Here is a 56,155-nt window from a genome sequence, read left to right as displayed (position 1 = left end):
ATCGCGTTGCAACTGTAACAAGTTCATGGAATCCTCCATCAGTTCTCTGTTTGACTGGCCGTCGACAGTAGTTAAATGAGAATATTTAAACTATGCCTGCTTGCGACCATTACGTATCAAGGCTGTTTCGACTTGATTATACGTAGAGAATATGCACTGTTAGAGGCTTCAACAAACGAGAAGATATCACATTATATGTTAGATTATCTCATGTATAGAAAATGACCCGGCCCCTTCCACCCCTGAACGCCCTTCGGGCTTTCGAAGCAGCGGCCCGGCACCTCAGCTTCACCAAGGCGGCGGAGGAGCTGAATGTCACGCCGGGCGCCGTTAGTCATCAGGTAAAGGCACTTGAGGAAATTCTCAATGTACCTCTGTTCCATCGCCTGACCCGGTCGCTGCGCCTCACCGTTGCCGGTCAGGCAGCACTGCCGACACTTATTCAGGGGTTTGACAAGCTGTCACAAGGAGTAGAGCAGATGCGCGCCCACTGTGAGAGTGGCGTTTTAACCATCAGTGTCAGTCCATCGTTCGGCGCCATGTGGTTGATGCCGCGGCTTGAGCGTTTCCGCAGCCTGCATCCGGACATCGAAATCCGCATTGATGGCACCGACCGTCTGGTCGATCTGACGCGCGACTCTGCCGATGTTGCCATCCGCTTTGGTCCCGGCGGCTATAGCGGAGTGCGCGTCGACCATCTGTTGACCCCGGTCAATACGCCGGTTTGTAGCCCTGCCCTTTTAGAAGGGGAAAATCCCTTGCGGGAGCCTGACGATCTTCGCCATCATACCCTGCTGCACATCGACTGGAGTGATGCTGAGACAAGCTGGCGCATGTGGCTGCTGGCGGCCGGGCTACATGACATCGAACCGACCCGTGGTCCGCATTTCAATTTGGAAAATATGGCGGTGCAGGCTGCGCGCGATGGACAGGGCGTTGCGTTGGTTGCCGATGTTCTGGTTGCAGATGACATCGCCGCTGGCCGCCTTGTACATCCTTTCGATCCGGGCATTAGCACTCCCTTTAATTTCCGTTACTACCTGCTCAGCACAAAAGATGGCGCTGAGCAGCCAAAGATAGCCGCTTTTCGAAACTGGGTGCTAGCAGAAGCGCGCACTGCGGGACCGGGTGACAAGAGTTAGACGCGTGTCTGTCACCCTTCCCGGCAATTCCCTTTGACGGCCTTTGGGATTTATTTCACATGGCGAATGATGTTGAAGCCTTCTTCCGGCATCGGCGGGATGAAGTAGCTGGTGATCTTGTCGAAATCGGCATCGCTCGTCTGGAAGGGATGCTCGCCCTTCGCGTTACGGGCCCGCAGCCGCGACTTGCAGATCGTGTTCGGGATGTCGAGATAATGCAGTTCATGCGGGACTCCGGCGGCCTCGAACAGTTCCTTGCCCCAGCGGCGGCCGTCGGGCGTATTGGCGGGAAAGTCGAGCACGACGGAGAAGCCGGACTTGAGCAGACTGACGATATGATCCTTCAGCGCATATTTCAGCCGGAGGGAACAGCGGATATAGTTGCTGATGTCAGTGACTTCGCCGGGATACAGCTCTGACAGCAGGGTGTCTTCCGAGAACAGAAGGGTTTTGGGCCGCCGCGCGAGGGTGGCGGCAAGTGTCGACTTGCCCGCGCCGATCTTGCCGGCCAGCAGATAGAGAACCGGTTCTGTCGGTCGACAGTCCGGCTCCTCGCCGGGCGGGGTGGTTTCCTGAGGGGTCTCGAGTAACATGTCGTCGTCTCCTGGTTTTGGGGGCCTTCGGAGACGGAGCATTAAAAAACCGCCTCGAAGGCGGTTGGGTCGGTTGCGTTACGGCATACGGACTTCCGCCATTCGGGGAATGGAGAGAATCTTCACCACAATAATGTTCATGTTGTATGCCATGGCGTTATTTAAACGGCAGGCCGGGGCCTTTTGTCAAGCCACTTTCCAACGAATCTGCCCTTTTTTCCCGAGGTGCAGGCGGATTTTTCCCTGCCTGAGCGATAGATGTCTGGCAACGGGCCATAAATCGGGAAAATAAACGCTGTTGCGGCAATACGCCGCTTGCCAGAATTTTATGCCCCTTCTATATACAAGACCAAATCCGTCTGTTATAAATCTCTTGAAAAGAGACTAATTTGGTACGATATAGATAATATCATGATCAAGCTGAGCAAAATGACCGACTATGGCGTGGTGATCATGTCCGAAATGGCGCGACTGCCGGGCCGGACAATGACCGCGCCGGATGTGTCGCTCTACACGGGCTTACCGGTACCGACGGCGGCGAAAATCCTGCGCATCCTCGCCAAAAGCCCGTTCCTGAATTCACAGCGCGGCGCCCACGGCGGTTACAGCCTCGCGAAGGCACCAAAGGATATCTCGATCGCCGAGATTGTTCGCGCGATGGAAGGACCGGTCGCGGTCACCTCCTGCGTTGATGACAGCGTGGATGACTGCTCGGTGGAATCCTGCTGCCCGATGCGCGGCGGCTGGGAAAAGATCAACAGGGCGCTCAATACCGCGCTCGAGGAAGTGACGCTGTCCGATATGTGTCACGACACGGAGAATGTAAGCACTGCGGCGCGGCCGTTCGGGATGACCGAGCAGTCCGTCCAAACCCAAGCGGAGTAATAAATGGCTATTCGCCAGGAGACCGTCGAACAGGTTGCCTCTGTTTCCGACAAGTATAAATACGGCTTTATCAGCGATATCGAGGCGGATACCGCACCGATTGGCCTTTCCGAGGACATCGTGCGCTTTATTTCCGCCAAGAAGGAAGAGCCCGAATGGCTGCTCGAATGGCGGCTGAAGGCCTATCGCCACTGGCTGACCATGGTTGAGCCGGAATGGGCCAATGTGCATTATCCTAAAATTGATTTTCAGGATATCTATTACTATTCCGCCCCGAAGCAGAAGGAAAAGCCGAAAAGCCTCGACGAGGTCGATCCGGAGCTTCTGGAAGTCTATAAGAAGCTCGGCATCCCGCTGAAGGAGCAGGAAGTGCTCGCCGGTGTCGAGGGCGCGCATAATGTCGCCGTCGATGCGGTGTTCGACAGCGTGTCTGTTGCCACCACTTTCCGGGAACGGCTGGAGAAGGAAGGCGTGATCTTCTGCCCGATCTCGGAGGCCGTCCGTAATCATCCCGAGCTGGTGCAGAAATATATCGGCTCTGTTGTCCCTTATACGGATAATTACTATGCGACGCTCAACTCCGCGGTCTTCACCGACGGTTCCTTCTGCTACATCCCGAAGGGCGTGCGCTGCCCGATGGAACTCAGCACCTATTTCCGCATCAACGCGGCACAGACCGGCCAGTTCGAGCGGACGCTAATCATCGCCGAGGAAGGCAGCTATGTGAGCTATCTTGAGGGCTGCACGGCGCCGATGCGCGATGAGAACCAGCTCCATGCGGCGGTCGTTGAACTCGTCATCATGAAGGACGCCGAGATCAAGTACTCGACGGTGCAGAACTGGTATCCTGGCGATGAGAACGGCGTCGGTGGCATTTATAACTTCGTGACCAAGCGCGCCGCCTGCCGCGGAGAGAATGCGAAAGTCTCCTGGACGCAGGTCGAGACCGGCTCGGCGATCACCTGGAAGTATCCCTCCTGCATCCTGCAGGGCGATAACTCGGTCGGGGAATTCTATTCCATCGCCATTGCCAACAATATGCAGCAGGCCGATACCGGCACCAAGATGATCCATCTGGGCAAGAACACGTCGAGCACGATCATCTCCAAGGGGATCTCGGCCGGCAAGGCGCAGAACACCTATCGCGGCCTCGTCCGCATGGGCCGGAAAGCCGAGAATGCCCGTAACCACACAGTCTGCGACAGCCTTCTTATCGGCGATAAATGCGGCGCCCATACGGTCCCCTATATCGAGAACCAGAGCCGCACCGCGACAATCGAGCATGAAGCCACCACCTCCAAGGTGAGTGAGGAGCAGCTCTTTTACTGTCAGCAGCGCGGCCTCTCGGAAGAGGAAAGCATGGCGCTGATCGTCAATGGTTTCTGCAAGGAAGTCCTGCAGAAACTCCCCATGGAATTTGCGGTGGAAGCCCAGAAACTCGTCGGCATCAGCCTTGAAGGCAGTGTCGGGTAAGGAAAGACAAATAGTTATGTTGGAAATCAAGAATCTGCATGCCACCGTTGGCGGCAAGGAAATCCTGAAAGGCATCAATCTCACCATCAAGGCAGGCGAGATTCATGCGATTATGGGCCCGAACGGCGCCGGGAAAAGCACGTTGTCCTACGTGCTGGCCGGTCGTGACGGTTATGAAGTGACCTCGGGGGAAGTCCTCTACAAGGGCGAGGACCTGCTGGCGCTGTCACCGGATGAGCGGGCGTCAAAGGGTATTTTCCTCGCCTTTCAGTATCCGGTGGAAATTCCGGGGGTTGCCTCCGCAACCTTCCTGAAAACGGCCTATAACGCGCAGCGGAAATACCGGGGCGAGCCTGAAGTGGACGCCATGGAATTCCTGAAACTGATCCGCGAGAAGACGAAAGAGCTCGACATCAAGGACGACATGCTGAAGCGCGCCGTCAATGTCGGTTTCTCCGGCGGCGAGAAGAAACGGAACGAGGTCTTGCAGATGTCCCTGCTGGAGCCGGACCTGATGCTGCTCGACGAGACAGATAGCGGACTTGATATCGATGCACTCAAAATTGCCGCCGATGGCGTCAACCGCCTGCGCAGCCCGGAACGCGCCGGACTGATCATCACCCATTACCAGCGGCTTCTGGACTATATCGTGCCGGATTTCGTGCATGTCCTGGCGGATGGGAAGATCGTCAAATCGGGCGACAAATCACTGGCGCATGAACTGGAAGAAAAAGGCTATGCGGCCCTGAGCGCAGCCTAATAGGAATTAGTGAGTGAAATGAAAAACTTAACGCCATTAGCTCAGACTTATGTTGATCGCTTTAGTGCGGCAAGCGGCTCCCTGCCCGGCCATAACAGCCCGGCGGTCGCGGCCCTGCGGAAAAGCGGCCTTGCCCGTTTCGCATCGCTCGATTTTCCGGGCCGGAAAGTTGAGGAATGGCGCTTTACCAACCTCACGGCGCTGACCAAGGGGATCAAGACGACGGACGCACCGGCGAATGCCGCCCTGCCCGCCGCCGAATTTGAGACGCCCCATGTCATGACCTTTGTCAACGGTCGCTTCTCGGAGCAGGACAGCCGTCTTGATCGCTTGCCGGATGGTGTGAAGCTCACCTCCCTCGCCGCCGAGCTGGATGTGGGCAACAGCGCCCTGCTGGGCACGGAGGCAGACGACAAGCGCGCCGTTGTCGCGCTCAATACCGCCTTCATGGAAGATGGCGTCGTGCTGAACGCCGCGCCTGGCGTCACGCTGGACGCGCCAATCCTGATCCGCTTCGTCAGTGTTGCGGGAACGGGAGCAAATGCCCATCATATGCGCAATGTTATCCACCTTGGCGAAAAAGCCACCGTCACCCTTGTTGAAGAACATGCCGGCGTGGACGGTCATGCCTATTTCGCCAATCCGGTGACCGATATCACGCTTGATAAGGGCGCGCGGCTCAATCACTATAAATACCAGGCCGAGAGCGCTGACGCCTTTCATCTCGCCAATACGGATACGGAACTGGCCGAAGGGGCCGTTTACGAGAATTTTGCCCTGTCAACCGGCGCCCGTCTTTCGCGGAATGAGCTGGAAACCCGCATTCTTGGCGGTGGCGCGGAAAGCATTCTCAACGGCGCCTATCTGATGCGCGGAACGCAGCATTGCGACACCACGACGATCACCCGACATTTGGTCCCGGAAAACGTCAGCCGCCAGATCTACAAGGGTATTCTCGATGACGAGGCGCAAGGCGTCTTTCAGGGCAAGATCCAGATCGTTCCGGATGCGCAGCAAGTTTCCGGCGATCAGTTGAGCCGGGCGCTTCTGTTGTCTGACCGCGCGTCGGTCGCGGTCAAGCCGGAACTTGAGATTCATGCTGATGACGTGAAATGCAGCCATGGCGCATCCTCGGGCGAACTCGACGAGGATGCCCTGTTTTACCTGCAATCACGCGGGATCGAGGAGAAGACGGCACGCAAGATGCTGATAGATGCCTTCCTTGCCGACGTGCTGGAAGAAGTCTCCAACGACGACGTTCGGGAGTATTTTGCCGCCGTCACCGCCCGCTGGATGGATAAGGTGTAGTCCATGAATGACATGAAAACCTATGATGTAGAGAAAATCCGCCGCGATTTCCCGATTTTTTCCCGGGAAGTGCATGGCAGGCCCCTCGCCTTTATGGACAGCGGCGCGTCGGCGCAGAAACCGACTGTTGTGCTGGACGCGGTGCAGCGCGCCTATGCGGAAACCTACGCCAATGTCCATCGCGGCGTGCATTACCTGAGCCAGGTCTCGACCGAGCTTTATGAGGGTGCGCGGGAGATTGTCCGCGCCCATATGAATGCGGCCAGCGTTGAAGAGATTATCTTCACCAAGAACGCGACCGAGAGCATCAACCTGGTGGCGCAATCCTACGGTGGGGCCAATCTGAAACCCGGCGACGAGATACTCCTTTCCACGCTGGAGCATCACTCGAATATCGTGCCGTGGCAGTTGATTGCCGAGAGAACCGGTGCCGTTGTCAAGGCCGTCCCCATCGATGAGCATGGGGAGTTCATGCTGGATACCTATCTTGAGATGCTGGGGCCGAAGACGAAGATCGTCGCGGTCACCCATATCTCCAACGCCATCGGCACGATTACCCCGGTGAAAGAGATTATCAAGGCCGCCCACGATGCGGGCGCGGTGGTCCTGATCGATGGGAGCCAGGCCGCGCCGCATATGAAGATTGACATGCAGGACCTGGACGTGGATTTCTATGTCTTCACCGGTCACAAGGTCTTCGGGCCGACCGGCATCGGGGTTCTGTACGGCAAGGCCGACCTTCTGGACGCCATGCCGCCCTTCCTCGGCGGCGGGGACATGATCGAGCGGGTAACCTTTGCCAAAACAACCTACGCCAAGGGTCATTCGAAGTTCGAGGCGGGAACGCCGCCCATCGTGCAGGCCATCGGCCTCGGCGCGGCGATCAACTATGTAAACGAGATCGGGTTCGACAAGATCGGCGCACATGAGCAGATGCTGCTCGCCTACGCAACCGAACAACTCAGCCAGATCAACAGCTTGCGGATCATTGGTCAGGCAAAACATAAAGCCGCGATCATCTCTTTCACCCTTGACGGCATTCATCCCCATGACATCGGCACCATTGTCGATCGCGGCGGCGTTGCCATCCGGGTCGGCCATCATTGCGCCCAGCCGCTGATGGATCATTTCGATGTGGCGGCCACGGCCCGTGCGTCCTTTGCGCTTTACAACAACCGCGCCGATGTCGATGCCCTCGTCTCGGCGGTGAAATCGGTACAGGAGATTTTCGGCTGATGCTTGATGACTTGAGAGAACTTTATCAGGAAGTGATCCTTGATCACAGCAAGAACCCCCGCAACTTCCGTCATCCGGAGGATGCGAACCACGAGGCGCATGGATATAACCCGCTGTGCGGCGATACGGTCAATGTCTATCTCAAGCTGGGCCATAACGGCCTGATCGAGGATGCGGCGTTTGAGGGCAAGGGCTGCGCCATTTCCCTCGCCTCCGCCTCGATGATGACGGATATCATCAAGGGCAAGACGGAATCCGAGGCCCGGCAAATCTTCGACGGCTTCCAGAAGCTGGTAAAAGGCGAGGAAAATGATTTCGACGCCGGCGAGGATACGGAACGGCTGATGATGCTGGCGGGCGTAAAGGAATTTCCCATGCGCGTCAAATGCGCCACCCTCGCCTGGCACGCCATGACCTCGGCCATGGATGACAAGAATGAAGTCTCGACGGAGTAGAAGATGACTGCAATTGAGAAAATTGAACGTCCCGTTGCAACCGGCCCGTTTGAGGAAGGCAGCAGCGGATCGCCGCTGGAGGCTCCCATTGTTGCAGCGCTGCGTGAGGTGTATGACCCGGAAATCCCGGTCAATATCTTCGATCTCGGCCTGATCTATGTGATTGATATCTCGGATAACGGCGATGTCTTCGTCGGCATGACCCTGACCGCGCCGGGCTGCCCCGTCGCTGGCGAAATCCCGATCTGGGTCCGCGATGCCATTATGCCCGTCGAGGGTGTGAAGAATGTCGAGGTGGAAATCCTGTGGGATCCGCCGTGGAACCCTGATAATATGTCGGACGCCGCAAAGCTCGACCTTGGAATGTTTTAAGACCGTCCTTATATGTATGGTACAGGTGAATTATGACTGAAACGCAAATTATGACATTGACAGATCGTGCCGCCGCGCGGGTTAAGTCGCTGCTCGGCAAGGCACCTGAAAAGCCGCTCGGCCTGCGGATTGGGATTACCAATACCGGCTGCAACGGCCTCAGCTACACCATGGACTATGCCTCGGACCAGAAACCGGACGATGCGGTGGTCGCGGCGGGCGACATTACCCTGCTGATCGATCATGACGCTGTGCAGTTTGTTGCGGGCACCGAGATGGACTGGCTGGAAGAAGGGCTGCAATCACGCTTCACCTTCGAAAACCCCAATGAAAAAGGCCGTTGCGGCTGCGGCTCCTCCTTCCACGTCTAGCCGCCTGGAGGTGATCATGCGCCCTGTCTTCCTGTTGTCGATGGTGGCGCTTGTCGTCCTTGCGGTTTTCACCCTTTCTGTGATCCCGCCACTTCAAGCCACTGAAATTATAGATAAGTATGGATACCGGATTGTGACACCCCTTGAAGCCGATGCGCTACTGAAAGAAAAGCCGGACGTTGTCGTCCTTGATGTCCGCAAACCCGAGGAATTCAACAGCGGCCACATTGAAGGGGCGATCAATATCGATTATTTCGCCGCCGACTTCGATGACCGGATCGCCGCCCTTGACCCGACGGCGACCTATCTCCTCCACTGCAAATCCGGTGGACGCAGCGGCAATACCCTCCCGCTCATGCGGGCCAGCGGCATCACCAATGTCCATCACCTTGACGCCGGATTTGACGGCTGGAAAGACGCCGGGCTGAAGGTTGTCCAACCCTGATCCCTGACAAATTGTCCGGAAAATACTTTCGCGAAGAGCACCCGTGACATAAAATCCTCAAATTGTTAGTCTTCTCTGCGGCGACCAAACAGAGGAAAATAAGGAATATGCAGGATCTTTACGGCAATGAGGTAAGCACCGGCTCCCGCGCGGCACTGGACGCCTATGACGAAGGGGTTAACCTTTTCCTCGCGGCGCAGGCCAGCGCCGGCGAGGCCTTTGAGCAGGCGATCAGCCATGATCCCTCCTTCGTGCTGGCCCATGCCGCCCTCGCCCGTCATCACCAGATGTATGCCCGCCCGACAGAGGCGGTGAAGGCCATGATCTCTGCGCGCGAACTTGGCAACGGTTATACGGCGCGTGAGCAATCTCACATCGCCATAATCGGGCAACTGATCGACGGGAAGAGTACCGCCGCCTATGAGGCCATCAAGACCCATGTGGCCGACTATCCGCGTGACATGCTCATCCTGCAACCCTGCGCTGGAGTGTTTGGACTGATCGGCTTCAGCGGGAGAACGGGACGGGACGCCGAGATTTTCGCGTTTTACGACAACCTGAAAGATCATTTTGAGGCGGACTGGTGGTTTGATTCTGTCTATGCCTTCGCACTGTCAGAGTTGGGCCGATTAAGCGAAGCCGAGCCGATCATTGAACGGTCCTACGAGGCCAACCCGGCAAATGCCAATGCTGCCCACTACAAAGGTCATTTTCATTACGAGGCCGGGGAGCATCAAGCCGGATGGGAGTTTACCCGGGACTGGCTTAAATCCTATGATCCCGCAAGCCTGATGCATTGCCATATCAGCTGGCATGAGGCGCTGTGGGCCCTTGATCTCGGCCATCTTGAGTCCGCCTGGGAGACATTAGAAAAGTCAGTACGTCCGGGACGTGCCTGGGGTCCGCCAATCAATGTGCTCAATGATATGGCCGCATTTCTTTTGCGCGCGGAATTTGCCGGTCAAAAGAGACGTGAGGATCTCTGGCAGGAAACCAGCGATTATGCCACCATCTATTTCCCTGATCCTGGCGTCAGCTTTGCCGATGCCCATGCCGCCCTCGCCCATGCCATGGCAGGCAATGAGGTGGCGCTCCAGAAGCTGAAGGAGGCAGACGCCGGTTTCGCAAGCGACATGGTACGTGCCCTTGCCGATGTGTTCGGGGCATTTGCCGCCGCAGACTGGCAAAAAGTGGTAGACGGACTGCTCCCGCTGATGAGCAGCCATGAACGACTCGGCGGCAGCAACGCACAGCGCGACCTGATCGAGTTTACGCTCCTCCACGCCCTGCTGCAGCTTGGCAAGACCGAGGAAGCGAGCCGCCTGTTCGCCATGCGCCGACCACTGCTTGCGAAAGACGGCCTGCCCGCGTCTCTTTTGCCAACGGAAGACGCGGCGTAGTTCGCCTTGTGTTTTCTGCCGTGTGGCCCATCCGGGCGGCCGCCGGGTCACATTTTCGCGACATAATGTCCTTTTCGGATTTACTTCTGGAAATACCCTGTCTGCATACCTAGGTACAGGTCACAGCGACAGGTCGCCCCGCATTACCGGGGACAATCCGGGCGGGCGGGATGTTCCCGCTCAACCTTCGCCGAAGACGTTTTACCGAACGCGGAAAACGAAACCAAACACGCATGACAAAGGAAGAATATGATGAATATTCTAATGGTCCTGACCTCCCACGACAAACTGGGCGATACGGGTGAGAAAACAGGATTCTGGCTAGAGGAATTCGCGGCACCTTACTATGCGCTTAAAGACGCTGGCGCCCATATCGTGCTGGCCTCGCCCAAGGGCGGACAGCCTCCTGTCGATCCGAAAAGCGACGCGCCAGAGTCCCAGACGGACGATACGCGCCGTTTCAAGGGTGATAACGCCACGCAGGATGCCCTGGCAAAGACGGAAGTCCTCGCGGATATTGATTACAGTAAGTTTGACGGGGTCTTCTATCCCGGTGGGCATGGCCCGCTCTGGGATCTTGCGGAAGACAAGAACAGCATCAGCCTGATCGAAGCTTTTGCTATGAAGGATCTTCCCATCGCGGCGGTGTGCCATGCACCCGGCGTCTTCCGTCATACCAAAGATGCGAAGGGGACCCCGCTCGTCTCCGGTCGCAAGGTCACAGGCTTCGCCAACAGCGAGGAGGAAGCCGCCGGCCTGACCAAGGTTGTGCCGTTCCTGGTGGAAGATGCGCTGACCAAAAACGGCGGCCACTATTCCAAGGGGGCCGACTGGGCACCTCATACGGTCGTGGATGGCAATCTTATCACCGGGCAGAACCCGGCGTCCTCCACCGGGGTGGCGGAGGCCTTGATAGACCGGATCAGGGCCGCAAAGGCAGCCTGACGCGCTACTTGTTACCGTTCGCCGGGTTTGCCACCCGGCGGATGGGACGCAAGCTTGAGGAAGGTCCGGTCCTCGCGCAGGATGAATTTTTTGGATTGCGCAAACTCATAATTCTCCCGTCCCATCGGATCGGCGGCAAGCCGCGCGCGGTACTGCTCATAGGCCGCCAGATTTTCAATGTTATACACCCCGTAGGCGAGCGTGCTCGATCCCTCATGCGGTGCGAAATAGCCGATCAGGTCGGCACCGCAACGCGGGATCGCCTCGCCCCAGTTCTCAGCGTAGCGAATGAACTGGCTCTTCTTTGTCGGGTCGATATGGTAGCGGATAAAGCAGGTAATCATCAGTCACTCCTTCTGTGAGGCCCTTATTTTACCCCTTGCACGACATTAATGCTTCGCTTACCATCGAACTATGAAAGAAGGACCGGACATAGCCTTTCTAGGTTCCCTCATCGGGGACCCGGCGCGCGCGAATATGCTGACGGCGCTGCTCTCGGGCAAGGCGCTGACGGCAACCGAACTGGCGGGTGAAGCGGGCGTTACCGTCCAGACAGCCAGTTCGCATCTTTCGAAGATGGAGGCCGGCGGTCTCTTGCGGCAACGCAAGCAGGGGCGTTACCGCTATTTCACCCTCGCCGATGATGATGTCGGCAGCGTGCTGGAGGCAATGATGGGCTTCGCCGCAAAGAAGGGCCATCTCCGCACCCGGACAGGGCCGAAAGACCCCGCGCTCCGTTATTCCCGCGTCTGCTATAACCATCTTGCCGGCGATCTTGGCGTGCGCATGATGGACAGTCTGCTCGCGAAGAATTTCCTCACGCCGGAGACGGAAGGTCTCGGCCTGACCGGCGATGGCAAAGCTTTTTTCGAGGAATTTGAGATTGATTTCGAGCCGCTGGAGAAACTCCGCCGCCCGCTCTGCAAGTCCTGCCTCGACTGGAGCAACCGGCGCAGCCACCTCGCCGGATCGTTGGGGAGCGCCCTGCTCACCCGTTTCTACGATCTCGGATGGGCAAAGCGGGTGGAGAATTCCCGCATCGTCGCCTTCAATGTGGCGGGAGAAAAAGCCTTCCTGAAAACCTTCCCGGTCTGACCCACTCGCGCCGGCAATTCTTTCCTCCCGAAGGGGGAACTTTTTCCTGTGTCCTGCGTTGGTCCGGTTCAAAGACCCAACGGGCATGGCCGTTGCCCATGCCCGGCAAACCGGAAAGGAGCCGCTTAATGTCATCTGTTGAAAAGTCCGACCTCGTCCGAGAAGCCGTATCGATTTTCGAAGACCTGGAGTCAATGCAGGGCGCCATCGATGAATTGGAGAATTCCGGGTTCGACCTGGCGGATTTGAGCTTCGTCGCGGGGGAGAAAACGGTCGAGGAAAAGCTCGGCCATATCTACAACAGGGTCGAGGATATTGCGGCTGAGCCCAATGTCCCGACAACAACCTTTGTGCCCAACGAGATGTTATCCGAGACCAAGGGCGCCCTGATCGGCACCCCGCTCTACATAGCAGCCGCCACCGCAACCGGCATTACTGTCGCGGCCGGCGGTCCCCTCGCGCTGACCATCGGCGCCGCAGTGGCGGCAGGCGGTGCCGGTGCTGCGATCGGCGGTGTTCTGGCCAAGATTGTCGGGGATCGTCACGCGAAATATCTGCAGGAACAGATCGACCGCGGGGGCCTTATTCTCTGGGTCCGTGCCCGGGATGAGGCGCATGGACGGAAGGCCGTGAAAATCCTTTCAAAATATTCCTCCCACGACGTCGAGCTGCATGGGCAGGATAGTTAGCGACCTCCGCCCGCCTGTCGGTATCTGCTGACCCGTTTAAACTTGTCCTTGGGACAATAGTTCGCTCGCCATCACTTAGGGGCAGCGCTATTCTCTCCCCATGAAACAGGGATTTTACGGTATTCTGCCCTTTGCCCTCGGCGCGGCGGCCTATGGCTTTGCCTTTGGCATTCTCGCGGCGCAGTCGGGTTATCCGTGGTGGGGCGTGGCGCTGATGAGTTTTTCCGTGCATGCGGGCTCGTCGCAGATTGTCGCGGTGGAGCGCTTCGGCATGGATGGGCTGGTGATCGGTGCGGCCCTCGCCGGGATTGCGCTCAACCTCCGCTATCTCGGCATCATCGCCTCGCTCAGCGCGATTTTAAAGGATATCCCGCTCTGGCAGAAGCTGGTCGCCATTCATATCACGGGGGATGAGAACTGGGCCCTCACCATGGCGAGACATGCGCAGGACCCGAGAATCGGCGCCGCCTTCCTGATCGGCTCCGGCCTCACCCTGATGACCAGCTGGACGACATCCACCGCGCTCGGTGCCCTGCTCGGCCAGTCGATGCCCGATCTCGCGAGCTATGGCCTCGGTTTTGCCTTTACCGCGGCCTTTATCGCGATGGCGCGGGCGATGTGGCGCGGGCGGCGCAATATCGCGCCCTGGGCGGTCACCTTCGCGGCGACAATCCTGCTGATAAACCTCGGGGTGGAGAGTGCCTATGCCATCCTGCTCGGCAGCCTCGCCGGCATGGCTGTCGCCGCCCTCCTCTGTTGGCAGGCCAGGACGGGGGAGACGCCATGACCCTCGACCACTGGCTGCTGATTGCCTTTCTTGCTGTCGGGGCCTATGGCCTCCGCCTCGCCGGGCTGATCGGCGGACAGGCCATCCTGCGCAATGAGCGGCTTAAAACCCTGCTCGATGACCTGCCGGGCTGCCTGATCGTCGCCCTTGTCGCCACCTCCCTCGCCGACGCGAGCTCCCTCACCTGGATCGCCGCCGCCTTCGCGCTTGCCGTGGCCATCCTCACCAATAACGTCGTGATCACCATGGCGCTCGGCTTCGCAGCGATATTCGGGATGCAGTATTCTGGGATGGGTGGGTAGCGTTTTAGCCAATCACGTAAAAATGAAAGTTTTCGAATAATCTAGTGATTTGATACAACAGCGTATTTCATTTAATAGGCAAAAAAAGTTGATTTCACAACTACTTGACAATTCATCACTATAAAATTTCCGACACATATTCGTTAAAAATTATATTTGAGACAATGCCAATTACTAAGCTAATAACGACGGAAATAAAGAACATCGCCCAATCTCTCTTATGTTTGTTATCATATTCAATTTTCTTATTTTTAGATTCTTGAGAAATGAGTATAAAACTCGGCCTTCGAGTATCTGCGCGACTTGAAACCCAAATTCCAAGAAATATAGATGTAAAAAATGATACAAAAAGAAAAGTAGCAATATAATAATCGAATAGATTCCACACACCTCCTAATAATGCGTTTGCTATATAATCAATTTTTTCATTAATCTTTTGTGAAATTTCTGTATAATTTTTAATAATATCAATATATGTGTTTTTGTTATACTCTATGAAGTTCTGTGTGGCGCGAATTGATCCATAAATAGCGCCTAAAAAAAACAATATCCCAACAAGAAGACCTATTTTTCCGTTATTTGAAGATACCCATTTTTGGGCATTTTTAGGTTCCCTAATTAGGGTTTTAATATGTCCATCGAGCAATGATTCAATATCATTACCCCAAGTTCTTTCAGTATGTTCTATTCTCAGTTTTATTCCGTGTCTGAATAGGCGAACTGGTTTCGTCGTTGACGAAAAAATAATTGGTTCCAATAATACAGTATCATAATTGTTGCCAGCAGAAAAAGTTAAGTCGATCTGCTGTTTCTCTGGAGCGTCTTTTTTTTGAAATTTGACTAAATAAACCCAGGTAAGGTTAACAGACACACAGACTAAAGGCTTGACCTCTCGATAAGATTGAAAATCGTGCAGGCTATTTAAGTGAACAGTAGATCCATCATCATAACTAACTGACACAATAAACTGCACTAAGGCTGAATCGTTTTGTTGGTTTAAGCGTTGCGCGACTAAATGATGAGTATTTATTATATCTTCGACAGAAATTTCGAATTGACCAGCGTAAGTTTTTTCAATTGATTGCGGCTTACCTAAGAGACCAGAAATAAATTCTATAAAATGATCACGATCTATAGGTAAGGATATTTCAGTTTTCACTAACTTTCTATCTTCACTATAGGGCTCTTTTGGCATCGTCGTTATCCTTAATTGAAAGAACATAAACAACCTTATTGGTTGTATACTAATTGAGTTATGGATGCCAAGCTTAACTTAGTTTTGAGATTTCAGACATTCTCTGTATACGGTTATTTGAAGTTTATAAATGCATTCGTTAGTGAAATATATAATTAGGTATTTTTTTAACTTACTGACAAAATTAAAAATCTTGCAAAACGCGCAATAGTATCGTATAATTACATCTTCACGTTGAGGCGCAATGTCGCCTTATAATGCGTGGGAGGGGTGGCTGCCCCTTCAGCCAAATTCCATATATATGCGAATAAAGGGTACCCGGCGTTTTGTACCGTCAGTCTTGCGGGTATTCGTAAATCGGTTTGCCGGGCGGCGTCTGTCCGGGGATAGATCGGCCCCTATAAGGCCGGGAGCGGCCAGTCTGACGATAGCGTGCAGGTTGGCAGGGTCCTCGCCTTCAGAGACAGCGTTTCAGGATGGCACCGGTGGTATCGGCGACAAACTCGCCGAGGCGGTTCATGGTGCCGATCTTCTGCAGACGATCCGCAGAGATCATGTCCACCATATCAACAGAACCGCCCTCACGGACCAGGCCGTAGCGCTGGCCGGTCTGCCAGACGGACGTCAGCGGTGTGCGTGACTCTTCCTCAGAAGGGATCAGCTCCCGTTCGCCGAGGACAACTTTGCCTCCGTCTGTATTGCAAGCCGTGCTCCACTCGCCGCGAAGGCGCAGGGGCACGCGATCGAAGTCCCATACCCGGTCGTAGGGGACCTTGATGACTTCAGTAAAGCGTGCACGCAAATTGACGGGCTTGACAATGGGAGCGATCGGGGTCGGTCGTTTGTTTACGGCCAGCTCCGGTCCCTTCCCGTCGTCCGCCATGGAGGACATGGGCGCCACCAGGCTGTAGCCAACGAGAAAGATGGCGAGCATCGCCGCGCCGAGGGCCGTGCTGCCGATGAAAAACTTTGAATTCTTGAACGCGCGGGTATCGCGAAAGCGCTGCCGCTCGGTGATCTCGACTGTGTGATAGACATTGCGGTTCTTCTCCGGCGAGAAATAGCCGCCGAGGATACGCACGCGCTGACCGCCCCACTCCTCAATGAGTTGGCGGGCGATATCCTGTGCCGGTTTTTCGGTGTCATAACGGCCGAAGCTGCGCCATTTGGTATCAAACAGCGTCTGGACCACAAATTGCGAATATTCCTGCGTATCCGGTGTCATCTCTATCCTTCAACCCTGCCCAAAAACCGGGGGGAGCCTACAGCCTAGGCAAACAGGATAAAGAAACCGTTAATTTGCTGCTGTTTTTTGTAGATTTTCCGCACAAAAAAGGCGCCCCACTGAGCGCCTTTCTGGATGGGATATGACCCTGAAGTTCAAGCCGCTTTACGCTTCTTCCGCCAGCCAACAAAGCCCAAGACCGCAAGGCCCGCACCATAGAGCGGCAACGCGGCCGGCAGCGGCACGGCGGAGATCTGGGTTTCTATGTCGAGCTTGTAGGGAGCAACATCTTCATTGGAAAAGGCAAATACCCATTCAGGCTGACCGGAATTGTCCAACGTTGTCAACATACCACCAATTGAAAACCATCCGTTTTGTGCCGTTGTGATATCGGCAATGGCATTGTCATTCAATGCCATCGAAAAATTAGTATTTGATTCCGATGCGTAGAAATCACGGCTTCCGTAACTTTTACCGGTCCCCAAATCCTCATAGATCGCTGGATTGGCAGCTACGTTATAGTTCAACGTCCCTGCGTCCGTAGAGACATCAAAAAACTCAACCGTTTCAAATAGGCCGCCCGCAACTTCAATAGTGTGAGTAAATCCAGAGAAAGACGCACTGACAATTACTTCATCAGGAGCTAACGACAAGCCTGACAGATCAAAAGTGAAAAAGTTTCGGTAAAGATAATTCGTGGAATCACCTACGACGATGTTGGGATTATCGTTTTTGTTATCATACCCGGAGGACCACCATCCTTGATTCAAATCGCTCGACCAAAAATTGGCGGGATTTGTACCGTACAACGGTGAATCTGCCGTTGAAAAGCTATAGGAGGCGGCCTGGGCTGTTGTTGCCAGTCCTAAACTGATAAGAAGTGCCGAAGTAATCCGAATAATATGTTTCATGATCCCCTCAATACAATTTTAAATATATTTTATTAAAACTATATTGGTTCTACTCTTGATAGCAATAATAATTTCAACTATGGTTAATGCGCTTGCCCCGGAAAGGCACAAAAAAGGCGCCCCGTTGAGCGCCTTTTAAGCTTGGAATTATGGCGGGATTAGCTGGCCGAGGCGGTCTTTTCCTCATCATGCATGACGATCACCGGCTCCATGGCGTTCAGCTCGTCATCCTCGAGGTGGCAGAGGATCGTATGGCCGGGCGAGAGTTCCTTCACCGGCGGCATTTCCGTCTCGCAGATGCTGCCGATCTTGCGCGGGCAGCGGGTCTGGAACGGGCAGCCGGGCGGCGGGTTCACCGCCGACGGGATATCGCCCTTCAGGATGATTTGTTTCTGCTCGACCGACGTATCGGCAATCGGCACGGCGGACAGGAGCGCCTCCGTGTAGGGATGGTAGGGCGGCGAGAAGACCTCGTCCGTTGTCCCCTGCTCCACGATATGGCCAAGATACATAACCACAACCCGATCAGAGAGGTAGCGGACGACGCTCAGGTCATGACTGATAAAGAGAAGCGTCGAACGAAGGTCATTCTGGATCTCGGTCAGCAGACCCGTCACCGCCGCCTGAACCGACACATCGAGCGCCGAGACCGGCTCATCGGCCACAACAACCGCCGGATTGCCGGCAAAGGCGCGGGCGATACCGATGCGCTGCTTCTGGCCGCCGGATAGCTGGCGGGGCCGTCGGTGGGCGAAGTCGCGTGGGAGTTTTACCAGGTCGAGCAGTTCATTGACCTTCTCGCGCACCTTCTCCGGTTCCTTCTCGACCCCGAATTTCCGGATCACGCGGGCAATCTGGCTGCCGACGGAATGGGACGGATTGAGGGTATCGAACGGGTTCTGGAAGACCATCTGCAGATGCCCGACGGTACGCGCCTTGCGCTTCTGCACGGAGACATGGGCGAGATCCTCCCCATTCAGGATCACCTCCCCGTCCGTGGCCTCCTCCAGCCCCATCAGGACTTTCGCGAAGGTTGACTTGCCACAGCCGGATTCCCCGACGATGGCGACGGTCTCCGCTTCACGGGCGTTGAAGTTGATATTCTCGTTCGCCTTCACGGTCTTCACCGCATCGCCGCGGATCATGGCGAAAATCGAGCTTGAGCGGATCTCGTAATATTTCTTCATGTTTTTCACATCGAGCACGATCTTGCCCGATTTGACCGATTTGACCGTGACGGCCTCATGGTCGCCCTCTGACCAGTCGATCTCCTCAAACCGGGCGCAGCGCACCCGATGTCCCTCGTCTCCGGGGACAGGGCGCATGTCGACCTTGTCGGTATTGCAGACACCGTCCGTGAAGAAGGCGCAGCGCGGCCCGAAAAAGCAGCCCTTTGGCCGCTGATGCGGCAGCGGCAACTGGCCCGGGATCGGGACCAGCGGCCGCTCGTTCTTGTCGGCACCGGGCAGGGGGATCGAGGCAAACAACCCGCTCGTATAGGGATGTTTCATGGCGTCGAAGACCTCGTTGACCGTGCCATCCTCCACCGCCTCGCCGGAATACATCACTGTCACCCGGTCGCAGGTGTCCAGTATAAGCCCGAGGTTATGGGAAATATAGATCATCGAGGTGCCGAACTCGGCGGAGATTTCCTTGACCAGCTCGACAATCCCCCGCTCCACCGTCACATCGAGCGCGGTGGTCGGCTCATCGAGGAGCAGCAGGTCCGGCTTCGACAGGAGCGCCATGGCAATCACCACGCGCTGCTGCTGCCCGCCGGAAATCTGGTGCGGATAGCTGTTCATGATCCGCTTCGGGTCCGGCAGCTTCACCGCCTCCAGCAGCTCGAGGGCGCGTGACATCGCTTCGGACCGGGTGACATCCTCATGGTAGAGTGGTACTTCCGCCAACTGGTCGCCGATCTTCATCGACGGGTTGAGGGAAGCCATCGGTTCCTGATAGATCATGGCGATCTTGGAACCCCGCAACGCGCGCAGTTCCTCTTCCGACATGGTGCGCATATCGCGCCCGTGGAAGAAGATCTCCCCGCTCTTGATATAGCCGTTGGAGCCGAGATACTGCATGATCGCGAGGGCCACGGTGGACTTGCCGCAGCCGCTCTCCCCGACGATGCCGACGCCCTGCCCCGGCATTACCTTCAGGTTAAAGTCGATGACGGCCGGGATTTCCCCGCCGCGTGTATCATAGGAGATGCAGAGATTGCGGCATTCCAGAATGGGTGTCTGTTCCATCACAATACTCCTAGTCTCTCATTGAAATTTCACGCAGACCATCGGCCAGCAGGTTAAACCCAAGCACCAGCGAGGAAATCGCCGCCGCCGGAACAATCGCCATATGTCCGGCAAAACTGCCAAGGGGCTGAGTTTCCGCAATCATCTTGCCCCAGTCCGGATCTGGCGGTGGCAGCCCGAGACCGAGATAGCCGAGCATGGCGATGGTGATGGTCGTATAGCCAAGGCGCAGGCAGGCATCAACGATCAGCGGTCCCCGAGCATTCGGCAGAAGTTCCACCAGCATGATATAGATCGAGCTTTCGCCTCGGGTTTGGGCCGCGAAAATATAGTCCCGCGTTCGAAGGTCGAGCACGAGACCCCGCACGATACGCATGATCCCCGGTGCCGAGGCAAAGGTCACGGCGAGCACGATGTTAAATCCCGTCGCGCCGAGATAGGTGATGATGATGATATAGAGTACGATCACCGGGAAGGAGAGCAATACGTTGGAAACAAAGGAGATCACCTCGTCCCACCAGCCGCCGAGATAGCCCGCGACCACCCCCATCAACATGCCGACAATATAGGCCACCAATGTTGCCATCGTCGCCCAGATCAGCACCTGCTGCGCGCCGAATATGACCCGCGAGAGAATGTCCCGGCCCTTGTGATCGGTCCCGAGCCAGTACAAGCCGCCATCGCGTGCCTCAGAAAGCGGGAACTTGAACGGTTCCAGCGGGGCATTCGGGTCATATAGCGGCAGGACCGGCGCCAGGATTGCCAGGATGACCCAGAACAAAATCAGGGCCAGGCCGAAGACGGCAATCGGGCTCTCCCGCAGCAGACCAATCGATTTGAAGAATTTGCCGATCGCGGATGGGGCGTCGTCATTGTTCTGAACTTCAGCTGTCATAACCGTCCCCCCCTTATGTAAACCGGATCCGCGGATTAAGCAGCGTGTAGCCGATATCCGAGATGAATTGCGAGAATACCGCGACAAACACGGCGACAAGAGTACAGGCCTCGATCACGAAAATATCGCCAAACAGGGCGGCATCGAGAAGCAGTTTGCCGAACCCCTTGTAGGCGAAGAACACTTCAACCACGATCACGCCGGAGAGCAGCCAGTTGAGCTGCAGGATGATCACGGTGAACGGCGCGATCAGCGCATTACGCAGCGCATGTCTCATGATCACCCGGCGATAGGGGATGCCCTTCAGCACCGCGGTGCGGATATAGTGGGACGTCATCACCTCCGCCATCGAGGCGCGTGTCATGCGCGTGGTATAGCCAAAGCCGTACATCACCAGCACGAAGACGGGCAGGAATATCTCCGCCCAGCTAAACCCGCTGGTCATTGCCGAGGTGCCGGGCAGCCAGCCCAGCCAGAACACAAAAATGGCGGAAAAGAAGGTGGCGGAGGCGAATTCCGGCACCGATGTCGTCAGCACCGATCCCACCGAGACAACCCGGTCCTGCACCGATCCTTCCTTCATGCCGGCAATCACCCCCAAGGTGAGCGAGAGCGGGATCATGAAGAGCATATACAGGCCGGCCAGAATGGCGGTGTTGCCCAGCCGGGGCCAGAGCACCTCTGAAACCGGAGATTTATACTGAATGGAATAGCCGAAATCACCGGTGAGCGCATTGCCGACCCAGGTGATGTATCGTTCGAGGAACGGCTCGTTATAGCCGTTCTGCTCAAGCCAGAGCTCCCGCTGTTCCGTGTTGGAATAAGGTCCAAGAACCTTTCCGGCAACAGCCAGCTTGTCGGATTCAAATATTGCGAAAAGCGTAAAGGAAACAATGACCATGATGAGGGCCATTGAGAGAAATCGACGAGACGCCAGTATCAGCATATTAATGCTCCCCTCGGGGCGAATAAGCACCAGAATCAGTTAAGGGCGACATCATATCGCCCTTAACTGCATTTCTTGATTTAGCTGTCGATCCAGACTTTATAGAACTGGTGGTACTGGGTCGGATGCGCTTCCACATTCATGACCTTCTCGCTCGCCAGGAAGAATTTTGGCTGCCAGATCGGCTGGATCATGATGGCGTCATCCTGGAGGATCTGTTGGACTTCCTCCATGGCGGCCTTGCGCTTTTCAGCATCCACCAGCGATTCAGCTTTATCGAGGGCCTTTTCGAACGCGGGATTGCTATACCCCGTCTCGTTCCACGGAACACCGGAGCGATAGGCCAGGCTCAAGACCATGGTGCCAAGCGGACGATGGGTCCAGGCGGTAATGCCAAATGGCGTGGTTGCCCAGACTTCCCAGTACTTGGATGCGGGCATCAGGTTGAGGTTCAGGGTTATCCCCGCCTCTGCCGCCTGGTCTTTCAGGATTTCGCAGACCTGCTGCTGCCATGGGCCATTGGTGTTGCCGACGTCGATGGTCAGTTCCAGCCCGTCCGGATAACCCGCCTCGGCGAGCAGGAGCTTGGCTTTGTCGATATCCCGCTCCCGCCGGTTCAGCGGATAATATTCAGGATGGATCGGGGAAACATGGTGATGCTCGCCGACATCGCCGCGGCCCTGATAGACAAGCTCGTTATACTTTTCCGCGTCGACACAATACATGAGTGCCTGACGGACACGTTTGTCATCAAACGGCTTCTGCGTAATGTTCATGCGCATCACACCGGTCTGTGCGGTCCGGGCTTCGAGGATTTTCATCCCCGGAATGGACTGCGCCATGCCGAGAGAGGCAATATCGAACTCATAGTTCATGTCCACCTGGCCGGAGGCGACGGCCGCCAGCTGTGCGGCGGAACCCGCGCCATGGTCGAAGTAATGGATTTCGTCGAGATAGACGTCCCCGCCCCAGTAAGGCTGGTCAACCCGTTTCAGGATCGCCTTTTCGCCAACGGCAAAATCAACGAGGGTGAACGGACCCGTGCCATTCGGCTGCTCGACAAGGTTTCCCTTGAAGTCGCGGTGAACGATCATCGTCGGATAGTTATAGAGATTTTCCGGGATCGACAGGACCGGTGAGTTCAGGTTCAGGCGGATGGTGTAGTCATCGACTTTCTCGATGGCGCCCGGCGTCATCTTCTTCGTCGCGTTGTCGCCCTCGCCCTCGCTGGTGAGCATGGAGTCGAACAGCCCGACATTGGAGGAACCGGTTGCCGGATCGAGCCAGCGGGTGAAATTGAACATCACGTCATCGGCGTTGAAGTCATCGCCGTTATGCCATTTCACACCCTTGCGGAGGTTAAATGTCCAGGTCTTGAGATCGTCGGACGCGGACCAGCTCTCCGCCAGATAGGGGCGGGTCACATTGTCGGCACCTGTAATCACAAGATATTCGCACATCTGGCGGGCGACGTTCGACGGCGGAGTCCAGCTATAGACAGCAGGATCATTCATCTCCTGCACTTCCATCGACACCTTCAGGATACCGCCCTTCTTCGGCGTGGCCGCTTCGGCCTTTATGGTAGGATCAGCGATACCGACTATCGAATAGGCGGCGGCGGCGGAAAGACCGAGCAAGGTGGAGGTACGGAGGAATTCACGGCGATCCATTTTCCCGCTGCGAAATTGTTCTGTGACAACTTCAATTTTGGGATGGATGCGTCCCGGCATCTCATGATCCATCTTCTTGACTGACATTGTAGTTAAACTCCCTGTTCAATTATTAGATCAATTTCCGAATATTTCAGTATATTTTGGTTTATTAATGTAACTGTCTCATTTTTTCGACGGTCTTTTTGTCCATATTGCGACCATAATTTTCCTGTTCACCGCAAATTATGTCGCAATTTCAATCATTGATAAACTTGGTTGACGTACAGCATAGTGAAACGAGGCGATATCCGTCAATGGAGATAGCAAAAAATATTATTTAACTAAAAAAATTAAAAAATAAATCATCAAGTTAAAAAGATGCTATATAAAAACTATATTAAATATACACCACTGAAATTCAATTACTTTGGCAGTAACTACACGATCAGAATTAACGTTATTGACAAATTAATAGAAAAGAAAAATAGAGTTTTTTACTTTTTTTACATTTAATGAATATTTAGTCTTTGATTGAATTTTCCAAGAATATTAATAGGACAGTCCAGTGAAAAACCGCCCCTCACCGCCCGTCCAACGCACTCCCTGTTTATTCCGTAAAGGATAAGGCCCGGCGGAAGAAAGTCAAATATCGCCAGAAAATAACCTATCCGTCTTTTACGGGTATAAAAAAACCCGGCGAATGCCGGGCTTTTCTAGTTCAACATAGGGCGCGTTACGCGGTGGCGGTACGCAGCATCTTCATCTTCCGCCGACGCTTCAGCCCGAGCAGGCCGAGCAATCCGGCGCCAAACGCCCAGACCGCGCCCGGCAGCGGCACGGCGGAAAGTTCCGTCACCTGCCAATCAGGGCCAGATCCAAAAATTAGACCGCCGTAACCTAATCCCGTATTAGTAACAAAGGCGTTATCGACCAAACTAAAATCAAGCGCAGTGCTTGATGAAACACTGGTAAAACCTGAATTATTGCCTCCAATCAACCAGCCGGTCAATTCACCCGCCGTGAAATTCAACCAAGCCGATCCCGCCGTCGTTTCATCAAAGCTTCCCGAAACGCTTGAAGAGCTAATATTCATTGCCAGGGAAGTTTCCAGCCCATCCTCCGGCAACGCCGTGGAGTATAAACCACCGGGCGAGCTATTGAAACCGTTCAGGTCCAGACCCGCATTATCATAGGTGAAATACCCATTATAAGTCCCATCATCCACCGTGCCGCTGAAATCAACGCGATAGAGTGCAGCCTCCGCATTTACAGAAAAAAACAATCCGCTGATGAGAGCCAATCCCAGTAATTTCTTCATTATTTCCCCCGAGTTTAAGCGCTTTAGATGTGAGCGCCGTAACTGTCAGCGCCTGGATGGCTCACAAATGTCATTTAAAAACGACCCTATAAACAAACATGAACCGTGAATATATAAATTAGATTTATAATAAATTTTATACAACTGTCAAACTATTGTTTTTACTGTAAAAAATTAACCATAAATATTGGAGAAACGTCTCATAAGGGTGCCGTAAAACTAAATGAAGGCCACATAACGAAGCTTGAATTTACAATGGCGCGGCGGGGTATTATAACGGACCCCACATGAACAATAACAATAAAAAGAGGAAGCTGTCATGCAGCGCGAGCTATTCAGTGAAGAACATGAACTTTTCCGGGCCTCTGCCCGCCGCTTTGTCGAGGAGCGGATTGCCCCCTTTCATGCCCAGTGGGAAAAAGACGGCCAGGTGAGCCGGGAAGTCTGGCTGGAAGCCGGCGAAGGCGGGTTTCTCTGCACCTCCGTACCGGAGGAGTATGGCGGCGCCGGCGGTGATTTCCTGTTCGGCGCGATCTTCCTTGAGGAACTGGCGCGCGCCGGGACCAGCGGCCCCTCCTTCCATCTGCATTCGGAAATTGTCGCGCCCTATATCACCGCCTATGGCACGGAAGAGCAAAAGAAACACTGGCTGCCCAAAATGGTCAAGGGCGAGGTTATCGTCGCCGTGGCCATGAGCGAACCCGGCGCCGGATCTGACCTGCAGAATATCCGCACCACCGCTATTGCCGACGGGGATGACTATGTGATCAACGGCCAGAAGGTCTTTATCAGTAATGGTCAGTTGGCCGATCTTATCGTGGTTGCCTGCAAGACCGATCCCGCCGCCGGTGGCAAGGGTGTATCCCTGGTACTGGTCGAGGGCGATAGGGAAGGTTTCTCACGCGGCCGCAATCTCGAAAAAGCGGGCTACAAGGCGCAGGACACGTCGGAACTCTTCTTCAATGACGTGCGGGTGCCGAAATCCAACCTGCTCGGCGTTGAAGGGCGGGGCTTTAAGCAGTTGATGCAGCAGCTTCCGCAGGAACGGCTGGTCATCGCCGTCCGCTCCGCCACCAGTATCGAGACCGCGCTCGAGTGGACCGTTGAGTATACGAAAGAGCGCAAGGCATTCGGCCAGAGCATTGCCGAGTTCCAGAACACCCGTTTCAAGCTGGCCGAGATCAAGTCGAAGGCGGTGATGATGCGGGCCTTCGTCGACAAATGCATTGCCGCGCATCTGAAAGGCGAGCTTGATTCCGTCACCGCCGCCATGGCGAAGATGCAATCGACCGAGGTTCTCTGGCAGGTCCTCGATGACTGCGTGCAGCTGCATGGCGGCTATGGCTATATGTGGGAATATCCGATCTGCCGCGCCTGGGCCGATAACCGGATGGCCCGCATTGCCGGCGGCACAACGGAAATCATGAAGGAAATCATCAGCCGCGACCTTCTCGCCGACTGATTTTCCCTGCTTAAAAAAAAGACGCCGTCGCCGAAGCGCGCGGCGTCTTTTCAGTTCAGCCGTCGACAACGGCGGCGAGTCTTTCCAACAAGACCGCCCAGCCCCCTTCATGCTCGCTGCGCATATTCATGCCGTTCAGCCATGCCACCTGTTCATGACAGATCAGGCGGGTGCCGGTGCCCTCGGGCTGGAACTCGATTGTATGCAGGGAACAGCTCATCACCCCGCCGTCCGCGTTGACCGCAACGGTAGAGACAATGCGCTGATCGGCAACGATATCGAGAAAACGGGTTTCAAATCCAACAAGCGTGGTGCCGTCCTGTTGCATTTCACTGCGCTCCAGCCCGCCGGGGCGAAAATCGAAATTCTCATAGATCATCTCCATCCCCTCCGGTGTGGGTTCCCATTTCTTGCGCGATTCCGGGTCTGTCCAGGCCGCAAACACCCGCGTGGGCGCCGCCTTGAACACGCGGCTGACGGCAATAGTCTCGTGAACGGCGGTCGGTAACTCTGTCATTGGTTGCTCCTAGCCAAGTTGGTCATTGTCCAGATACTGCTCAAGCGCATCGAGGCGCCTCACCCACATGGTGCGACGGTCCGCGAGCCAGCCCTCGATAACCTTCAGCGCTTCCGGCTGGAGATAACAGGTGCGGACACGACCGACTTTCTTTGTGGTGATGATGTTCCCCTTCTCCAGCACACCGAGATGCTGCAAAAAGGACGGCAGGGCCATCGGGAAAGGTTTCGCCAGTTCCGCGACCGTTGCCGGGCCCTGTGACAGCCTGTCGACAACGGCCCGCCGTGTCGGATCGGCAAGCGTACGGAATAAACTGTCTATGTCAGAATGATTGTTAGGCATGGGCCTAACTATATAAATTTCCGGCTCGTTGTCAATAATAGTTAGGTATGTGCCTTACTTTTTTTAATAGCGCCCCGACATGGAGACTTTTCTGATATCGGGACTGCTTCTCCTTCCTCATTGACACTTAATATAGCTTGTTATATATCTTGTTATATAAATGACAGAATGAGGACCGACATGGTTGATGATTTTGTTCGCCGTAAGGGGTATCTGACCCTCGGCACCCGCCTGAAACGTATCGGTGACCGCCTGCAGGCGGATGTCCAGCAGCTCTTCGATGCCGAGGAAATTCCGGTGCAAACAGCCCATTGTCCCCTGCTTGCCGCCCTTGATGACCTTGGGCCCCTGACGGTCGGGGATCTCGCCGAGGCCCTTGGTGTCAGTCAACCCGGCATTACAAGGACCGTGGGCCAGCTTGCCAAACAGGGCGTCGTCCGGGTAGCGCGCGGGCGCAAGGACCAGCGCACCAAGGTCGTGACCCTTACCGAGCAGGGGCGCGTGCTGGTACAACGGGGGGAACGCGATGTCTGGCCGTTGATCGACGCGTGCCTCGCCGAACTCTGTGACAATAGGCAGGCCCCCCTTCTCGACCAACTCGACACTCTGGAAAACGCCCTGAAGGACAGGTCCCTGTTCCAGCGGATCAATGCGGCGGAAAAGACGAAAATGGAGGGACAGGATGGATAGTCATATACTTGACCGGCCGATCTGGCATTCCCTCTCCACCAGCCACACGGCATTTGCGGTCGGCGATGAGGCCGCCCGGCGTTTCCGACAGGAGGTAAGCATATTTGCCGGCACCAAAGACGACAGCGCCGCCAGCCTGGCCTCTCTCGCCCGGGTCATGCCGGACAATGGCAATCTTTTCCTTATACAGGTAGCCCCCATCATCCTGCCCGACGGGATCCGCGCGGCAATGGCCGGAAAAGGAAACCAGATGGTGCTGCAGAAGCTGGCGGCATCGCGGAAGAACATCCCTCATATCGAGAAGCTGACCGACGCGGATGCGGAGGATATGCTGGCGCTGGCACTGCTGACAAGGCCCGGCCCCTACCTTCGTGACACCCGTCTTCTCGGGGACTATTGGGGCGTGAAGGAGGACGGCAAGCTCATCGCTATGGCGGGGGAACGCTTCAAGCATCCGGGGTATACCGAGATAAGCGGCGTATGCACCCATCCCGATCATCTCGGCCGTGGCCTCGCCCATGCGCTCTGCATCCGGGTGGCGGAGCGAATCCTGGACCGGGGCGAGACGCCTTATCTCCATGTTTTCTCCACCAATGTGCGGGCAATCCGGGTTTATGAAGATCTCGGCTTCAAGACCCGGCAGATGGTCAATGCGGCGAGGCTGGAGCGCGGCTGAGCCTGTCGCCGATTCCCCTTGCGTGCCCCCGCCTCATATATTATCTAGGCGGGGAAAGGGACGACCCTTGCAGCTTACGTGATTTCCGGGACGACCCGGCCATTTGAAGGAGCCAAGAAATGGCCTGGATCTACCTTGTCGCCGCCGGCATTCTTGAAATTATTTGGGCCTACTCGATGAAGCAGTCGGAAGGATTTTCCCGCCTCACGCCCAGTATCGTCACCATCGTCACCATGATCGCGAGCTTCGCGTTGCTGTCGCTGGCCATGCGCGCCCTGCCGCTCGGCACAGCCTACACGGTGTGGACGGGGATCGGCGCGGTCGGGGCATTCCTCGTCGGGGTTTTCGTGCTTGGCGAACTGGCAAGCCCGATGCGGGTGATCGCCGCGCTGCTGATCGTTTCCGGTCTGGTGCTGATGAACATGTCGTCGGACGCCTGACCTCGTGACACCGACACCCGACTATAACCCGCCACAACCGCACGCCCGCGACATCCTTTTTGAGGATGAACATCTGCTGGCGCTGAACAAGCCAAGCGGCCTTCTCTCTGTGCCCGGTCGGGGTGACCATTTGAGCGACTGCGCGGAGGCGCGGGCGAAGGCGCATGATCGCAATGCGCGCACCGTTCACCGGCTGGATATGGACACCTCCGGCATCCTACTGTTCGGCAAGGGGGCGGAGGCGCACCGCCGGCTCAGCCTCCTGTTTGCCGAGCGAAAGGTTCAAAAACGCTATCTCGCCTGGGTCGATGGCCCGCTGCGGCTGGATGCAGGCGAGATCGATCTTCCGCTCGCGGTCGACTGGCCGAACCGCCCGTTGCAGAAAATCGACAGGGAGAACGGCAAACCCTCCCTCACCTGCTGGACTGTACTGGAACGCCTGCCGGATGCGACCCTGCTGGCATTATATCCGAAGACCGGCCGCACCCATCAACTCCGCCTGCATTGCGCCGCGATCGGCCACGCCATCCTCGGCGACCGGTTTTACGCGAGCCCGGCCATTCGCAAGCGTGCCGGGCGGCTGCAACTCCATGCGGAGAGACTTGAATTTCACCATCCGATGACGGACGAGAAGATGACCCTGCACGCGCCGAGCGACCTTACCGGCCCGGTTCCCGCAAAAGACCGGTAAAAACACCCTTGTGTTCCGGTGAAAAGCACGGCCATACTGACCGCCCGTCCCGCAAATTATAACGGAGACATAATTATGGAAACGGAAGTAACCCCTGGCGCCGCCGAACCATCCCCCGGTTTTGCCAAGAACCCGGACTATCGAATTGTCCTGGAAAGTCCGGATCGGGAATTTGTCGCGACCCTGCAGGATAAAGTCCTCGCCCGCAGTCGGCGCGCCATTATCCTGCGCGAGGGAGACTATCCGCCAGTGGTTTATTTCCCGCCCGAGGATGTCCGTCTCGATCTCGCCACCATGTCGGACAAGGATACCTATTGTCCCTATAAGGGCATGGCGAGCTACTGGAATTTCGGGATCGAGAATAATCTCGCCTGGTCCTATGAAGATCCTTTTGAGGAAATGCTCGACATCAAGGGATATGTCTCCTTTTACATGGACCGGCTGGATGACCCGGTAATCTGAGAAAGCACATAATAAAGACAAGAAACGAAAAGACATGGGCAGCGTAAAAAACATCCTCTTCATCATGTGTGACCAGCTGCGGTGGGACTATCTCGCCTGCACCGGCCATCCGACCATCAAGACCCCGAATATCGACGCCCTGGCGGCGCGCGGTGTCCGGTTCACCAACAGCTTTTGCCAGGCGCCGGTGTGCGGGTCCTCGCGCATGTCCTTCTATACCGGGCGCTATGTGCAGTCCCATGGCGCGACCTATAATGGCGTCCCGCTTAAAGTAGGCGAGCCGACACTGGGCGATCACATGCGCGACCTCGGGGTTTCCGCCGGGCTGGTCGGCAAGACCCATATGGCCGCCGATATCGAGGGAATGAAGCGCCTCGGCATCGACAGGAGCAGCGTTCAGGGCGTCCTCGCCGCCGAATGCGGCTTTGAACCCTGGGAGCGCGACGACGGCCTGCATCCCGACGCCTTCACCGACCCGAACCTTGCCTATAACGTCTATCTCCGGGACAACGGGTATGTCGGCGACAATCCCTGGCATACCTATGCAAATTCCGGCGTGGATGAAACGGAGAACGTGGTCAGTGGCTGGTATCTCCGTAATACCCATCTGCCCGCCCGGGTGGACAAGGCGCATTCGGAGACCGCCTATATGACCGACCGGGCCATGCAGAAGATCACCGAGTTGGGGGAGACACCCTGGTGCCTGCACCTCAGCTATATCAAGCCGCACTGGCCCTATATCGCACCCGCCCCGTATCACAATATGTATTCGGAGTCGGATGTGATCGCCGCCAACCGCGGCGAGAGGGAAAGGGAAGACCCGCATCCGGTGATCGAGGCATTTATGAAGCATGAGGAAAGCGTCAATTTCTCCGACGAGACAAAACGCCGTCATGTCATTCCTGCCTATATGGGCCTGATCACGGAAATTGACGATCACATCGGCCGGCTGATGACCTTTCTCGAGGAACAGGGCCGGCTCGACGATACGATGATTGTCCTGACCAGCGATCACGGGGACTATCTCGGCGACCACTGGCTCGGCGAGAAGGAGATGTTCCATGAGGAAAGCGTCCGTATCCCGATGATCGTCTCCAATCCGGACAGTGCGTGCAATTCCACACGCGGCAGCGAGCTTCACGCGCTGATCGAGGCGATTGACCTTATTCCAACCTTTATCGAGGCGCTCGGTGGGGAGGCTAAACCCCATGTGCTGGAAGGAAAATCCTTTCTGCCGCTGCTCGAGGGAGACAACAGCTCCGAATGGCGCGATTTCGTGATAAGCGAGGCGGACTATTCCTGGCGCGGCGCACGTCTGTCGCTGGAGCTTTCACCGGATCATGCGCGCGCCTATATGCTCCGGACCGAGCGCTGGAAATATATCTCCTATGACATGTTCCGGCCGCAGCTTTTCGACCTGCAGAAAGACCCGGATGAGCTGATTGATCTAGGCACCAGCGATTTGCATAAGGAAATCCGTGCCGAGATGGAAGAGCGGCTCAATCAATGGCTCCGTCACCGGCGCAATCGCACGACGACGTCCCATGCAGAGATCGAGAAGAAGACGGATACCGCGAAAAAACGCGGCATCTATTTCGGCGTCTGGTAGGGATCGTTACGCGATGTCCTCATAAGGCAGGCCGACATATTGCTCGGCGAGGATGCGGCGACGATGATCCGAGGCCAGAAAGAAGTTCAGTTCTGAATCGCGGATCTTGTCCTCGATACTGTCGCTATAGAAATGATGCAGCATGTTGGTCATCCACCAGGAGAAGCGCACCCCGTGCCACACCCGGCGGAGCGTAATCTCGCTATAGCGCGCGAGCAGGTCGGTTCGCCCCTCCTTATACACCTTTGTCAGGATGCGATAGAGCGTGTTGACGTCGCTCGCCGCGAGATTGAGCCCTTTTGCGCCCGTCGGCGGCACGATATGCGCGGCATCGCCCAGCAAAAACAGGCGGCCATGCTGCATCGGCTCGACCACAAAGCTGCGGAGCGGCGCGATGCTTTTCTCGAGCGATGGACCGGTTACCAGCCGTTGCGCGGCATCCTCGGGGAGGCGATGCTTGAGCTCCTCCCAGAAGCGGTCGTCCGACCAGTTCTCCACCTTTTCATCAAGCGGCACCTGAATGTAATAGCGGCTGCGGGACGCCGAGCGCTTGCTGCAAAGTGCGAAGCCCTCATCGCTTTTCACATAGATCAGCTCGAAATTGACCGGGGGCGTATCGGACAGAAGACCGAGCCAGCCGAAGGGATACACCCGCTCATACTCGGTGAGCACTCCGGCCGGAATGCTCTGGCGGCAGACCCCGTGAAAGCCGTCGCAACCGGCGATATAGTCGCAGTCGATGCGGTGTTCTTCGCCATCCTTCTCGAACGTCACATAGGGCTTGTCGCTTTTCATGTCATGGGGGACGACATTCTCCGCTTCGTAGTAGGAAAGCTGGCCGGATTCTTCACGCGCATCCATCAGATCATGAGTAATCTCCGTCTGACCATACACGGTGACGGATTTGCCGCCCGTCAGCTCCGTCAGGTTGATGGTGTGATACGCGCCGTGAACGGCGATCTCGACCTCATGATGGATTTCACCCTCGCGCAGCATCCGCTCCGCAACGCCCGCCTCCTTCATCAGTTCGACAAATCCCTGCTCGATCACCCCGGCGCGAATCCGCCCGAGAATATATTCAGGACTTACCCGGTCGAGGATGATATTATCGATCCCCTGCCGGCTGAGTAACTGACCGAGCAGCAATCCGGAAGGGCCACTACCGATAATGGCAACTTGCGTTTTCATATATGGACCCTGCCCTACTTTTCCCAATGGCGCCATTGCAGGCTGTTACTTAGCGCAATACTATAGACACAAAGCCCGGGACCGAATTTCATTTTGGAACAAAGGGAATAAGAATTTTCTTTAAGTTAGGGAGGCTAGCGGCACTTCATGAAAGCATCCGATGAAACACCTGTTTATCTGGCGGCGGATTGTGGCGGCACCAGTTGCCGGGTGCGGCTTTTTGATGAGGATGGCCAACTGCTCTGCGAGGGTTGGGGCGGCCCCGCCAATGCCTCGCTTGGCCTGGAAGCCGTGCTGAGTGAGATTTTCCGTGCGACCCGCGATGCGCTGGCCAAGCTGGACGGACCGACAATCCCGCTTTCCCGCCTGCATGCCGGCTTCGCCATGGCAGGCCTGGTCGAGACTGAACGGCGCAAGGAGTTTCTGCGCACGCCTCACCCCTTCGCCTCCATGACGGCGGAAACGGATGCCTTTGTCGCCCAATTGGGCGCCTTCGCCGGTGGGGATGGCGGCCTGCTGATCACCGGCACCGGATCCTGTGGCTTCGCGGTCAAAGGGAAGGAAAAATTCTATATTGGCGGCTGGGGCTTTCCGGTGTCTGACCAGGGGTCGGGCGCCCGCCTGGGGCATCTTGCTGTCCGCCGCGCGTTGCAGGCCTATGACAATATTCTTCCCTCCTCACCTTTCTGCAAGAAACTGCTGGCCGAGGTCGGGATCCATCCGGCGGAGGTGTCCCGTTGGGCACGCACGGCGAAGCCCGCTGATTACGGGGCGCTTGCCGCCATCGTCATTGAACATGCCCATGCGGAAGATGAGGTCGCAAAGAACCTTGTGCTTACCGTCGCCAAGGAGGTCAACCAGCTTATCCGCGCGCTCGTCAAGCGGGGCGTGGGCGAGATTCACCATATCGGCGGCTTTGCCGAACCGATCCGACCCTGGCTCGACAAGGCCTATGGCCGCTATGAGGCGCAAGCCCGGGGGGACGTTTTTGACGGGGCGCTCCGGCTGATCAACAACCGGACCGGGCTTATCAACAAGACCGGAAAGGTTCGCATATGAAAAAGGCACTCATGAACGCGGAAATCCTGACAGGCCATAGCTGGCAGGATGAACTCGCGCTTTTGATCGAGGATGGACAGATCGCCGGTATCTGCCGGGAAGCGGAATGCCCGGCTGACTATGAATGTGAAAATCTTGACGGACGGCGCCTCGTCCCCGGTTTTATCGATACGCAGGTGAATGGCGGCGGCGGGATACTGCTGAACGAGGCGAAATCCCTCGCCGATATCGCAACCATTGCCGCCGCCCACCGAAAGTACGGCACCACGGCGATGCTGCCGACCCTGATCACCGATAGCTGGGAGACGATGGAACGGGTTGCAGGCCTGATCCGGGAGGCAATCGCGACAGGCATGCCCGGTATTCTCGGCCTACATTTTGAAGGCCCCTATCTGAATGCGGCGCGTAAGGGCGTCCATGAGGAGGTGCATATCCGCACCGTCGATGACCGCTTTGTCGATCTGGTGACCGCGGGCGATCTCGGCAAGGTGCTCGTCACTCTTGCGCCTGAAAAAGTGCCAACCACCATTATTCGGGAGCTATCGGAAAAAGGCGTGCATGTCTCCGCCGGACATAGCACCGCCAGTTTCGACGAAATGCAGGCTGCTATTGCCGCGGGCCTGACCGGCGTTACCCATCTCTATAACGCCATGCCCCCGATGGAGAGTCGCGAACCCGGCCTGATCGGGGCGGCCCTCACCTGCTCCGACTGTTACTGCGGCTTTATCAATGACGGGTATCATGTCCATCCGGCAACCTTGAAAGTTGCCATCGCGGCGAAGGGCCTCGATCGCATGATGCTGGTCACCGACGCCATGTCCACCATCGACACCCAGGCAACCCGCCTGATGTTGGGGAATAGGGAAATCACCCTCAAGGATGGTCGCTTGACCACCAAGGATGGAACACTGGCCGGCTCCGCCCTTGATATGACGTCGGCTGTTCGCAATGCCGTTACCCTGCTGGACCTTCCGCTGGAGGAGGCCATCCAGATGGCGACGGCAGTTCCGGCGGAGTTCCTCGGACTCTCTCGATCTCATGGCCTGATCGCCAGAGGCTACCGCGCTGATATTGTCTGTCTCAATCAGAAATTTCAGGTCGAGAAAAGCTGGATTGCCGGGCAATAGAGCCGCAGTTTATGAATTGACTCGCGGCGGCTTAACCTCGTAGATAGAGGCCAAATTTTCAAGACACCTATATCAGTCCTTTCGGGAGGAATAATTCCATGATGTCGCTATCAAGACGGTCGTTTAAAAAAGCGGTTCTGGGCAGCCTTGTGGCCCTCACTGCCTTCGGGGGCACCGCCCTCACCGCTGCTGCCGCAGACAAGATCACGGTCGGCGCGCTCCGCTTCACTTCGCATGCGCCGAGCTTCGTCGCATTCGAGAAAGGCTATTTCACGGACGAAGGTCTGGAAGTCGAGTTCAAGTTCTTCCAGGCTGCACAGCCGATGGCCGTTGCCATTGCCTCGGGTGATGTGGATTTCGGCATCACTGCGATTTCCGGCGGATTGATCAACCTCGCGGAAAAGGGCGCGATCAAGGTGATTGGTGGCGCGTTGCAGGAAGAGCCCGGCATTGACGGCCAGATCATTCTCGTCTCCAAGGCGGCCTATGATGAGGGCATCACCAGCCCGGAAAAACTGAAAGGCCGGAGCTTCGGCATCACGCAGGCCGGCTCCTCCTTCCATTATATGGCCTCCAAGATCGCCGAGAAGGAAGGGTTCTCCACCGCGGACATGAAGCTTGTACCGCTGCAGAAGGTTGGCGCGGTTATCGGGGCGCTCAAATCCGGACAGGTCGACAGCTGGACCATCGTGCCGCATATCGCCAAGGCCCTGTTGAAAGGCGGCGCCGTTATGCAGATCGGTATGGTTGCCGACTATATCCCCGACTATCAGGTAACGACGGTCTTTACCTCGACTGAAATTGCCGAGACCAAGCCCGACCTCGCCAAGCGCTTCCTCAAAGCTTTCTCCAGGGGCGCGGATGACTTCAATGCCGCCCTTGTCGACAAGAGCGAAGGCGAGGAAGGTGCCACCGCCATGGTGGCACTGATCCATAAATATGTGTATGCCGACCAGCCGATCGAAAAGGCCGGCCCGTCCATCCGCAACGGTGCGATGCGCGTCAACAAGGACGCTGCCCTTAACCTGACGAATATTCAGGACCAGCTTGACTGGTTCAAGGCGGAAGGCCTTGTCAAGGAAGACATCACGATCGAGACGCTGGTCAACAGTAACTTCGTCGAGACGTTCTGATCAGCCGATGGACCTCAATCTTCGCAATATCACGCACCGTTACGATGAGGTTGAGGTCCTTCGCGATATCAATCTTGATATCAAGCAGGGGCAGATTGTCTGCATCATCGGGCCGTCCGGCTGCGGGAAGTCAACCCTGCTCCGCATGATCGGCGGGCTGGAGCGCCCCGCGTCGGGCGAGGTGCTGCAACTCGGCGATCCGCCGGCAGACTGCCTCAACCCGCTTACCTATATCTTCCAGGATTTCGCGCTCCTTCCCTGGCGCACGGTGGAGGGGAATATCAGCCTCGTGCTGGAGAACCACCCCCTCGATGCCGCCGCCCGCGAGGAGATCATTGCCGATGTGCTTGCCCGCACGAAACTGAGCGATTTCAGGAAGGCCTATCCCCGGCAGCTGTCCGGCGGCATGAAACAGCGCGTCGCCATTGCCCGCGCCCTCTCCGTCCGGCCCGCCGTCCTGCTGATGGATGAGCCGCTGTCCGCCCTCGATTCCCAGACGCGGGAGCTTCTCATGGATGATCTCGTCGATCTCTGGGAGAAGGAAAACTATACCGCCGCCTACGTCACCCATAACCTTGCGGAAGCGGTCCGGCTCGGCCACAAGATTGTCGTGCTGTCCCGCCGTCCCGGAGAAATCCGCGATATCGTCGAGATTGCCATGCCGCTAAGTGACCGGACCAGTGAAAATCTGGAGCTGGAAGCCATTCAGAAACGTCTCTGGAACCTGATGCGCGATGAGGCCCGCGCCGCCGATATGGAGCTTGTGGATGAGCGATAAATCCGTCGAAGACACACTGACCGGAAAACCGGTTCCCTTCCGGGGTGGCGGCTTCTTGCCGCGTCCCAAGAAAATTGTCGCGCCCATCGTCTTTATCGGCCTGATCGCCTTCTGGGAATGGGGATGTCGCACCGGCTTTATCAGCCCGCTGATCCTGCCTGCCCCGTCGGAGGCGTTCGAGGCCTTCATGAACCTCGTGAACACGGGGCTTCTCTGGCAGCATCTCGCAGCCTCGCTGCAGCGGCTGTTGATCGGTTGGTTCTCGGGCACCATGCTCGGCATCATTGTCGGCACCCTGATCGGGCTGTTCTCGATTGCCCGGTCGGGCCTGCAACCGCTTGTCTCGGCGATCTTCCCGATCCCGAAAATCGCGCTTCTGCCGCTGTTCATCATCTGGTTCGGCATTGGCGAGGGATCAAAGGTTGCTACCATCCTGTTCGGCACCTTCTTCCCGACGGTTATCGCGACCTATGGCGGCATCGACAATGTGGACCGCGGCCTGATCCGCATGGGCCAGTCCTTCGGCCTTACGCGAATGTCGATCATCCGCAAGGTCATCCTGCCGGGCGCCCTGCCCGCCATTCTTTCCGGCACACGGATTTCCGCGGCCATCGCCATCATCCTGCTGGTTGCGGCGGAAATGATCGCGGCGGAATACGGGATCGGCGCCTATATCCTGATCGCCGGCAGCCTGATGGCGACGGACCAGCTGATTACCGGCGTTGCCATTCTTTCCTGTCTCGGGCTGATTTTCGCCTGGATCATTGGGCGGGCCGAGAAATACTTCCTGAAATGGCGCGCCTAACGCGTTTTTCAGATGGGTCCGAAAATTCCGGATAATTTTTAGGAAAATCCGATAAAGCCGGCGCATAATTAACTGTTTTTCAACCATCCCGGTGGCAGACTTGGCACATTATGACAACTGCCCTGCAATATAAAGTGCGCCCGTCCCTGGTGCCGCGAAAGCAATCGCTGACCGACATGGCCTATTCGGCCATCAAGGCGGAGATCAACGCGGGCAAAATACCGCTCGACAGCTTTATCAATATTCCCGAGATCGAGCGTCAACTGAATATGAGCCGGACCCCGATCCGGGAGGCGATGCTGCGTCTGCAGACCGAGAAGGTGGTGGAGATCGTGCCCAAGCGCGGAATCCGCATTCTCGCCCTCAGCGCGGAAGAGTTGTCAGGATATCATCAGGTCGTCGCCGGGCTGGAGCTGCAGGCGATCGGCAATATCTGTGCGCGGCGGCTGTCGCGAACGGATATCATGCCGCTGCTGTATGCGCTGTCGGGAGAGGAAACCGCGCTCCGGAGTGCGGACGAGGACGCCTGGGCCGACGCGGACGAGAGATTTCACCGCAGCCTGTTTATCCTGAACGGGAACGCCAAGCTGCAGGAGATTGGCTTGTCCTTCCGTGATGTCATACAGCGCGCCAATTTTGAGGCCCTGCGCCATATCGGGCCGGAGCATCGGGACCGCTGTCTCCGGGATCATAACGAGATCAAGACGTTCCTGCTCGCGGCCAATGAGAAGGCTGCACGCGACTGTTACCTCGAGCATAGCAAATGGCTCAGCGCCCAGATCGCCGACACCCTCAGGGAGAAGGGTGTGACCCGCCTCTAGGAGGCGGATGCCGTGGTCACGAGGCTTAACGTCCCCGGCTGCTGGCTCATGGGAATCTTGACCACGAAATCAGAGCCAATCCCTGCATAGGACGTGCAAGTGATCTCCCCACCGAGATTGCGCAAGGTTTCCTGCACCGAATAGAGGCCGATACCGAGACCGCCGCACATCTGCGCGGCATTCTTCATCCGCACGCCACGTTCAAAGATGCGTGGAATATCCTCTTCCTCGATCCCGATGCCGGTATCCTCGATTTTCAGCATCAGCCGCTCTCCCTCCAGCGAGGTGGTGATCTTGATCGCCCCACCCGTTTTCGTGTAGTTGATGGCGTTGCTGACGAGGTTGTCCAGGATCCGGCGCAGCTGCGCGGGAAAATCTATCTCGCGCCCCTCCGGTACATGGTTGACCCAGTTGAACATCAGTTGCTTGTCCTGGATAACCGTGTTGAACTTCTCCAACGTGTCAGCGATTGTCTGGCTGATCTTCTGCGTCACCGGTCCGTCGAGATTGACGGCAAGGCGCCCTTCGGTCACCGGGTTGGCCCGCGACACGAAATCGGAAACATCAGTTTTGAGGGATTCCGCGATTTCAAGCGCCCTGCGGGCAAAGTCCTTCTTGTCCTCTCCAATATGCGCCGCAAACTCCGCCACCAGTTCATTGAACTTCTGGATATCCCGGCGTATGGAAAGGCTGCCGTCGATGGTATCGTTGGTCAGCTTGTGCTCCGCCTCAAACAGGATCCGCTCGCGGATCTTGAGTTCGGAACTCTGGTCGAACAGGGCGACGATCCGCATGGTGCCGTCCCGGTTGGTGGAAAAATCGGCGCGCACCGGCAACTTGCGGCCGCTTTGCAGCTCGATCACCGTGCTGATCCGGCTGGCCCGCCCGTTTTCGAAAGACTGCACCTCGCTGCGTGGCAGGTCGGCATCGATAATCTGCGTGAGGGAGGCGCCGACGAGATTGCCGGGCTTGGTTTCCAGAAGGCGCGCCGCGGCTTTGTTGCAGTGGCGGATGATCTTGTCCGGTCCGGCAAGGAGGAACGGCACGGTCGAATAGTCGAGGAACCCTTCCAGAAGTGACTTGGTTTCAGATTTCTCCTGGAGCGCGCGGCGCTTCAGATACTCAAACCGCAATCCCATCACGACCGCAATGGTCAGCAGCAGGCCGATCGCCAGCAGAGTGGTGTAGAGAGACTGCAGGTTATTGCGGTCCTGATCCATCGCCCCGAGGACCAGCGTGCGGACTTCCGCTTTCTCTTTTTCATAGAGATCAAGGATTTTACGAAAGGCGTCGAACGCAGGTTTATCATTGATAGAGATGGCACTGTCGATCTCGGCAATGGACTTGCCCTCTTCGCGCAGTTGATCGACGCGGTTAATGGACACGAAATAATCGCGGAGCGTCGCGTCAATTGCCGCGATTTCCGTCTCGACAGCTTCCCCAAAATGCGCCCGGAGGATTTGCAACTCTTCGCGGGCATCATCGAAATGGGTGAAGAACTGGTTTTTGTCCTCAATATTTCCCCGAATTAAATAATCTTTATAGTTGTGGACCATATTGTGGAAACCGACAAGGCTCATCACCTGTTCGCTGTTATTGGTGGTGGCGCTGAAATGCTGGTCCGCGTCCAGCCAACGGGCCGGTGCATTCACCGTATAAACCTGATAGGTCCAGAAAAAAAGCAAGGCAAAAAGCGCCGCCAAAAAGGCGAGAATAACCCCGAAATTCCTATGAAAATGCTCCGTCACGTGAAAAATTCCTTACATCGATACTCAATACAAAAACGATGGTCACAATGGTCCTATAGATAATTTCACAGGAAATTATTAATATATCGTTAATTTGCGATGATCTCGGCAGAAGGAATTTTCAGATGGGTTTATTCTGTGGCATTTATGATGCTTTTTTATAAATTTTTACCCATTTTACAAGTATCCAATACAATCATGGCGAAACTATGATTGAATCGGTTTACTCGCATTTTTTCGATAAAAGAACGACCTGATCCCTGCACCGGATATCAGAAGCCGCCCTCAAGCCGGCGCCGGGCACATGAGCCGAGCCCCACCATCACGCCATGACCGTGTTGATTTTTACTTCGGAATGCAGGGTCTGATGCACCGGACAGCGATCGGCGATTTCCATCAGGCGGTCCTTCTGCTCGTCGGATAATTCGCCGGTAAGTTCTATTTCCCGGTCAATCACATCGATCTTGCCGGTCTTTTCCTCGCAATCGGCGCAGTCTTTTGCGTGAATTTTCTTGTGGCTGAGCCGCACGGCGACATTCTCGAGCGGCCATTTCTTGCGATCCGCATACATCCTGATGGTCATGGAGGTGCAGGCCCCAAGGCCGGACAGCAGCAGGTCATAGGGCGAAGGCCCGCGGTTTGTACCGCCATAGTCGAGCGGTTCGTCGGAAAGCAGGGAGTGCCCGCTGCTGTCGACATATTGCAGGAATTTCTCAGGCGGCGCCCCGATGACCAGGGTATCCCCCTCCCCGGCCCGCAGGCCCGTCTTGGGCAACGAGCGGGAAAGATCGGGAATATAGCGTTTCGCCCAGCTCGCGATCACTTCTGCAACATACTGGGAATCCTGCTTGCGGCTGAGCAGGTGATCGGCCTTGTCGAGCGAGATAAAGCTTTTCGGATGCTTGGCGGCGACGAAAATATTGGTGGCGTTATTGATCCCGACCACATTGTCGATGGGGCTATGAAAGACCAGCAGGGCCTTGCGCAGCTTGCCGAGCTTGTCCGCCTGCTTCTGGTCCTCGATATCCTCCAGGAACTGGCGGCTGACATTAAAGGGTCGCCCGCCGATGTCGACCTTGACGACTCCCTCTTTCTTTATCTTCTCATGCTGGTCAACAAAATGCTGCCCGACATGGGCCGGATCGAAAGGCGCGCCGATGGTGGCCACGGCTTTTGCATCCGGTATCTCAGAGGCGGCCGCCAGCACCGCTGCCCCGCCCAGACTGTGACCGATCAGCAGTTTCGGGGCCTCATATTTCTCCGCGAGAAATTCCGCCGCACAGAGGAGATCGGCGATATTGGAGGTGAAATTGGTATTCTCGAATTCCCCGTCACTCTCCCCGAGGCCGGTAAAATCAAACCGCAGCGTGGCGATGCCGAGATTGGCAAGGGCACCGGCGACGCGTGAGGCGGCGAACACTTCCTTCGAGCAGGTGAAGCAATGGGCGAACAGCGCATACATCAACGGTGCGCCGACTGGCAGATCCAGCCGTGCCGCCAGTTGACCACTGGTCCCTTCGAACATCACTTTTTCCGAGCGCATCTGCCTCTCCTTCTCCGGTTGGGGATCACTTCCAGTAGGGATCCCTGAGTTCACGTTTGACCACCTTGCCAAGGGCATTGCGCGGGAATTCGTCGCGCAGTTCCGCGTCGATGATCCGCTGGCTCTTGGCAAGACGGTTATTGGCCCAGCTCACAATTTCCGCCGTATCCTCAAGACCTTTCCGCCCAATAATGAGCGCGAGCGGGGTCTCTCCCCATTTTTCATGGGGGATGCCGATCACGGTGACGTCGAGGACATCCGGATGCTCCCCGATGATCGTCTCGATATCCGTCGGGAAGATATTGAACCCGCCCGAGATGATCATGTCCTTCTTGCGGTCCATGATATAGAGATAACCATCCTCGTCGATACGGCCAATATCACCCGACCGGAGGAAGGACCGCCCATGCCTGTCCTTGACGATGATTTCCGCTGTCTGTTCCTCGCGCTTGTAATAGGCCTTCATCATGCCCGCGCCATAGCCGCAAATCTCACCGGACTCCCCGCGTGCCAGTTCCTTGCCGTCATCATCGAAGATCTTGAGATCGAAGCCCAGCACCGGCAGGCCAACGCTGCCCGGCTTGATGGCATGCATATGGGGCTTGCACATGGAGCCAAATCCCTCCGAACAACCATAAAGCTCAACCAGGTTGGGCGTCAAACGCTTGAGGACGTCCGCTTTCGTATCCGGACGGAGCGGTGATCCCGCGCAGAGAACCGTCTCAAGATGGCCAAGGTCGTAGTCATCGAATTCCGGGTGATCGAGGGTGACGATAAATTGTGTCGGGACCATGAAGGTATGGGTGATCTTATGCTCAACCGCCGTTTTCAGGAACGCCTCCGGGCTGAATTCCGGCAGGATCACCAGCGTGCCGCCAACAAACAGCACGGGCAGCATCATCAACCAGGTGCCGTTGGAATAAAGGGAGGTTGTCGTCATCGCCCGGGCATCGCTGTGAAAGCGTAGTTCAAGCGCGTTGCTGTAGGACCAGTGCTGCCGCGCCCGGTGGGTCTGGACAATCCCCTTCGGCAGCCCCGTCGTGCCGGAGCTGTAGATGATGTTGAAGTCATCCTCAAGCCGGTAATCAACCGTCGGCATTTGATCGGAAGCATTTTCAAGAAAATGCACGAATTCCACCCAGCCCTCGGCCCGGAAGTCTGCCGCGATAAAATTCCCGGCGTCAATTTTGGTGAGCCTGTCCCGGATCGTCTCGATCCGTTCAAGATAGCTGTTGGTCGCAATCAGGAAGGAGGCGTCGCAGTCGTCAATCAGGACGGCGAGCTGTTCCGCCGTCAGTAACCCGCTGAGCGGCACCACGCAGGCACCGGCCCGCGTCACACCGTAGATAATCTCCACCGCCTCAATATTGTTGCTGACCAGCACCGCGACCTTGTCGCCCCGGCCGATCCCGCGGGCCATCAGCGCGTTGGCGATCCGGCTCATATTCTTGTCGAACTCTCCCCAGGAACGGCGGATATTACCGCAGATCAGGGCATCTTTATCCGGGCTGAAGGTGGCGTGGGTATGCCAGAGGTCGGGCAGGAATACGTTGGTATCGTCGATTGCGGTCATTTTTCCCCCTTTTTTTATTCTAATTTAGGAGAATGATAACCGAACCGGAGGCGCCGTCAAAGTCAATGTGACGTGACTAGTTCAACAGCAAGACCCTCGCCGCTCAGCTTTCGTCGCTGATAACCAGTGTATTGAACATATCATCGATCCCGGCATGGGGGCCAAGGCTGTCGAGCGCAGAGACAGGCAGGCTGGAACTATCAAACAGGGTTCCTTCCTGCTGGCCGTCATAATCGGTTGAAGTCGACATTGCGGTCAAAAGATCGGGAGTCTCGGTATAGGAGCAGTCTGTGCTAATCCGCATGACATCAAAAAGCTGATCAAGGTTAATGCCATTCTCGGTGAAGTCGGGCATAACTGTCTCCAAAGAGAACGCCGGCAATGCACCTGTCTCTTCGGGCATGGTCGCGGCGATAATCTGATCAAGATCGAGAAGAGTCTCCTCACTATTAATGAGGCCCGCAACGTCGACTGTATCGTCGTTAAGGACAGCGGAATCCGTGTGGAACTCCTCCCCCTCGTCGCCGAGCATGTAAGAGAAATTCTTAATCGTTTCTGCGGCTTCATGATTATACTCAACCGAGGAAATGAACAGCGTGTCGCTTTCATCCCCCGCAAAAAGTATATCCTCGCCAATCTCGTTAAATGACATTTCAATATCCAAAAAATTGTCTGGCAGGGCCATTTTCATGACGCCTGATGGACTTTCAATGTGATAAGAGTATCGAAGGAGAAAGGCCATCGCATACCCCATACGGGGGATAAACCAAAAAAAATAAACAAAAAATTTTTAATAAAAATCAATGCATTAAAACATATTTCTCCATATCGGAATTAGCGCTGGAAAAATTTACCATCCGGTCCGGATTTCTCTTTGTCTAAACCGGTACTTAACAAAATTCACGTTGACTATGGTTAACTAAAAAGCCGGAAAAGACCGGCCGGATATGGGCGTCTGGTTAAAGATATCCGTGGAAAATTTCTGTGCCGACAATCACATTATCGTCCCGGCGGGCACATTTCATAAATTCTTAACCTTTCTTAACAACCGTTTTTTAATAACTTTTGTTGATCATCTGCAAGTGTCGATTTAGATTACTAGCCAGATGAGGTGTGACGTGAGCTATAGACAGGATGTATTTGTCGCAATGAAGGCGATTTCCACCATTAAAACTTCTCTCCGCATGGGCGTTATGGCAGCGGCCCTGAGTGTCCTGATAGCCCCCCTCGCCTCTACGGCGCAGGCGGATGTGGACCACCCCGAATTTTTCCGGGTCAAGATGAAACCGGGCGCAACGTTGAATGTCCGGAAAGACCCCTCCATCAAGGCCAAGAAAATTGGCGCCCTTCCCGCCGAGACGGACGGGATTGTCAATTTGGGCTGCCATGTGGGGATGCCCTATCTGGAATGGCGCAACTCCACGACGGCCGTTCGCAAGGTCGAGACCCGGCGGAAATGGTGCAATATCCAGTATAACGGCATGGTTGGCTGGACCGCCGGCCAGTATCTTGAGGCCGACCGCCCGGACTAACTAGCCCATCCAAATGAGCGCGGCCTGAAGAATAAACAGGTACCGCGCTGATTTACCCAGGGTCACCAGCAGCAAAAAGAATCCGAAATGCACGCGAAGGGCGCCGGCAACGATGGTGAGCGGATCGCCGATTATTGGTGCCCATGCCAGCAATAGCGACCATTTTCCGTATGTGTCGAACCAACGGACTGCGCGGGCATAATGTATTTCCTTGATCGGAAACCATCGCCGGTCCCGGAACTTAGCGAAGAACCGACCGAGGAACCAGTTTACCACTGACCCCAGCACATTCCCCGCCACGGCCGCAACGAAGAGCCAAACGGGGGCACCGATTCCGTCACTCAACAGCAACGCAAACGCCGCCTCCGATGTTCCCGGAAACAGCGTTGCGGAGAGAAACGCGCTGACGAACAGGCTCGCATAGGCGACGGCCGCCGTCATCGCGGGCCGGTCAGCCCCTGTTGGGTCGGCGTTGCGCCGTCAGGTGTTTGCGCGATTCCTCGCTCCATTTCCCGGTCGGCTTGCTCAACTCCCGCCCGACCTCATAGCCGCGCCGGAGTGCCGGACGGGTTTTCAGATTGTCATACCAGCGGCGGATATTGGGAAACTCGCCGAGGTCAATCTCCTGACGTTTATAGGTGATGATCCACGGCCAGCAGGCCATATCGGCGATGGAATATTCCCCGCAGATATAGTCCCGCCCTTCCAGCCGGGAATTCAGCACGTCAAAGAGCCGGAGTACCTCGGTGGAGTAGCGTTCCTGCGCGTAAGGAATTTTTTCGGGCGCATAGAACTTGAAATGCCCATTCTGACCGAGCATCGGGCCAAGGCCGCCCATCTGCCACATCACCCATTCGATCACCTCTTTCCGGCCGCGAAGGTCGCTCGGCAGGAATTTGCCGCACTTTTCGGCAAGATAAATGAGAATCGCCCCGGTCTCGAAAACGGAAATCGGCTCCCCACCATCCGCCGGGTCCTGGTCGATGATGGCCGGCATACGGTTGTTGGGGCTGATTTTCAGGAAATCCGGCTCAAACTGTTCGCCCTTGCCGATATTCACCGGCACCACGCGATAATCCAGCCCCATCTCCTCAAGTGCGATGGAAATTTTCCAGCCGTTTGGTGTAGGCCAGTAATAAAGATCAATCATTTTAATACCTTATGAAAACTGGCTATTATTTTAGTTTCGCTTCGATGAGCTGGAAGCGGTCGTTCCCGAAATACATGTCCGTGCCATCGAGGAACATCGTTGGCGTGCCGAACCCGCCCCGCTCGATCACTTCCGTGGTATTGTCCTTCAGCATATCCTTGTATTTTTGATCATTGATCTTGTCGTAGAAATCGAACTTGTCGAGCCCGACATGAGCAATAATGCCGTTCAGTTCCTCTTCCTGCGAGATATCCGCGCCCTCGCTCCAGTACCGCTCAAACACCCGGCGGGCATAAGGGACAAGGCATTCCTCTTCAATCGCGACAAAGGCGCCGCGCATGGCCTTGACGCTGTTGACGGGGAAAACGGACAGGTCGGACGCCGGAATGATCTTGATGCCGACATAGTCTGCCCAGTCCTGCAGGTCCTTCTTGCCATAGCGCTGCTTGGGGATCACCGGGTTCTCGCGAGAGGCATAAACCGAGGGATTGACGGTATTGAAAACCCCACCCACCAGGAACGGCCGATACTGGACTTCCAGGTCAGGATGACGGGTCAGCATCTGCTGCAGGCTTTCAAAAGCCAGAAAAGTCCAGGGGCTGGAACAATCAAAGAAAAACTCAAGTTTATGCATGGGGTCGGTCCCTTCTATTTATTTTTTTAACCGCTTGCGCCGTGATCCTAACATAGTAACATTATTGGATAAAAAACAAGACGCTGAAAAAAAGGAAGTTGTTATATGCAGAAGCGACCGCTTGGAAATGACGGACTGATGGTGGGGGCTGTGGGCCTTGGCTGTATGAGTTTTGCAGGTTTTTACGGGGCAACGGACATCACGGAAAGCCATGCGACGCTGGCCAAGGCGATGGATCTCGGGGTGGATTTCCTCGATACCTCCAATGTCTATGGCGCGGGGAAATCGGAAGAAGTTATCGGGGCCTTTATCAAGGATCACCCGAATTTCTTCAAGATCGCGACAAAGGGCGGCATCAAGCGCGAACCCGGCGCGACGGAACGCACATTTGATAACAGTGAGGCATATTTACGCGGTGAACTTGAGAAATCACTTAAGCGTCTTGGTGTCGAGTATGTCGACCTCTACTACATCCATCGGCAGGACCAGAGCCGCCCGGTCGAGGAAGTGGTGGAAACCCTGGTCAAGTTCAAGAAGGAGGGCAAGATCGGCGGTTTCGGCTTTTCCGAGATTGCGCCCGCCACCCTGCGCCGCGCCCATGCAGTCCATCCGGTAATGGCGGTGCAGAGTGAGTATTCCATCTGGACCCGCCTGCCGGAGCTGGGCATGGTTCAGGCCTGCCGGGATCTTGGCGTGACCTTCGTTCCCTTCTCTCCCGTCGGGCGGGGTATTTTCAGCAGGAAACCCCTCGATCCCGCAACCTTCTCCGACACGGATTTCCGCAAGAACAATCCCCGCTTTGTCGAGCCGAACTTCACCTTCAATATGAAGGCGATCGAGCCCTTCAACGCCCTGGCCGCCGACAAGGGCGTCTCCCCGGCAACGCTCGCCATCGCCTGGGTGCTGGCACAGGACGGCGACATGATCCCGATCCCCGGCACCCGGAGTGCCGATCATATGCAGGAATGCGCGGAGGCGGACGCCATGAACCTTACGGCCGCCGACCTTGCGGAGATCGAGAAGATCCTCCCCCTCGGTTTTGCCCATGGGGCCCGTTATAGCCATAACCAGCTTTGGGGGACGGCAGTCTATGGCTAGGCGTCAGCTCCGGCAGTTGAACTCCGCCCAGAGCGGATAATGATCTGACAGGCGGTGCTGTTTCGAGGCATTGGTGAAATCCGTTTCCGTATAAAGGAGCGGCACGAAATCGAAACTGCCCGCCGTCACATATTCAAGGTTGAGCTTCCGCTTGCCGCCGCTTTCGAACCAGGCCAGCTGATCATAATATTTATTGAGCTGCGGATCGTTGTCTTTCGCAAAGATGGATCTTCTCACCGCGTGCAATTCCGGCGGTACAGTCAGGCCCGTGCTGGTGAAGGCCTGCCAGAGCGCGTCGCCATGACGGTCGATATTGAAATCACCAAGCGCGATAAAGTTCTGCCCGTAGGCATTTGCCTGCCCGGCCCACTCATAGAGCCAGTCGGCAATGCCTTTCAGTTCCGGGATGCGTCCCGCGGAGTCGGCGCCGAAATCCACATGCAGGGTGGTCAGGATAAAGGTATCCTTGCCGGCGATAAAACTGACCGCATAGGGCGTGCGGGCAAACTGCCTCTGCAACGCGCCACTGCCAATGACTCCATCCTCAGGGATTACCAGCTCGCCAGCAAGCCCTGAAAGCCGGACGCGGCGGCTGTCGAAAATAAATCCCATCCGTTCGCTATTGCCCGCATCTCCGCGGGTGACATCGGTCATCAGGAACTGCCAGTCCGGGCCCAACGTTTTCATCATTGTTCGTAATGCCTTCAGGTCCCCCTTGATTTCCTGCAGGGCAATTACATCAAACCGCGAGATTATCTCGGTAATTGCCCAGAGACCGCGATAGTCCCGCTTCGGGCTGTCGTTATCATCCGCCAGCCATTTTTCGGTCAGCGAGGAAAAGGCCTTGATATTCCAGGTCGCGATCAGCAGGTTGCGGCTGACGTCGCGCTTTGGTGGAACATCGAGATCGAGGGTCTGGCGCAGGGTCTCCATCTCGCTGGCAACAGGAACCGGCACGGTCGTCTCTCGCCAGGATGGTAAGGGTTCAGACATTTTCTCTCCTCTGACTCAACATATGCGTAACATAGCAGGCACTTTTTCAAAAAAATTAGCAGAAAGAACAATAAATCCCAAAGATTTAGCGTGTGTAAACTGGATTAATACTGTATTTCCAAGGCCAAAATATAATGTTGACGAAAAAACAGAGCATTAAGGGAGATGTAAGTGCCGGAGACTGAAAACCGCAGTATTGTGTTACTATGTGTGCTTGCCGTCTTTATCGGTGTTATCGCTGGTATTGGTGCCTGGATATTCCGATTGTTGATTGGCTTGTTTCACAACCTTCTGTTTCTTGGACAATTCAGCCTTCATTATGATGCCAATGTCCATACCCCCACCGATGTCTGGGGCATCTGGGTGATCCTTGTCCCGGTCATCGGGGCGGTCGGTGTCGCCTGGCTGGTCAAGACCTTTGCGCCGGAGGCCAAGGGCCATGGCGTGCCGGAGGTGATGGACGCCATCTATTATAACGGGGGACATATCCGGCCTGTCGTGGTTGTCGTCAAATCCCTCGCCTCCGCCCTTTCCATCGGTAGCGGCGGGGCCATCGGCCGCGAAGGGCCGATCATCCAGATCGGGGCGACCTTCGGATCGATGATGGGCAGCTGGATTGCCATGCCGCCCCGTCAACGGATCATTCTGGTGGCGGCTGGCGCGGGCGCCGGGATCGCGGCCACCTTCAACGCGCCGCTTGGCGGCATCTTGTTCGCGGTCGAGCTGTTACTGGTCTCGGTCAGCGCGCAGAGCATTCTCCTCGTTGTTACCTCGACCATTCTGGCGACCTATATCGGCCGCCAGCTCCTGAGCATGACCCCGAGCTTCGATGTGCCGGCGCTGCAAATTCCGGACTTCGGGATCGGCGCGAACTGGGGCCTGATCCTGTTCCTGCCCTTTGGCCTGATCTGCGGTGTTGCAGCGACTGTCTTCATCCGGGCGATCTACTGGGCGGAAGACAAGTTCGACGCGATGCCCGGTAACTATTACAGCCGGCACATGCTTGGCATGGCGGTCGTCGGAGTGATGATCTATGTAATGCAGCTGTATGCCGGGCACTTCTATGTGCAGGGCGTCGGTTATGCGACCATCCTTGATGTGCTGACAAGCGCCCTCTCCGATCCGTGGTTTCTGCTGCTGCTGTTTGCGCTGAAAATGGTCGCGACCTGCCTAACGCTCGGTTCAGGCGCCTCCGGCGGCGTGTTCTCCCCGTCCCTGTTCATGGGTGCAACACTTGGCGCGGCCTTCGGCAGCGTCATGCATATGATCTTTCCGGGGCTTGAAGTCGGGATCACGGTATTCGCGATTGCCGGGATGGCGGCGATGATCGGGTCCACTACCGGCGCGGTCTTTACAAGCGTCGTGATGCTGGCGGAGATGACCGGCGATCATAACACCGTGCTGCCAACGGTTCTTACAACAGCTGCGGCCTATGCGGTGCGCCGTCATCTGTCCCCCGCCAGTATCTATACCCTGAAGCTCAACCGGCGTGGCCGTTCGGTACCGGAAGGGATGACATCCGCCTTTCTCGCCGCAAAAGAAATCAAGGATATCATGACACGCAACTTCACGACCCTGCCTGAAGGGGAAACGCCCCCGGACAGCCCCGGTATCGTGATCTGGACGCGAGAGGGTCGAGTTTCGGTCGCCGAACAGCGCTTTGTCGATAAAAGCCGGCCTGAGGAACCCCTCTCTGTCGGTGCACCGGGGAAATATCTGGTTGTCCCAGAGGCATTGGGTATGGTTGATGTGCTGCAACAGCTAAAGGATCAAAAGGCGGAATTCGCCCTTGTCTCCACCGCACCGGACGCCAAAATGGCGGCGGATATCGTCGGGGTGGTCACCGTGACGGAAATATCGAACACGCTGAAGGATGCGGCAATCCTGCAAAAAGCCTAGAAAGCCTCGGCGCGGGCGCTCTGCCAGTCATCGCGGTAGGACGGGCGGATCGTCTCTGACAGGAGCTCCCGCTCGTCGAGATAATCATAGATCTCGTCTGTCGCCCGTTCCGTGTGATCCGCGACCCGCTGATAGATATGGTGCGGGGTCAGGTCTTCGGGGTCATCCAGACCGATGGCGCCAAGAAGCTCGCGGAAACTCTCGATCGTCGCGTTGTGATAGTTGGCCACATGCTCCTGCCGGGTCGCGACATCCACGGCGCGGGCACGAATGCGATCCTGGGTGGCAATCCCGGTCGGGCAGGTATTTGTATTGCAGCGGAGCGACTGGATGCAGCCAAGCGCGAACATCATCGGCCGCGCGACATTGCACATATCCGCGCCGAGGGCAATTTTCTCCATCAGGTCGAAACCGGTGACAACCTTGCCGCTGGCGATGATGCGGATATCTTTTCTGAGCCCAATCCCGACAAGGCAGTTATGAACAAAGATCAGCGCCTCATCGATGGGAACCCCAAGACGATTTGAAAATTCAAGCGGCGCAGCGCCGGTGCCTCCCTCTGCCCCGTCGACGGTGATGAAATCAGGCAGGATGCCGGTTTTCAGCATGGCCTTGCAAATGCCCATAAACTCGCTCCGGCGCCCAATACAGAGCTTGAACCCAACGGGCTTGCCTTCGGTCATGGTGCGCAGGTCCTCAACGAATTGCAGCAGCCCTTCCGGCGAGGAGAAGGCGGAATGGGCCGGTGGCGAAAGAACATCCTTGCCCATGGGAACGCCCCGAATTCTGGAGATTTCCTCATCCACCTTGGCCGCGGGCAGCACGCCGCCATGGGCCGGCTTGGCTCCCTGGCTCAGCTTGATTTCGATCATCTTGACCACGTCACGGTTGGCATTTGCCTTAAATTTCTCGGGGTCGAAATTGCCCTCTGCCGTACGGCAGCCAAAATATCCCGTGCCGATCTGCCAGACAATGTCGCCGCCGCCCGCCAGATGATAGGGGCTGAGCCCCCCTTCCCCGGTGTTGTGGGCAAACCCGCCGCGTTTTGCCCCGGCATTCAGGGCATGGATCGCATTCGGGCTAAGGGCCCCAAAGCTCATGGCGGAGATATTGAGACGAGAGGCATTATAGGGCTTCTTGCACTGCGGACCCCCGACCAGAACGCGCGCCTTTTCCGGCGCGACATGCTTGGGCATCAATGAATGGCTCGCCCGCTGATAACCGACATCGCGGATATCCCACTGCGTCCCGAAGGGCTGCGTGTCCAGTCCTTTATTCGCGCGCGCATAGACAAGGTTGCGCTGCATCCGGTTATAGGGCCGTCCGCTTTCATTGGTCTCGATAAAATACTGCTGGATTTCCGGGCTGATAAACTCAAGGGCATAGCGTAAATGCCCGACGACCGGGTAGTTACGCAACACATTATGGTTCGCGTAATGCATGTCATACAGGCCGAGCAGGATATAGGGGACCAACAGCCAGAGAAGGTGAAGGATCGGTGGCCAGAAAAACTGCACGAGAAATATCAGGAGTAATCCTACGGCGGATATTCCGAAAAAGATATTACGAGCCATTTTGCGCCGTCCCTGTCCCTGTTTTAGTTTTAGTTTTAGTTTCTGAAATTAACCCGTCAGTCGAAGACCTGTCCATGCTTGAATTGCTCGTCCTGTCCCGCCGCTTCGGTCAGGGCGGCAACATTATCCTTGGTGAAGAAGCCGTCAAAGCCGTGGCACCGTTCCACATATTCCGTGATCAGGATGGTGTTTTTCGAATGCTTCGAGAATATCTGTTTCAGGTTCGGCTCATCCTTGCATTCCCCGACCACATGGGCGAGGAAGTCCACCCCCTTTTCCTTCAGGGTACCGACAACAAAATCGACATTTTTCTCGCCCGCCGCATGATCGCCGTCCTGCACCTCGATCGCGATATGATGCATCCGCCGACCGTAGTTACGTACGAACGTCTCCGTCGGCATGGGCTTGTTCTCGAAGGAATTGACGAATGACGGTGTATTGTTTGCCGTGAATACCTTCGCCGGGGAGAGCTTGTCATCCATCACCGACCCGTTCCGGTTGACGTTGGTCGAGGAATTCATGTCCATGATGTTGTATGCGCCCCAGAAATAATAGGGCACCTGGGTGAGGAATTCGAGAATGGCATCCTCGCGATCCGCCGCGAGTATACGGGTCGCCATATGATCCACCCCGAGAAGAAGCTCCCCGACCCCCGAAGCCTCGGCAAAGTCCGCCGCCTCATCAAGCTTCGCCTGATCCGCCGCCGTCAGTGCATAGCGCCCACCAAGACCAAGGCTGTCAGGATCATTGAAGTTGAGGCCGCTGTAACCAACCCGGTTGCCGGTGAAGTCCGACGGCATGGTGAAAAGAAACCCGTCAGCCGCGTAGAAGGGATTTTCCACCTCTCCGCTATATTCGAACCGAACGGCCTGATCCTCAAGGGCTTTACGGACCTCATCATTGCTCACGCTCTCGTAGATCTCCCCGACATAGCGGCTGTGGGGGGTTGCGCGCGAAAGCGGATACATTCGGTTGACGCGGGTGATATACTCCTCGAACGCCGCGCTCAAAGGTTCCATCAGGATGAGGGCCGGAAACACCGGACGGCTGTGCAGCACATGAAATTTATGGGTATCACCGATATAGCTCGCTGTATGGCGGTAAGGTGTCATCTCATAAAGCTCGATCATCGTCGCGAGACTCGTCCCCGGCTCCACCTGCATCACCAGGCTTTTCATATTGCCGACCAGATCCTCGATCCCGCTGGATTTGCGCCGCTCGTAAATCCGCTGGCGAAATTCATTGAAGAACTCTGAATTCTTCTTGTCCCCCTTCGGCTGATAGCCCGCGTAATCAAATGCCATGAAATAACCCTCTGTAAATCAGTATCTCAGGTGAGTTTGTTATAGACGGGTGTCCAGACCGCCGCGTCAATACATCGTTCAAGTTCTTCGTCGCTCCGGTCGGGCGCCACCTTATCGGCAACCGCCTGCCGGGCCACCGCGAACGCCACCGCCCTGCTGACGGCGCGGATATCGGAGACAGGCGGCAACAGGGGCGCCGCCGGGTCTTTCAGCGCGGGCGACAGATCGGCGAGCGCCTGGGATGACGCCATGAACATGTTATCCGTCACCCGTGTTGCCTCGGAAGCGAGAACGCCAAGGCCAACCCCCGGAAAAATATAGGTATTGTTGCTCTGGGCAATATGATGGACCTGCCCCTTGTAGGTAACCGGAGCGAACGGGCTCCCCGTCCCGATCAGCGCCTTGCCGTCGGTCCATTCCAGAATATCCGCGGGAACGGCCTCCGCCTTCGAGGTCGGGTTGGAGAGCGGAAAAATGATGGGGCGCTCTGTATTCTTCGCCATCTCGCGAACGACCTGCTCGGAAAACAGGCCATGCTGGCCCGATACACCAATCAGGATGCCCGGCATACCATTCTTCACCACATCCAGAAGGCTGACACTGCCATCACTGGAACTCGACCAGGACGCTACCGACGCATGATCCTGGACCAGGCGCTCCTGAAACGCCATCAGGCCGTCCATTTCACTATGGAGCAAGCCGTAGCGATCGACCATATAGATCCGCTCGCGGGCTTCCGCGTCGGTCAGGCCCTCGTCCTTCATGATCCGGATTAGCTGCTCGGCAATCCCCGCGCCTGCCGACCCGGCACCGAGAAAGGCGATATGATGGGCCGAGAGCGGTTTGCCCAGCATCTTGCAGGCCGCCAGCAAGGTGCCCGCCGCCACCGCGGCCGTGCCCTGAATATCGTCGTTATAGGTACAGAGCTCATCGCGGTATTTCGCGAGCAGGGGTTCCGCATGCGCTTGTGCGAAATCCTCAAATTGCAGAAGGACATTCGGCCATTTGCGTTTTACCGCCTGCACAAACCGGTCGACAAACTCGAAATAGTCGTCGCCGCTGATGCGTTTTTCGCGCCAGCCAATATAGAGCGGATCCTTAAGCCGTTCCTCGTTATTCGTGCCGACATCAAGGATTATCGGCAGAGTCACGGACGGGTCCACCCCGCCCGCCGCCGTATAGAGCGCAAGCTTGCCGATGGGAATGCCCATGCCGCCGGTTCCCTGATCACCCAGGCCAAGAATACGTTCCCCGTCGGTGACGACAATCGCCTTCACCGTCTCGTTCATGGCGTTGTCGAGGATTCTGTCGATCTCGTCCCGTTGCGGGTAGGAGATAAACAGGCCGCGCGGCCGTCGGTAAATCTCGCTGAATTTCTCGCAGGCCTCGCCCACCACCGGGGTATAGATCAGCGGCATCATCTCCGCCACATGGCTGATCACCAGATTATAGAAAAGCACCTCATTCGTGTCCTGAAGTGCCCGCAGATAGATATGCCGCTCGAGATCGGTGTCTTTCGCCTTGAGTGCCTCGTACGCGCGGTCCGTCTGTTCCGGCAGGGTTTCAACATGCGGCGGCAACAGGCCAAGCAGGCCGTATTTCTCCCGTTCCTCAACAGAAAACGCCGTGCCCTTGTTCAGGATCGGCTCCGCAAGAAGAGCCACTCCGCCTGGATGTTTCGTCGATATTTCTTTCATGGCAATATTTCGGCTTCACCTATGAGCATCATTCTATTCTTAAATTTTCGTCGCTATTACTATAGGCATGTCATTTTCATGATAGCAAGGCGGCAAGGGTGAAAAGCCCGGCACGAAAATTTTTTTGTGACGAAACGCTGTTCGATTTTTCGCCCATCCATCGCAGCCGGAACTGTGGCCTGGATATCCCCTTAATGACATCAGCTGACAGCCTAGAGGCCTTCTCCCGCGTTGCCACCATTGGAACTTTTGCACTCTACCGGCGTTGATTGACAAACACCGCCTGCAAAAGAGAGTGAAACGGATGAAAGAAAGCCCTGCAAAATACTGGAAATTTATCGCCATGATTGCCACATCGATGGCTCTCATGTTTGCCCTGATGTATCTCAATACTTATGAGCCCGGCCATCTATACTGGAGCGAAACACGCTTCTACATGACCTGCCTCATGGGCACGGTAATGACCGTAATTATGTTAAGTTTTATGTTGAATATGTATCGGAAAACCTCTGTAAATATTGGTATTTATGCAGGCAGTTTTCTTGTCTTTGCGCTTGCGCTATGGCTTGTGCGCAGCCAGATCACCGTTGACGACACTTCCTATATGAGGGCCATGATCCCGCACCACTCCATCGCCCTCTTGACCAGTGAGCGGGCAGGCATCAAGGATTTGAGGGTCCGGGAACTTGCCGACAGTATTATTGATGCCCAACGCCGGGAAATCAGGGAAATGGAGTGGCTGATCAAGGATATCGAGCAGAACGGCGAGGCCACAACAGAAACAGCCGCGACAACACGAGCGGTGCCGGATTTTTCGAGAAGTATGTAACTGCTTGTTTTGGTTGCGGGGGTAGGATTTGAACCTACGACCTTCAGGTTATGAGCCTGACGAGCTACCGGGCTGCTCCACCCCGCGTTAATTTTGTTTTTTGCCTCAATCGCCGGCGGGAACATCTGT

At 56.1% G+C, this 56,155-nt stretch carries 57 protein-coding genes and 1 tRNA gene; 33 read left to right on the top strand and 25 right to left on the bottom strand.

From position 1 onward, the window contains the following. Positions 1-221 precede the first annotated feature (221 nt). Positions 222-1,142 (top strand): transcriptional regulator GcvA, encoded by a 921-nt coding sequence (locus J0X12_RS14325; protein WP_207047001.1) that lies wholly within the window; start codon positions 222-224, stop codon positions 1,140-1,142. 50 nt (positions 1,143-1,192) lie between these two features. Here the strand turns inward: J0X12_RS14325 and J0X12_RS14320 are convergent, their stop codons facing one another. Continuing rightward, positions 1,193-1,735, bottom strand: coding sequence for a P-loop nucleotide/nucleoside kinase family protein (locus J0X12_RS14320; protein ID WP_207047000.1), 543 nt, complete (start codon positions 1,733-1,735; stop codon positions 1,193-1,195). Positions 1,736-2,146: 411 nt separating this feature from the next. On the opposite strand from J0X12_RS14320, the gene J0X12_RS14315 reads away from it, so the two are divergent. The 11 genes from J0X12_RS14315 (at position 2,147) to J0X12_RS14265 (ending at position 11,385) form a co-directional block, all read left to right on the top strand. Continuing rightward, a complete protein-coding gene (locus tag J0X12_RS14315; protein WP_207046998.1) occupies positions 2,147-2,620 on the top strand; it encodes an SUF system Fe-S cluster assembly regulator in 474 nt (157 codons plus the stop codon). A 3-nt stretch (positions 2,621-2,623) separates the two neighbouring features. Beyond that, positions 2,624-4,093 (top strand): Fe-S cluster assembly protein SufB, encoded by a 1,470-nt coding sequence (gene sufB / locus J0X12_RS14310; RefSeq protein WP_207046996.1) that lies wholly within the window; start codon positions 2,624-2,626, stop codon positions 4,091-4,093. A gap of 16 nt (positions 4,094-4,109) precedes the next feature. Next, positions 4,110-4,853, top strand: coding sequence for a Fe-S cluster assembly ATPase SufC (sufC, locus tag J0X12_RS14305; protein WP_237688171.1), 744 nt, complete (start codon positions 4,110-4,112; stop codon positions 4,851-4,853). 18 nt (positions 4,854-4,871) lie between these two features. Continuing rightward, entirely contained in the window at positions 4,872-6,161 is a 1,290-nt protein-coding gene (sufD, locus tag J0X12_RS14300; protein WP_207046994.1) for a Fe-S cluster assembly protein SufD, read from the top strand. A 3-nt stretch (positions 6,162-6,164) separates the two neighbouring features. Then, on the top strand, positions 6,165-7,397 hold the full coding sequence (locus J0X12_RS14295) for an aminotransferase class V-fold PLP-dependent enzyme (protein WP_420497086.1): 1,233 nt from the start codon (positions 6,165-6,167) through the stop codon (positions 7,395-7,397). Continuing rightward, entirely contained in the window at positions 7,397-7,852 is a 456-nt protein-coding gene (gene sufU / locus J0X12_RS14290) for a Fe-S cluster assembly sulfur transfer protein SufU (RefSeq protein WP_207046992.1), read from the top strand. The genes J0X12_RS14295 and sufU overlap by 1 nt, the downstream gene beginning before the upstream one ends. A gap of 3 nt (positions 7,853-7,855) precedes the next feature. Then, positions 7,856-8,224: an SUF system Fe-S cluster assembly protein gene (locus tag J0X12_RS14285; protein WP_207046990.1), complete on the top strand. Its 369-nt coding sequence runs from the start codon at positions 7,856-7,858 to the stop codon at positions 8,222-8,224. Positions 8,225-8,256: 32 nt separating this feature from the next. Then, positions 8,257-8,595 carry a HesB/IscA family protein gene (locus tag J0X12_RS14280; RefSeq protein WP_207046988.1) on the top strand — a complete coding sequence of 113 codons (339 nt, stop codon included), beginning with the start codon at positions 8,257-8,259 and terminating at the stop codon, positions 8,593-8,595. After that, positions 8,552-9,040 carry a rhodanese-like domain-containing protein gene (locus J0X12_RS14275; RefSeq protein ID WP_207046985.1) on the top strand — a complete coding sequence of 163 codons (489 nt, stop codon included), beginning with the start codon at positions 8,552-8,554 and terminating at the stop codon, positions 9,038-9,040. The genes J0X12_RS14280 and J0X12_RS14275 overlap by 44 nt, the downstream gene beginning before the upstream one ends. Positions 9,041-9,147: 107 nt before the next feature. Continuing rightward, positions 9,148-10,440, top strand: coding sequence for a tetratricopeptide repeat protein (locus J0X12_RS14270; RefSeq protein WP_207046984.1), 1,293 nt, complete (start codon positions 9,148-9,150; stop codon positions 10,438-10,440). A gap of 252 nt (positions 10,441-10,692) precedes the next feature. After that, positions 10,693-11,385 (top strand): type 1 glutamine amidotransferase domain-containing protein, encoded by a 693-nt coding sequence (locus J0X12_RS14265; protein ID WP_337925162.1) that lies wholly within the window; start codon positions 10,693-10,695, stop codon positions 11,383-11,385. A gap of 11 nt (positions 11,386-11,396) precedes the next feature. Here J0X12_RS14265 and J0X12_RS14260 read toward each other — a convergent pair whose 3' ends face one another. Continuing rightward, positions 11,397-11,729 (bottom strand): NIPSNAP family protein, encoded by a 333-nt coding sequence (locus tag J0X12_RS14260; RefSeq protein WP_207046980.1) that lies wholly within the window; start codon positions 11,727-11,729, stop codon positions 11,397-11,399. 70 nt (positions 11,730-11,799) lie between these two features. Here J0X12_RS14260 and J0X12_RS14255 point away from each other — a divergent pair, with 70 nt between their 5' ends. The 4 genes from J0X12_RS14255 to J0X12_RS14240 all read left to right on the top strand — a co-directional run bounded on the left by J0X12_RS14255 (position 11,800) and on the right by J0X12_RS14240 (position 14,258). Further along, the gene (locus tag J0X12_RS14255; RefSeq protein ID WP_207046977.1) at positions 11,800-12,480 is read left to right on the top strand and encodes an ArsR/SmtB family transcription factor; all 681 of its coding nucleotides are present in this window, start codon (positions 11,800-11,802) and stop codon (positions 12,478-12,480) included. 128 nt (positions 12,481-12,608) lie between these two features. Next, positions 12,609-13,169, top strand: coding sequence for a hypothetical protein (locus J0X12_RS14250; protein ID WP_207046975.1), 561 nt, complete (start codon positions 12,609-12,611; stop codon positions 13,167-13,169). 100 nt (positions 13,170-13,269) lie between these two features. Then, positions 13,270-13,956 carry an AzlC family ABC transporter permease gene (locus J0X12_RS14245; protein ID WP_207046973.1) on the top strand — a complete coding sequence of 229 codons (687 nt, stop codon included), beginning with the start codon at positions 13,270-13,272 and terminating at the stop codon, positions 13,954-13,956. Next, complete coding sequence (locus J0X12_RS14240) at positions 13,953-14,258, top strand: AzlD domain-containing protein (protein ID WP_207046971.1); 306 nt, start codon at positions 13,953-13,955, stop codon at positions 14,256-14,258. The genes J0X12_RS14245 and J0X12_RS14240 overlap by 4 nt, the downstream gene beginning before the upstream one ends. A gap of 118 nt (positions 14,259-14,376) precedes the next feature. Here J0X12_RS14240 and J0X12_RS14235 read toward each other — a convergent pair whose 3' ends face one another. The 8 genes from J0X12_RS14235 to J0X12_RS14200 all read right to left on the bottom strand — a co-directional run bounded on the left by J0X12_RS14235 (position 14,377) and on the right by J0X12_RS14200 (position 24,652). After that, positions 14,377-15,453: a hypothetical protein gene (locus tag J0X12_RS14235; RefSeq protein ID WP_207046968.1), complete on the bottom strand. Its 1,077-nt coding sequence runs from the start codon at positions 15,451-15,453 to the stop codon at positions 14,377-14,379. 457 nt (positions 15,454-15,910) lie between these two features. Beyond that, a complete protein-coding gene (locus J0X12_RS14230; protein WP_207046966.1) occupies positions 15,911-16,678 on the bottom strand; it encodes a hypothetical protein in 768 nt (255 codons plus the stop codon). Positions 16,679-16,833: 155 nt separating this feature from the next. Next, positions 16,834-17,589, bottom strand: coding sequence for a VPLPA-CTERM sorting domain-containing protein (locus J0X12_RS14225; RefSeq protein ID WP_207046964.1), 756 nt, complete (start codon positions 17,587-17,589; stop codon positions 16,834-16,836). Positions 17,590-17,747: 158 nt separating this feature from the next. After that, positions 17,748-19,841, bottom strand: coding sequence for a dipeptide ABC transporter ATP-binding protein (locus J0X12_RS14220; RefSeq protein WP_207046962.1), 2,094 nt, complete (start codon positions 19,839-19,841; stop codon positions 17,748-17,750). Between the two features lie 10 nt (positions 19,842-19,851). Beyond that, complete coding sequence (locus J0X12_RS14215) at positions 19,852-20,736, bottom strand: ABC transporter permease (protein WP_207046960.1); 885 nt, start codon at positions 20,734-20,736, stop codon at positions 19,852-19,854. Between the two features lie 13 nt (positions 20,737-20,749). After that, positions 20,750-21,682 (bottom strand): ABC transporter permease, encoded by a 933-nt coding sequence (locus tag J0X12_RS14210; RefSeq protein ID WP_207046958.1) that lies wholly within the window; start codon positions 21,680-21,682, stop codon positions 20,750-20,752. A gap of 80 nt (positions 21,683-21,762) precedes the next feature. Beyond that, positions 21,763-23,439, bottom strand: coding sequence for an ABC transporter substrate-binding protein (locus tag J0X12_RS14205; protein ID WP_207046955.1), 1,677 nt, complete (start codon positions 23,437-23,439; stop codon positions 21,763-21,765). Positions 23,440-24,067: 628 nt separating this feature from the next. Further along, positions 24,068-24,652 carry a hypothetical protein gene (locus J0X12_RS14200; protein WP_207046953.1) on the bottom strand — a complete coding sequence of 195 codons (585 nt, stop codon included), beginning with the start codon at positions 24,650-24,652 and terminating at the stop codon, positions 24,068-24,070. 319 nt (positions 24,653-24,971) lie between these two features. Between J0X12_RS14200 and J0X12_RS14195 the strand changes: the two genes are divergently transcribed. Continuing rightward, positions 24,972-26,114 (top strand): acyl-CoA dehydrogenase family protein, encoded by a 1,143-nt coding sequence (locus J0X12_RS14195; protein ID WP_207046951.1) that lies wholly within the window; start codon positions 24,972-24,974, stop codon positions 26,112-26,114. A gap of 55 nt (positions 26,115-26,169) precedes the next feature. On the opposite strand, the gene J0X12_RS14190 is transcribed toward J0X12_RS14195, so the two are convergent. Both J0X12_RS14190 and J0X12_RS14185 read right to left on the bottom strand, forming a co-directional pair. Beyond that, a complete protein-coding gene (locus J0X12_RS14190) occupies positions 26,170-26,631 on the bottom strand; it encodes an SRPBCC domain-containing protein (protein WP_207046949.1) in 462 nt (153 codons plus the stop codon). A 9-nt stretch (positions 26,632-26,640) separates the two neighbouring features. Beyond that, on the bottom strand, positions 26,641-26,973 hold the full coding sequence (locus J0X12_RS14185; RefSeq protein ID WP_207046947.1) for an ArsR/SmtB family transcription factor: 333 nt from the start codon (positions 26,971-26,973) through the stop codon (positions 26,641-26,643). A gap of 180 nt (positions 26,974-27,153) precedes the next feature. On the opposite strand from J0X12_RS14185, the gene J0X12_RS14180 reads away from it, so the two are divergent. The 6 genes from J0X12_RS14180 (at position 27,154) to J0X12_RS14155 (ending at position 31,541) form a co-directional block, all read left to right on the top strand. Next, positions 27,154-27,663 carry a MarR family winged helix-turn-helix transcriptional regulator gene (locus J0X12_RS14180; RefSeq protein WP_207046945.1) on the top strand — a complete coding sequence of 170 codons (510 nt, stop codon included), beginning with the start codon at positions 27,154-27,156 and terminating at the stop codon, positions 27,661-27,663. Then, on the top strand, positions 27,656-28,339 hold the full coding sequence (locus J0X12_RS14175) for a GNAT family N-acetyltransferase (protein ID WP_207046943.1): 684 nt from the start codon (positions 27,656-27,658) through the stop codon (positions 28,337-28,339). Before J0X12_RS14180 ends, J0X12_RS14175 begins: the two co-directional genes overlap by 8 nt. A gap of 119 nt (positions 28,340-28,458) precedes the next feature. After that, the gene (locus J0X12_RS14170) at positions 28,459-28,779 is read left to right on the top strand and encodes a DMT family transporter (RefSeq protein WP_207046941.1); all 321 of its coding nucleotides are present in this window, start codon (positions 28,459-28,461) and stop codon (positions 28,777-28,779) included. Between the two features lie 4 nt (positions 28,780-28,783). After that, complete coding sequence (locus J0X12_RS14165) at positions 28,784-29,470, top strand: RluA family pseudouridine synthase (RefSeq protein WP_207046939.1); 687 nt, start codon at positions 28,784-28,786, stop codon at positions 29,468-29,470. Positions 29,471-29,545: 75 nt separating this feature from the next. After that, positions 29,546-29,932, top strand: a complete 387-nt coding sequence (locus J0X12_RS14160; RefSeq protein ID WP_207046937.1) for a DUF427 domain-containing protein — start codon at positions 29,546-29,548, stop codon at positions 29,930-29,932. Between the two features lie 34 nt (positions 29,933-29,966). Then, complete coding sequence (locus J0X12_RS14155) at positions 29,967-31,541, top strand: alkaline phosphatase family protein (protein WP_207046936.1); 1,575 nt, start codon at positions 29,967-29,969, stop codon at positions 31,539-31,541. Between the two features lie 6 nt (positions 31,542-31,547). Here the strand turns inward: J0X12_RS14155 and pobA are convergent, their stop codons facing one another. Continuing rightward, positions 31,548-32,729: a 4-hydroxybenzoate 3-monooxygenase gene (gene pobA, locus J0X12_RS14150; protein WP_207046934.1), complete on the bottom strand. Its 1,182-nt coding sequence runs from the start codon at positions 32,727-32,729 to the stop codon at positions 31,548-31,550. 147 nt (positions 32,730-32,876) lie between these two features. On the opposite strand from pobA, the gene J0X12_RS14145 reads away from it, so the two are divergent. The 6 genes from J0X12_RS14145 (at position 32,877) to J0X12_RS14120 (ending at position 38,452) form a co-directional block, all read left to right on the top strand. Beyond that, positions 32,877-33,788 carry a glucosamine kinase nucleotide-binding domain-containing protein gene (locus J0X12_RS14145; protein WP_207046932.1) on the top strand — a complete coding sequence of 304 codons (912 nt, stop codon included), beginning with the start codon at positions 32,877-32,879 and terminating at the stop codon, positions 33,786-33,788. Next, on the top strand, positions 33,785-34,915 hold the full coding sequence (nagA, locus tag J0X12_RS14140; protein WP_207046930.1) for an N-acetylglucosamine-6-phosphate deacetylase: 1,131 nt from the start codon (positions 33,785-33,787) through the stop codon (positions 34,913-34,915). Before J0X12_RS14145 ends, nagA begins: the two co-directional genes overlap by 4 nt. A gap of 98 nt (positions 34,916-35,013) precedes the next feature. Continuing rightward, positions 35,014-36,048 (top strand): ABC transporter substrate-binding protein, encoded by a 1,035-nt coding sequence (locus J0X12_RS14135; RefSeq protein WP_207046928.1) that lies wholly within the window; start codon positions 35,014-35,016, stop codon positions 36,046-36,048. A 7-nt stretch (positions 36,049-36,055) separates the two neighbouring features. Beyond that, positions 36,056-36,826 carry an ABC transporter ATP-binding protein gene (locus J0X12_RS14130; RefSeq protein WP_207046926.1) on the top strand — a complete coding sequence of 257 codons (771 nt, stop codon included), beginning with the start codon at positions 36,056-36,058 and terminating at the stop codon, positions 36,824-36,826. Then, a complete protein-coding gene (locus J0X12_RS14125; RefSeq protein WP_207046924.1) occupies positions 36,816-37,631 on the top strand; it encodes an ABC transporter permease in 816 nt (271 codons plus the stop codon). The genes J0X12_RS14130 and J0X12_RS14125 overlap by 11 nt, the downstream gene beginning before the upstream one ends. Before the next feature lie 110 nt (positions 37,632-37,741). Continuing rightward, positions 37,742-38,452: a GntR family transcriptional regulator gene (locus J0X12_RS14120; protein WP_207046922.1), complete on the top strand. Its 711-nt coding sequence runs from the start codon at positions 37,742-37,744 to the stop codon at positions 38,450-38,452. Here J0X12_RS14120 and J0X12_RS14115 read toward each other — a convergent pair. The 4 genes from J0X12_RS14115 to J0X12_RS14100 form a co-directional block, all read right to left on the bottom strand. Then, complete coding sequence (locus J0X12_RS14115) at positions 38,449-40,200, bottom strand: ATP-binding protein (protein ID WP_207046920.1); 1,752 nt, start codon at positions 40,198-40,200, stop codon at positions 38,449-38,451. The genes J0X12_RS14120 and J0X12_RS14115 overlap by 4 nt on opposite strands. A 322-nt stretch (positions 40,201-40,522) precedes the next feature. Continuing rightward, positions 40,523-41,743, bottom strand: a complete 1,221-nt coding sequence (locus J0X12_RS14110) for a bifunctional alpha/beta hydrolase/OsmC family protein (protein ID WP_207046918.1) — start codon at positions 41,741-41,743, stop codon at positions 40,523-40,525. A 25-nt stretch (positions 41,744-41,768) separates the two neighbouring features. Further along, complete coding sequence (locus tag J0X12_RS14105; protein ID WP_207046917.1) at positions 41,769-43,316, bottom strand: class I adenylate-forming enzyme family protein; 1,548 nt, start codon at positions 43,314-43,316, stop codon at positions 41,769-41,771. Between the two features lie 103 nt (positions 43,317-43,419). After that, positions 43,420-43,968: a hypothetical protein gene (locus J0X12_RS14100; protein WP_207046914.1), complete on the bottom strand. Its 549-nt coding sequence runs from the start codon at positions 43,966-43,968 to the stop codon at positions 43,420-43,422. Between the two features lie 466 nt (positions 43,969-44,434). Here J0X12_RS14100 and J0X12_RS14095 point away from each other — a divergent pair, with 466 nt between their 5' ends. Next, complete coding sequence (locus J0X12_RS14095; protein ID WP_207046913.1) at positions 44,435-44,848, top strand: SH3 domain-containing protein; 414 nt, start codon at positions 44,435-44,437, stop codon at positions 44,846-44,848. Here J0X12_RS14095 and J0X12_RS14090 read toward each other — a convergent pair whose 3' ends face one another. The 3 genes from J0X12_RS14090 to J0X12_RS14080 are packed head-to-tail and all read right to left on the bottom strand — an operon-like array spanning position 44,849 to position 46,632. Next, positions 44,849-45,289, bottom strand: a complete 441-nt coding sequence (locus J0X12_RS14090; RefSeq protein WP_207046911.1) for a YqaA family protein — start codon at positions 45,287-45,289, stop codon at positions 44,849-44,851. A gap of 10 nt (positions 45,290-45,299) precedes the next feature. Further along, positions 45,300-45,998: a glutathione S-transferase N-terminal domain-containing protein gene (locus J0X12_RS14085; RefSeq protein ID WP_207046909.1), complete on the bottom strand. Its 699-nt coding sequence runs from the start codon at positions 45,996-45,998 to the stop codon at positions 45,300-45,302. Between the two features lie 25 nt (positions 45,999-46,023). Continuing rightward, the gene (locus tag J0X12_RS14080; protein WP_207046907.1) at positions 46,024-46,632 is read right to left on the bottom strand and encodes a 2-hydroxychromene-2-carboxylate isomerase; all 609 of its coding nucleotides are present in this window, start codon (positions 46,630-46,632) and stop codon (positions 46,024-46,026) included. Positions 46,633-46,737: 105 nt separating this feature from the next. On the opposite strand from J0X12_RS14080, the gene J0X12_RS14075 reads away from it, so the two are divergent. Continuing rightward, positions 46,738-47,730, top strand: a complete 993-nt coding sequence (locus J0X12_RS14075) for an aldo/keto reductase (protein ID WP_207046905.1) — start codon at positions 46,738-46,740, stop codon at positions 47,728-47,730. A 3-nt stretch (positions 47,731-47,733) separates the two neighbouring features. On the opposite strand, the gene J0X12_RS14070 is transcribed toward J0X12_RS14075, so the two are convergent. Further along, the gene (locus J0X12_RS14070; protein ID WP_207046903.1) at positions 47,734-48,723 is read right to left on the bottom strand and encodes an endonuclease/exonuclease/phosphatase family protein; all 990 of its coding nucleotides are present in this window, start codon (positions 48,721-48,723) and stop codon (positions 47,734-47,736) included. A gap of 171 nt (positions 48,724-48,894) precedes the next feature. Between J0X12_RS14070 and J0X12_RS14065 the strand changes: the two genes are divergently transcribed. After that, positions 48,895-50,622 (top strand): chloride channel protein, encoded by a 1,728-nt coding sequence (locus J0X12_RS14065; protein ID WP_207046901.1) that lies wholly within the window; start codon positions 48,895-48,897, stop codon positions 50,620-50,622. On the opposite strand, the gene J0X12_RS14060 is transcribed toward J0X12_RS14065, so the two are convergent. The 3 genes from J0X12_RS14060 to J0X12_RS14050 are packed head-to-tail and all read right to left on the bottom strand — an operon-like array spanning position 50,619 to position 55,197. Then, a complete protein-coding gene (locus tag J0X12_RS14060) occupies positions 50,619-52,196 on the bottom strand; it encodes an FMN-binding glutamate synthase family protein (protein WP_207046899.1) in 1,578 nt (525 codons plus the stop codon). The genes J0X12_RS14065 and J0X12_RS14060 overlap by 4 nt on opposite strands. A 56-nt stretch (positions 52,197-52,252) precedes the next feature. Next, on the bottom strand, positions 52,253-53,500 hold the full coding sequence (locus J0X12_RS14055; RefSeq protein ID WP_207046897.1) for a hypothetical protein: 1,248 nt from the start codon (positions 53,498-53,500) through the stop codon (positions 52,253-52,255). A 26-nt stretch (positions 53,501-53,526) separates the two neighbouring features. Beyond that, on the bottom strand, positions 53,527-55,197 hold the full coding sequence (locus tag J0X12_RS14050; protein WP_207046894.1) for an NAD-dependent malic enzyme: 1,671 nt from the start codon (positions 55,195-55,197) through the stop codon (positions 53,527-53,529). Between the two features lie 304 nt (positions 55,198-55,501). Here J0X12_RS14050 and J0X12_RS17440 point away from each other — a divergent pair, with 304 nt between their 5' ends. Further along, the gene (locus tag J0X12_RS17440; RefSeq protein ID WP_237688170.1) at positions 55,502-56,026 is read left to right on the top strand and encodes a DUF305 domain-containing protein; all 525 of its coding nucleotides are present in this window, start codon (positions 55,502-55,504) and stop codon (positions 56,024-56,026) included. Between the two features lie 10 nt (positions 56,027-56,036). Here the strand turns inward: J0X12_RS17440 and J0X12_RS14040 are convergent. Next, positions 56,037-56,113: transfer RNA gene (locus J0X12_RS14040), tRNA-Met, on the bottom strand. Between the last annotated feature and the right edge of the window lie 42 nt (positions 56,114-56,155).

The sequence above is a fragment of the Sneathiella sedimenti genome (genome assembly GCF_017313765.1).
Classification (GTDB): domain Bacteria; phylum Pseudomonadota; class Alphaproteobacteria; order Sneathiellales; family Sneathiellaceae; genus Sneathiella; species Sneathiella sedimenti.
The sequence above is the reverse complement of the archived record's forward strand: the minus strand, read 5'-3'. Positions and strand labels throughout refer to the sequence as shown.

What these genes read in the sequence shown, in the direction of transcription:
- J0X12_RS14225 (WP_207046964.1), bottom strand. Translation starts at nt 17,589, where the DNA reads ATGAAACATATTATTCGGATTACTTCGGCACTTCTTATCAGTTTAGGA.
- pobA (WP_207046934.1), bottom strand. Translation starts at nt 32,729, where the DNA reads ATGAAAACGCAAGTTGCCATTATCGGTAGTGGCCCTTCCGGATTGCTG.
- J0X12_RS14220 (WP_207046962.1), bottom strand. Translation starts at nt 19,841, where the DNA reads ATGGAACAGACACCCATTCTGGAATGCCGCAATCTCTGCATCTCCTAT.
- J0X12_RS14130 (WP_207046926.1), top strand. Translation starts at nt 36,056, where the DNA reads ATGGACCTCAATCTTCGCAATATCACGCACCGTTACGATGAGGTTGAG.
- J0X12_RS14175 (WP_207046943.1), top strand. Translation starts at nt 27,656, where the DNA reads ATGGATAGTCATATACTTGACCGGCCGATCTGGCATTCCCTCTCCACC.
- J0X12_RS14295 (WP_420497086.1), top strand. Translation starts at nt 6,165, where the DNA reads ATGAATGACATGAAAACCTATGATGTAGAGAAAATCCGCCGCGATTTC.
- J0X12_RS14200 (WP_207046953.1), bottom strand. Translation starts at nt 24,652, where the DNA reads ATGAAGAAATTACTGGGATTGGCTCTCATCAGCGGATTGTTTTTTTCT.
- sufC (WP_237688171.1), top strand. Translation starts at nt 4,110, where the DNA reads ATGTTGGAAATCAAGAATCTGCATGCCACCGTTGGCGGCAAGGAAATC.
- J0X12_RS14090 (WP_207046911.1), bottom strand. Translation starts at nt 45,289, where the DNA reads ATGACGGCGGCCGTCGCCTATGCGAGCCTGTTCGTCAGCGCGTTTCTC.
- J0X12_RS14235 (WP_207046968.1), bottom strand. Translation starts at nt 15,453, where the DNA reads ATGCCAAAAGAGCCCTATAGTGAAGATAGAAAGTTAGTGAAAACTGAA.
- J0X12_RS14275 (WP_207046985.1), top strand. Translation starts at nt 8,552, where the DNA reads ATGAAAAAGGCCGTTGCGGCTGCGGCTCCTCCTTCCACGTCTAGCCGC.
- J0X12_RS14180 (WP_207046945.1), top strand. Translation starts at nt 27,154, where the DNA reads ATGGTTGATGATTTTGTTCGCCGTAAGGGGTATCTGACCCTCGGCACC.
- J0X12_RS14060 (WP_207046899.1), bottom strand. Translation starts at nt 52,196, where the DNA reads ATGGCTCGTAATATCTTTTTCGGAATATCCGCCGTAGGATTACTCCTG.
- nagA (WP_207046930.1), top strand. Translation starts at nt 33,785, where the DNA reads ATGAAAAAGGCACTCATGAACGCGGAAATCCTGACAGGCCATAGCTGG.
- J0X12_RS14155 (WP_207046936.1), top strand. Translation starts at nt 29,967, where the DNA reads ATGGGCAGCGTAAAAAACATCCTCTTCATCATGTGTGACCAGCTGCGG.
- J0X12_RS14110 (WP_207046918.1), bottom strand. Translation starts at nt 41,743, where the DNA reads ATGCGCTCGGAAAAAGTGATGTTCGAAGGGACCAGTGGTCAACTGGCG.
- J0X12_RS14050 (WP_207046894.1), bottom strand. Translation starts at nt 55,197, where the DNA reads ATGAAAGAAATATCGACGAAACATCCAGGCGGAGTGGCTCTTCTTGCG.
- J0X12_RS14185 (WP_207046947.1), bottom strand. Translation starts at nt 26,973, where the DNA reads ATGCCTAACAATCATTCTGACATAGACAGTTTATTCCGTACGCTTGCC.
- J0X12_RS14160 (WP_207046937.1), top strand. Translation starts at nt 29,546, where the DNA reads ATGGAAACGGAAGTAACCCCTGGCGCCGCCGAACCATCCCCCGGTTTT.
- J0X12_RS14215 (WP_207046960.1), bottom strand. Translation starts at nt 20,736, where the DNA reads ATGACAGCTGAAGTTCAGAACAATGACGACGCCCCATCCGCGATCGGC.
- sufD (WP_207046994.1), top strand. Translation starts at nt 4,872, where the DNA reads ATGAAAAACTTAACGCCATTAGCTCAGACTTATGTTGATCGCTTTAGT.
- J0X12_RS14055 (WP_207046897.1), bottom strand. Translation starts at nt 53,500, where the DNA reads ATGGCATTTGATTACGCGGGCTATCAGCCGAAGGGGGACAAGAAGAAT.
- J0X12_RS14105 (WP_207046917.1), bottom strand. Translation starts at nt 43,316, where the DNA reads ATGACCGCAATCGACGATACCAACGTATTCCTGCCCGACCTCTGGCAT.
- J0X12_RS14070 (WP_207046903.1), bottom strand. Translation starts at nt 48,723, where the DNA reads ATGTCTGAACCCTTACCATCCTGGCGAGAGACGACCGTGCCGGTTCCT.
- J0X12_RS14135 (WP_207046928.1), top strand. Translation starts at nt 35,014, where the DNA reads ATGATGTCGCTATCAAGACGGTCGTTTAAAAAAGCGGTTCTGGGCAGC.
- J0X12_RS14320 (WP_207047000.1), bottom strand. Translation starts at nt 1,735, where the DNA reads ATGTTACTCGAGACCCCTCAGGAAACCACCCCGCCCGGCGAGGAGCCG.
- J0X12_RS14205 (WP_207046955.1), bottom strand. Translation starts at nt 23,439, where the DNA reads ATGTCAGTCAAGAAGATGGATCATGAGATGCCGGGACGCATCCATCCC.
- J0X12_RS14170 (WP_207046941.1), top strand. Translation starts at nt 28,459, where the DNA reads ATGGCCTGGATCTACCTTGTCGCCGCCGGCATTCTTGAAATTATTTGG.
- J0X12_RS14325 (WP_207047001.1), top strand. Translation starts at nt 222, where the DNA reads ATGACCCGGCCCCTTCCACCCCTGAACGCCCTTCGGGCTTTCGAAGCA.
- sufB (WP_207046996.1), top strand. Translation starts at nt 2,624, where the DNA reads ATGGCTATTCGCCAGGAGACCGTCGAACAGGTTGCCTCTGTTTCCGAC.
- J0X12_RS14270 (WP_207046984.1), top strand. Translation starts at nt 9,148, where the DNA reads ATGCAGGATCTTTACGGCAATGAGGTAAGCACCGGCTCCCGCGCGGCA.
- J0X12_RS14210 (WP_207046958.1), bottom strand. Translation starts at nt 21,682, where the DNA reads ATGCTGATACTGGCGTCTCGTCGATTTCTCTCAATGGCCCTCATCATG.
- J0X12_RS14285 (WP_207046990.1), top strand. Translation starts at nt 7,856, where the DNA reads ATGACTGCAATTGAGAAAATTGAACGTCCCGTTGCAACCGGCCCGTTT.
- J0X12_RS14190 (WP_207046949.1), bottom strand. Translation starts at nt 26,631, where the DNA reads ATGACAGAGTTACCGACCGCCGTTCACGAGACTATTGCCGTCAGCCGC.
- J0X12_RS14100 (WP_207046914.1), bottom strand. Translation starts at nt 43,968, where the DNA reads ATGTCATTTAACGAGATTGGCGAGGATATACTTTTTGCGGGGGATGAA.
- J0X12_RS14280 (WP_207046988.1), top strand. Translation starts at nt 8,257, where the DNA reads ATGACTGAAACGCAAATTATGACATTGACAGATCGTGCCGCCGCGCGG.
- J0X12_RS14080 (WP_207046907.1), bottom strand. Translation starts at nt 46,632, where the DNA reads ATGCATAAACTTGAGTTTTTCTTTGATTGTTCCAGCCCCTGGACTTTT.
- J0X12_RS14260 (WP_207046980.1), bottom strand. Translation starts at nt 11,729, where the DNA reads ATGATTACCTGCTTTATCCGCTACCATATCGACCCGACAAAGAAGAGC.
- J0X12_RS14230 (WP_207046966.1), bottom strand. Translation starts at nt 16,678, where the DNA reads ATGACACCGGATACGCAGGAATATTCGCAATTTGTGGTCCAGACGCTG.
- sufU (WP_207046992.1), top strand. Translation starts at nt 7,397, where the DNA reads ATGCTTGATGACTTGAGAGAACTTTATCAGGAAGTGATCCTTGATCAC.
- J0X12_RS14120 (WP_207046922.1), top strand. Translation starts at nt 37,742, where the DNA reads ATGACAACTGCCCTGCAATATAAAGTGCGCCCGTCCCTGGTGCCGCGA.
- J0X12_RS14250 (WP_207046975.1), top strand. Translation starts at nt 12,609, where the DNA reads ATGTCATCTGTTGAAAAGTCCGACCTCGTCCGAGAAGCCGTATCGATT.
- J0X12_RS14075 (WP_207046905.1), top strand. Translation starts at nt 46,738, where the DNA reads ATGCAGAAGCGACCGCTTGGAAATGACGGACTGATGGTGGGGGCTGTG.
- J0X12_RS14265 (WP_337925162.1), top strand. Translation starts at nt 10,693, where the DNA reads ATGAATATTCTAATGGTCCTGACCTCCCACGACAAACTGGGCGATACG.
- J0X12_RS14240 (WP_207046971.1), top strand. Translation starts at nt 13,953, where the DNA reads ATGACCCTCGACCACTGGCTGCTGATTGCCTTTCTTGCTGTCGGGGCC.
- J0X12_RS14085 (WP_207046909.1), bottom strand. Translation starts at nt 45,998, where the DNA reads ATGATTGATCTTTATTACTGGCCTACACCAAACGGCTGGAAAATTTCC.
- J0X12_RS14125 (WP_207046924.1), top strand. Translation starts at nt 36,816, where the DNA reads ATGAGCGATAAATCCGTCGAAGACACACTGACCGGAAAACCGGTTCCC.
- J0X12_RS17440 (WP_237688170.1), top strand. Translation starts at nt 55,502, where the DNA reads ATGAAAGAAAGCCCTGCAAAATACTGGAAATTTATCGCCATGATTGCC.
- J0X12_RS14255 (WP_207046977.1), top strand. Translation starts at nt 11,800, where the DNA reads ATGAAAGAAGGACCGGACATAGCCTTTCTAGGTTCCCTCATCGGGGAC.
- J0X12_RS14195 (WP_207046951.1), top strand. Translation starts at nt 24,972, where the DNA reads ATGCAGCGCGAGCTATTCAGTGAAGAACATGAACTTTTCCGGGCCTCT.
- J0X12_RS14145 (WP_207046932.1), top strand. Translation starts at nt 32,877, where the DNA reads ATGAAAGCATCCGATGAAACACCTGTTTATCTGGCGGCGGATTGTGGC.
- J0X12_RS14315 (WP_207046998.1), top strand. Translation starts at nt 2,147, where the DNA reads ATGATCAAGCTGAGCAAAATGACCGACTATGGCGTGGTGATCATGTCC.
- J0X12_RS14245 (WP_207046973.1), top strand. Translation starts at nt 13,270, where the DNA reads ATGAAACAGGGATTTTACGGTATTCTGCCCTTTGCCCTCGGCGCGGCG.